General features: G+C 54.0%; 52 protein-coding genes, 1 tRNA gene, 1 pseudogene and 1 other annotated feature (1 of these 55 running past the window's edge). Of the genes and pseudogenes, 25 read left to right on the plus strand and 29 right to left on the minus strand.

What is annotated here, in order from left to right; all coding sequences use genetic code 11:
* From AC2FC2_RS10325 to AC2FC2_RS10335, 3 genes and pseudogenes are all read left to right on the plus strand, one after another.
* A partial coding sequence (locus tag AC2FC2_RS10325) for an ANR family transcriptional regulator (RefSeq protein ID WP_490659248.1) occupies positions 1 to 163 on the plus strand: 163 nt, incomplete at its 5' end.
* A gap of 229 nt (positions 164 to 392) precedes the next feature.
* Positions 393 to 506 (plus strand): annotated as a pseudogene (locus tag AC2FC2_RS10330) (helix-turn-helix domain-containing protein); the annotation flags it as partial.
* Between the two features lie 128 nt (positions 507 to 634).
* A complete protein-coding gene (locus AC2FC2_RS10335) occupies positions 635 to 1,795 on the plus strand; it encodes a tyrosine-type recombinase/integrase (RefSeq protein WP_261278876.1) in 1,161 nt (386 codons plus the stop codon).
* A gap of 21 nt (positions 1,796 to 1,816) precedes the next feature.
* Here AC2FC2_RS10335 and AC2FC2_RS10340 read toward each other — a convergent pair.
* From AC2FC2_RS10340 to AC2FC2_RS10350, 3 genes are all read right to left on the minus strand, one after another.
* Positions 1,817 to 1,893, minus strand: a tRNA-Arg gene (locus AC2FC2_RS10340).
* Positions 1,894 to 2,039: 146 nt separating this feature from the next.
* A complete protein-coding gene (locus tag AC2FC2_RS10345) occupies positions 2,040 to 2,306 on the minus strand; it encodes a hypothetical protein (protein ID WP_490659177.1) in 267 nt (88 codons plus the stop codon).
* Between the two features lie 23 nt (positions 2,307 to 2,329).
* Complete coding sequence (locus AC2FC2_RS10350; protein ID WP_490659178.1) at positions 2,330 to 2,539, minus strand: hypothetical protein; 210 nt, start codon at positions 2,537 to 2,539, stop codon at positions 2,330 to 2,332.
* 209 nt (positions 2,540 to 2,748) lie between these two features.
* Here AC2FC2_RS10350 and folD point away from each other — a divergent pair, with 209 nt between their 5' ends.
* Positions 2,749 to 3,615 carry a bifunctional methylenetetrahydrofolate dehydrogenase/methenyltetrahydrofolate cyclohydrolase FolD gene (gene folD, locus AC2FC2_RS10355; RefSeq protein ID WP_209636425.1) on the plus strand — a complete coding sequence of 289 codons (867 nt, stop codon included), beginning with the start codon at positions 2,749 to 2,751 and terminating at the stop codon, positions 3,613 to 3,615.
* A gap of 10 nt (positions 3,616 to 3,625) precedes the next feature.
* Positions 3,626 to 3,838, plus strand: a complete 213-nt coding sequence (gene ybcJ / locus AC2FC2_RS10360) for a ribosome-associated protein YbcJ (protein ID WP_037417915.1) — start codon at positions 3,626 to 3,628, stop codon at positions 3,836 to 3,838.
* 68 nt (positions 3,839 to 3,906) lie between these two features.
* On the opposite strand, the gene cysS is transcribed toward ybcJ, so the two are convergent.
* Positions 3,907 to 5,292 carry a cysteine--tRNA ligase gene (gene cysS, locus AC2FC2_RS10365; protein ID WP_209636428.1) on the minus strand — a complete coding sequence of 462 codons (1,386 nt, stop codon included), beginning with the start codon at positions 5,290 to 5,292 and terminating at the stop codon, positions 3,907 to 3,909.
* 300 nt (positions 5,293 to 5,592) lie between these two features.
* Here cysS and ppiB point away from each other — a divergent pair, with 300 nt between their 5' ends.
* From ppiB to purK, 4 genes are all read left to right on the plus strand, one after another.
* A complete protein-coding gene (gene ppiB / locus AC2FC2_RS10370; RefSeq protein WP_209636430.1) occupies positions 5,593 to 6,087 on the plus strand; it encodes a peptidylprolyl isomerase B in 495 nt (164 codons plus the stop codon).
* 10 nt (positions 6,088 to 6,097) lie between these two features.
* Entirely contained in the window at positions 6,098 to 6,820 is a 723-nt protein-coding gene (locus tag AC2FC2_RS10375) for a UDP-2,3-diacylglucosamine diphosphatase (protein ID WP_209636432.1), read from the plus strand.
* Between the two features lie 165 nt (positions 6,821 to 6,985).
* Positions 6,986 to 7,510: a 5-(carboxyamino)imidazole ribonucleotide mutase gene (gene purE / locus AC2FC2_RS10380; protein WP_490659179.1), complete on the plus strand. Its 525-nt coding sequence runs from the start codon at positions 6,986 to 6,988 to the stop codon at positions 7,508 to 7,510.
* Entirely contained in the window at positions 7,507 to 8,574 is a 1,068-nt protein-coding gene (gene purK / locus AC2FC2_RS10385; protein WP_490659180.1) for a 5-(carboxyamino)imidazole ribonucleotide synthase, read from the plus strand. The genes purE and purK overlap by 4 nt, the downstream gene beginning before the upstream one ends.
* A gap of 185 nt (positions 8,575 to 8,759) precedes the next feature.
* Here the strand turns inward: purK and galE are convergent, their stop codons facing one another.
* The 4 genes from galE to ybbA form a co-directional block, all read right to left on the minus strand.
* Positions 8,760 to 9,782, minus strand: a complete 1,023-nt coding sequence (gene galE / locus AC2FC2_RS10390) for a UDP-glucose 4-epimerase GalE (protein WP_400768387.1) — start codon at positions 9,780 to 9,782, stop codon at positions 8,760 to 8,762.
* Between the two features lie 61 nt (positions 9,783 to 9,843).
* Positions 9,844 to 11,250 (minus strand): sugar porter family MFS transporter, encoded by a 1,407-nt coding sequence (locus AC2FC2_RS10395; RefSeq protein ID WP_490659181.1) that lies wholly within the window; start codon positions 11,248 to 11,250, stop codon positions 9,844 to 9,846.
* Between the two features lie 417 nt (positions 11,251 to 11,667).
* A complete protein-coding gene (gene ybbP, locus AC2FC2_RS10400) occupies positions 11,668 to 14,100 on the minus strand; it encodes a putative ABC transporter permease subunit YbbP (protein ID WP_490659182.1) in 2,433 nt (810 codons plus the stop codon).
* A complete protein-coding gene (gene ybbA / locus AC2FC2_RS10405) occupies positions 14,097 to 14,783 on the minus strand; it encodes a putative ABC transporter ATP-binding protein YbbA (RefSeq protein ID WP_265554526.1) in 687 nt (228 codons plus the stop codon). Before ybbA ends, ybbP begins: the two co-directional genes overlap by 4 nt.
* On the opposite strand from ybbA, the gene tesA reads away from it, so the two are divergent.
* The 3 genes from tesA (at position 14,754) to AC2FC2_RS10420 (ending at position 17,128) form a co-directional block, all read left to right on the plus strand.
* On the plus strand, positions 14,754 to 15,392 hold the full coding sequence (tesA, locus tag AC2FC2_RS10410; RefSeq protein ID WP_209636909.1) for a multifunctional acyl-CoA thioesterase I/protease I/lysophospholipase L1: 639 nt from the start codon (positions 14,754 to 14,756) through the stop codon (positions 15,390 to 15,392). The genes ybbA and tesA overlap by 30 nt on opposite strands.
* A gap of 25 nt (positions 15,393 to 15,417) precedes the next feature.
* Positions 15,418 to 16,194: an SDR family oxidoreductase gene (locus AC2FC2_RS10415; protein ID WP_265554527.1), complete on the plus strand. Its 777-nt coding sequence runs from the start codon at positions 15,418 to 15,420 to the stop codon at positions 16,192 to 16,194.
* Positions 16,195 to 16,273: 79 nt separating this feature from the next.
* The gene (locus tag AC2FC2_RS10420) at positions 16,274 to 17,128 is read left to right on the plus strand and encodes a co-chaperone YbbN (protein WP_209636448.1); all 855 of its coding nucleotides are present in this window, start codon (positions 16,274 to 16,276) and stop codon (positions 17,126 to 17,128) included.
* A gap of 271 nt (positions 17,129 to 17,399) precedes the next feature.
* On the opposite strand, the gene cfa is transcribed toward AC2FC2_RS10420, so the two are convergent.
* A complete protein-coding gene (cfa, locus tag AC2FC2_RS10425; protein ID WP_490659183.1) occupies positions 17,400 to 18,551 on the minus strand; it encodes a cyclopropane fatty acyl phospholipid synthase in 1,152 nt (383 codons plus the stop codon).
* Between the two features lie 240 nt (positions 18,552 to 18,791).
* Between cfa and AC2FC2_RS10430 the strand changes: the two genes are divergently transcribed.
* A complete protein-coding gene (locus AC2FC2_RS10430) occupies positions 18,792 to 19,697 on the plus strand; it encodes an SPFH domain-containing protein (protein ID WP_037417867.1) in 906 nt (301 codons plus the stop codon).
* 2 nt (positions 19,698 to 19,699) lie between these two features.
* Positions 19,700 to 20,170 carry an NfeD family protein gene (locus AC2FC2_RS10435; protein WP_209636453.1) on the plus strand — a complete coding sequence of 157 codons (471 nt, stop codon included), beginning with the start codon at positions 19,700 to 19,702 and terminating at the stop codon, positions 20,168 to 20,170.
* A 32-nt stretch (positions 20,171 to 20,202) separates the two neighbouring features.
* On the opposite strand, the gene AC2FC2_RS10440 is transcribed toward AC2FC2_RS10435, so the two are convergent.
* The gene (locus AC2FC2_RS10440) at positions 20,203 to 22,095 is read right to left on the minus strand and encodes a putative phage tail protein (protein ID WP_490659184.1); all 1,893 of its coding nucleotides are present in this window, start codon (positions 22,093 to 22,095) and stop codon (positions 20,203 to 20,205) included.
* A gap of 8 nt (positions 22,096 to 22,103) precedes the next feature.
* Positions 22,104 to 22,511: a Cu(I)-responsive transcriptional regulator gene (cueR, locus tag AC2FC2_RS10445; protein ID WP_209636456.1), complete on the minus strand. Its 408-nt coding sequence runs from the start codon at positions 22,509 to 22,511 to the stop codon at positions 22,104 to 22,106.
* A 108-nt stretch (positions 22,512 to 22,619) separates the two neighbouring features.
* Between cueR and copA the strand changes: the two genes are divergently transcribed.
* The 3 genes from copA to ybaK all read left to right on the plus strand — a co-directional run bounded on the left by copA (position 22,620) and on the right by ybaK (position 27,009).
* A complete protein-coding gene (copA, locus tag AC2FC2_RS10450; RefSeq protein WP_490659185.1) occupies positions 22,620 to 25,340 on the plus strand; it encodes a copper-exporting P-type ATPase CopA in 2,721 nt (906 codons plus the stop codon).
* 160 nt (positions 25,341 to 25,500) lie between these two features.
* A complete protein-coding gene (locus AC2FC2_RS10455) occupies positions 25,501 to 26,304 on the plus strand; it encodes a TraB/GumN family protein (RefSeq protein WP_265554539.1) in 804 nt (267 codons plus the stop codon).
* 225 nt (positions 26,305 to 26,529) lie between these two features.
* On the plus strand, positions 26,530 to 27,009 hold the full coding sequence (gene ybaK, locus AC2FC2_RS10460; RefSeq protein ID WP_209636462.1) for a Cys-tRNA(Pro)/Cys-tRNA(Cys) deacylase YbaK: 480 nt from the start codon (positions 26,530 to 26,532) through the stop codon (positions 27,007 to 27,009).
* Between the two features lie 121 nt (positions 27,010 to 27,130).
* Here ybaK and ushA read toward each other — a convergent pair whose 3' ends face one another.
* Positions 27,131 to 28,786, minus strand: a complete 1,656-nt coding sequence (gene ushA, locus AC2FC2_RS10465) for a bifunctional UDP-sugar hydrolase/5'-nucleotidase UshA (RefSeq protein ID WP_400768414.1) — start codon at positions 28,784 to 28,786, stop codon at positions 27,131 to 27,133.
* Positions 28,787 to 28,966: 180 nt separating this feature from the next.
* Between ushA and AC2FC2_RS10470 the strand changes: the two genes are divergently transcribed.
* Both AC2FC2_RS10470 and ybaL read left to right on the plus strand, forming a co-directional pair.
* A complete protein-coding gene (locus AC2FC2_RS10470; RefSeq protein ID WP_209636466.1) occupies positions 28,967 to 30,187 on the plus strand; it encodes an MFS transporter in 1,221 nt (406 codons plus the stop codon).
* Between the two features lie 245 nt (positions 30,188 to 30,432).
* Positions 30,433 to 32,124, plus strand: coding sequence for a YbaL family putative K(+) efflux transporter (gene ybaL, locus AC2FC2_RS10475; protein ID WP_209636468.1), 1,692 nt, complete (start codon positions 30,433 to 30,435; stop codon positions 32,122 to 32,124).
* 52 nt (positions 32,125 to 32,176) lie between these two features.
* Here ybaL and AC2FC2_RS10480 read toward each other — a convergent pair whose 3' ends face one another.
* The 12 genes from AC2FC2_RS10480 to AC2FC2_RS10535 form a co-directional block, all read right to left on the minus strand.
* Positions 32,177 to 33,481 carry an inosine/guanosine kinase gene (locus AC2FC2_RS10480; RefSeq protein ID WP_209636470.1) on the minus strand — a complete coding sequence of 435 codons (1,305 nt, stop codon included), beginning with the start codon at positions 33,479 to 33,481 and terminating at the stop codon, positions 32,177 to 32,179.
* Positions 33,482 to 33,572: 91 nt separating this feature from the next.
* Positions 33,573 to 34,535 carry a ferrochelatase gene (gene hemH, locus AC2FC2_RS10485; RefSeq protein ID WP_209636472.1) on the minus strand — a complete coding sequence of 321 codons (963 nt, stop codon included), beginning with the start codon at positions 34,533 to 34,535 and terminating at the stop codon, positions 33,573 to 33,575.
* A 146-nt stretch (positions 34,536 to 34,681) separates the two neighbouring features.
* Entirely contained in the window at positions 34,682 to 35,830 is a 1,149-nt protein-coding gene (locus tag AC2FC2_RS10490; protein ID WP_490659186.1) for a glycerate kinase, read from the minus strand.
* Between the two features lie 9 nt (positions 35,831 to 35,839).
* Positions 35,840 to 37,105 carry a GntP family permease gene (locus tag AC2FC2_RS10495; RefSeq protein WP_209636477.1) on the minus strand — a complete coding sequence of 422 codons (1,266 nt, stop codon included), beginning with the start codon at positions 37,103 to 37,105 and terminating at the stop codon, positions 35,840 to 35,842.
* A 118-nt stretch (positions 37,106 to 37,223) separates the two neighbouring features.
* A complete protein-coding gene (locus AC2FC2_RS10500) occupies positions 37,224 to 38,357 on the minus strand; it encodes a sugar diacid recognition domain-containing protein (RefSeq protein WP_490659187.1) in 1,134 nt (377 codons plus the stop codon).
* Between the two features lie 163 nt (positions 38,358 to 38,520).
* A complete protein-coding gene (gene adk / locus AC2FC2_RS10505; RefSeq protein WP_209636911.1) occupies positions 38,521 to 39,165 on the minus strand; it encodes an adenylate kinase in 645 nt (214 codons plus the stop codon).
* Positions 39,166 to 39,492: 327 nt separating this feature from the next.
* The gene (gene htpG, locus AC2FC2_RS10510; protein ID WP_209636913.1) at positions 39,493 to 41,358 is read right to left on the minus strand and encodes a molecular chaperone HtpG; all 1,866 of its coding nucleotides are present in this window, start codon (positions 41,356 to 41,358) and stop codon (positions 39,493 to 39,495) included.
* A gap of 212 nt (positions 41,359 to 41,570) precedes the next feature.
* Entirely contained in the window at positions 41,571 to 42,176 is a 606-nt protein-coding gene (gene recR, locus AC2FC2_RS10515; protein ID WP_209636481.1) for a recombination mediator RecR, read from the minus strand.
* A complete protein-coding gene (locus tag AC2FC2_RS10520; protein ID WP_012005575.1) occupies positions 42,176 to 42,505 on the minus strand; it encodes a YbaB/EbfC family nucleoid-associated protein in 330 nt (109 codons plus the stop codon). Before AC2FC2_RS10520 ends, recR begins: the two co-directional genes overlap by 1 nt.
* Positions 42,506 to 42,546: 41 nt before the next feature.
* Positions 42,547 to 44,499 (minus strand): DNA polymerase III subunit gamma/tau, encoded by a 1,953-nt coding sequence (dnaX, locus tag AC2FC2_RS10525; RefSeq protein ID WP_490659188.1) that lies wholly within the window; start codon positions 44,497 to 44,499, stop codon positions 42,547 to 42,549.
* Positions 43,150 to 43,214: a sequence feature (DnaX frameshifting element), on the minus strand. It overlaps the preceding gene by 65 nt.
* Before the next feature lie 206 nt (positions 44,500 to 44,705).
* Complete coding sequence (gene apt / locus AC2FC2_RS10530; RefSeq protein WP_037425226.1) at positions 44,706 to 45,257, minus strand: adenine phosphoribosyltransferase; 552 nt, start codon at positions 45,255 to 45,257, stop codon at positions 44,706 to 44,708.
* A 192-nt stretch (positions 45,258 to 45,449) separates the two neighbouring features.
* Complete coding sequence (locus AC2FC2_RS10535) at positions 45,450 to 45,830, minus strand: DUF454 family protein (RefSeq protein WP_265554556.1); 381 nt, start codon at positions 45,828 to 45,830, stop codon at positions 45,450 to 45,452.
* A gap of 151 nt (positions 45,831 to 45,981) precedes the next feature.
* Between AC2FC2_RS10535 and priC the strand changes: the two genes are divergently transcribed.
* Both priC and rsmS read left to right on the plus strand, forming a co-directional pair.
* The gene (priC, locus tag AC2FC2_RS10540; RefSeq protein WP_490659189.1) at positions 45,982 to 46,518 is read left to right on the plus strand and encodes a primosomal replication protein PriC; all 537 of its coding nucleotides are present in this window, start codon (positions 45,982 to 45,984) and stop codon (positions 46,516 to 46,518) included.
* A 105-nt stretch (positions 46,519 to 46,623) separates the two neighbouring features.
* Positions 46,624 to 46,803 (plus strand): pleiotropic regulatory protein RsmS, encoded by a 180-nt coding sequence (gene rsmS, locus AC2FC2_RS10545; RefSeq protein ID WP_020825528.1) that lies wholly within the window; start codon positions 46,624 to 46,626, stop codon positions 46,801 to 46,803.
* Between the two features lie 40 nt (positions 46,804 to 46,843).
* Here the strand turns inward: rsmS and mscK are convergent, their stop codons facing one another.
* The 3 genes from mscK to acrR form a co-directional block, all read right to left on the minus strand.
* A complete protein-coding gene (gene mscK / locus AC2FC2_RS10550; protein WP_490659190.1) occupies positions 46,844 to 50,236 on the minus strand; it encodes a mechanosensitive channel MscK in 3,393 nt (1,130 codons plus the stop codon).
* 100 nt (positions 50,237 to 50,336) lie between these two features.
* Entirely contained in the window at positions 50,337 to 50,690 is a 354-nt protein-coding gene (locus AC2FC2_RS10555; protein WP_209636492.1) for a DsrE/DsrF/TusD sulfur relay family protein, read from the minus strand.
* 11 nt (positions 50,691 to 50,701) lie between these two features.
* Positions 50,702 to 51,385 (minus strand): multidrug efflux transporter transcriptional repressor AcrR, encoded by a 684-nt coding sequence (gene acrR, locus AC2FC2_RS10560; protein ID WP_209636494.1) that lies wholly within the window; start codon positions 51,383 to 51,385, stop codon positions 50,702 to 50,704.
* A gap of 142 nt (positions 51,386 to 51,527) precedes the next feature.
* Here acrR and sdeX point away from each other — a divergent pair, with 142 nt between their 5' ends.
* From sdeX to ykgO, 4 genes are all read left to right on the plus strand, one after another.
* Positions 51,528 to 52,715, plus strand: coding sequence for a multidrug efflux RND transporter periplasmic adaptor subunit SdeX (sdeX, locus tag AC2FC2_RS10565; protein ID WP_209636496.1), 1,188 nt, complete (start codon positions 51,528 to 51,530; stop codon positions 52,713 to 52,715).
* A gap of 17 nt (positions 52,716 to 52,732) precedes the next feature.
* Entirely contained in the window at positions 52,733 to 55,879 is a 3,147-nt protein-coding gene (sdeY, locus tag AC2FC2_RS10570; RefSeq protein ID WP_209636498.1) for a multidrug efflux RND transporter permease subunit SdeY, read from the plus strand.
* 180 nt (positions 55,880 to 56,059) lie between these two features.
* Positions 56,060 to 56,317, plus strand: a complete 258-nt coding sequence (locus AC2FC2_RS10575; protein ID WP_037425248.1) for a type B 50S ribosomal protein L31 — start codon at positions 56,060 to 56,062, stop codon at positions 56,315 to 56,317.
* 12 nt (positions 56,318 to 56,329) lie between these two features.
* Complete coding sequence (ykgO, locus tag AC2FC2_RS10580) at positions 56,330 to 56,473, plus strand: type B 50S ribosomal protein L36 (protein ID WP_037425251.1); 144 nt, start codon at positions 56,330 to 56,332, stop codon at positions 56,471 to 56,473.
* A 109-nt stretch (positions 56,474 to 56,582) separates the two neighbouring features.
* On the opposite strand, the gene AC2FC2_RS10585 is transcribed toward ykgO, so the two are convergent.
* Together AC2FC2_RS10585 and AC2FC2_RS10590 are read right to left on the minus strand one after the other, a co-directional pair.
* A complete protein-coding gene (locus AC2FC2_RS10585) occupies positions 56,583 to 57,461 on the minus strand; it encodes a metal ABC transporter solute-binding protein, Zn/Mn family (protein WP_490659191.1) in 879 nt (292 codons plus the stop codon).
* A gap of 25 nt (positions 57,462 to 57,486) precedes the next feature.
* Positions 57,487 to 57,671 carry the 3' end of a metal ABC transporter permease gene (locus AC2FC2_RS10590; protein ID WP_265554563.1) on the minus strand. It continues 673 nt past the right edge of the window, so only the last 185 of its 858 coding nucleotides appear in the window; its start codon lies beyond the right edge, outside the window; its stop codon occupies positions 57,487 to 57,489.

The following is a 57,671-nucleotide window of genomic DNA, read 5'->3' on the forward strand; positions in this document are numbered from 1 at the left end:
CTTAGCGCACCAGGCCGCTGAGGCGGAACGCCGTGCCCATTATGCCGACGCGGCCAGTATTTGGCTTAAAGCATTCGAAGTGGCTCGGGCAGTCGATGTGGTGTGGGTACAAATCCGCATCGATTTTTGTGTCAACGCGGCATCGCGCAACTGGGGTAGATAAAATGCAACCTGTCGCTGATACCGGCAGCATTCAGAAAAACCTTCTCCGTAGCACAGCCAGAGAGCTTCTAAAAGATTTCGACTCCCCCACTAACAAACTCACCTTTCGACAGCTACTCGACAAACACGCAGTGAAAATCGCTCCCTATTGGCCTAAGCATCCACCGGCATGGCTGCGGCTTAACTGTGAGGTTCATCGGGTGCGGGAAGGAAAATAGCCGAGGCATTCAATGTCAGAAATAAATATCAACGATGTGCCATTCACGCTCGCCGAGGCCGCCGCGTACTTAAAAAAGTCCCAAAGAACAGTTAGAGGCCTGATTAAGTCAGGCTTGCTAACGGCGCGTAAAAGCGGACCGAACGGCAAAGGACATTATGAGATTCTCAAATCAGAGTGCCTTGCGTATTACGGCAGGGCAGCACAAAATCAGGCCGTGAATGCAGACGGCCATCAACAGAAAGGTAACAGCAGATGGCCCTTAAACAACGTTACGGCAATTGGTACTGCGACTATGTCGAACCGGGTAGTGGCAAAAGAGTTAGGCGCTGCCTTGACACGACAGACAGGAAACAAGCGCAAGAACTCTACGATCAGTTAAGAGCAGAGGCGTGGCGGGTAAATAAATTGGGTGAGATTGCTGAGCATACTTTTGATGAGGCCTGCTTGCGCTGGCTTACGGAGAAAGATGAAAAGCGCTCATTGGACGATGACCGCACGAAGATAGAGTTTTTCCTTCAGTATTTTTCTGGGAAAAACCTTTCGTCGATCACGGAGGATAGAATTATGGCGGCGGTCGCCAAGATGCCCAACAGAAAGCACCGGCAACGATGGGAATTGAAAAAGAAAGCGGCAGAAAGGCGCGGCAAGCCAGTTCCAGAATATGAACCAAAACCAGTATCAGCGGCAACACGCAGCCAGCACCTATCTTTCATGCGCGGGCTGATGAAGATCGCAGCCGATGAATGGAAGTGGTTACGCAAGGCTCCGGTGATCAAAGTCAGGAAGCCAGTGAGCAAACGAGTTAGGTGGCTGACTAAGGATGAAGCGACCACCCTATTAAAATGCATGCCTGAGCAATTTCGCCCTGTTGTCGTGTTCGCGCTGGCAACAGGTCTTCGTCGCTCTAACATCATTGATCTGGAGTGGTCGCAAGTTGATATGCAAAGAAAGGTTGCCTGGATACACCCAGAGAACGCCAAAGCAGGGAAAGCCATTGGTGTTGCTCTAAATGATACTGCCTGCAAAACGCTACGGGATCAGATTGGTCGCCACTCCCGGTATGTGTTTGTGCATACAACTGCGCGTAAACGCCCAGGCGGAGGTATGACACCCGCAGTCAGGAAAATGCGTGTTGACGATAACTCAGCATGGAATACAGGCAAGCGACGAGCAGGAATAACCGACTTTCGATTTCATGACCTTCGGCATACCTGGGCAAGCTGGTTAGTTCAAGCAGGGGTGCCACTTTCAGCGCTACAAGAAATGGGGGGATGGGAGAGCATAGAAATGGTTCAGCGTTACGCTCACCTTTCCCCTTCCCATTTAACCGAACATGCGAGAAAAATTGACGAAGTCTTGGCGGGCAATGTCACTAATCTGGCACTTTTGGAAAATGTGGCTGTTGGGGAATAAGCGTAAGTCATTGAATCTAAATGGTACGCCCTACAGGGCTCGAACCTGTGACCTACGGCTTAGAAGGCCGTTGCTCTATCCAACTGAGCTAAGGGCGCATGGGGATGCGGCAACCGGAAGTTGCGGAGTGGGATTATACGGTCAGGGGTTACTGAGTCAATGCCTTTTCATAACGTTACGGCGGCGGCCGTGCTTTATGGCGTTTTTTCAACCATTACTGCCCCCGCCCACGGCGTTAACATCCTCATTTGTTTTGTATTAAATCCAGCGACGAGTCAGCGCTGCGTTGAGCCAGGCCGGAATTGGCCGGTTCGATAAGACGTTCTGATTGTTGCTCCGTAGGGCGCTGCAGGCAGATGCGTGCAGAATGCACCATCGCATTGATATTGCCCCAATCAGCATGTTCGGTCGCCAGTAGATTGCAGGCAACTGACAGCGGCTGGCTTAACGCGGCGCTGACCGGTGTGGCATTGAGTGAAGCCTGACCCATCGGGGCCCACGCCAGTAGCATAAGCCCCACCCCTCTGATGCTTATCATGCGTGCAACCTCCGGCACAATGCGTTCAGACGCGTTATCCATGAGGACGGTGCTTTGTGTGCAGCACGTTGATGCAGCGTAATCAACTGTGCAACGTCTGCCGGATGTAATGACGAATCGAACACCGTTTCCCCCACGTGTCTTGGTGGATACGCCAGACTATCGATGGGCTGGTGCAAAGAGTGTAACCGAGTGATGACCATCATGATTTCTCCCCCCCTACCGCAATCTCACTGATTGCAGCTTACGTGGCACAAGGTAAAAAAGGCGTAGAGGATCATTCTGTTGGTATAAAAAAAGCGTAAATCACGCCCAGCAAACGCCATCGATCGCGATTCAACGCCTGACAGCGCGCTCCGCTTCTGACAAAATAGCGTCATTCCCCGCTTTTCTTAATTGATGGATTTCCTCACTGATGTCAGCAAAGATTATTGATGGTAAAACGATTGCGCAGCAGGTTAGAAACGAAGTGGCTGAGCAAGTTAAACAACGTCTGGCTGCCGGTAAACGTGCTCCAGGTCTGGCGGTAGTGCTGGTTGGCGAAAATCCAGCCTCACAAATCTACGTCGCCAGCAAGCGTCGCGCCTGTGATGAAGTGGGCTTTATCTCCCGCTCCTACGATCTACCTGCCACCACCAGTGAGGCCGAATTGCTGGCGTTGATCGATCGGCTGAACGCCGACGGCGAGATCGACGGCATTTTAGTGCAGTTGCCGCTGCCCGCTGGCATCGATAACGTCAAAGTGCTGGAACGCATACATCCGGATAAAGACGTCGACGGTTTCCATCCGTACAACGTCGGCCGCCTGTGCCAACGCGCGCCTAAGCTGCGTCCATGTACGCCACGCGGTATCGTGACGTTGTTAGAGCGCTATAACATCGATACCTACGGTCTGAATGCCGTGGTGGTTGGCGCGTCCAACATCGTCGGTCGCCCAATGAGCATGGAGCTGCTGCTGGCGGGTTGCACGACGACGGTAACGCACCGCTTTACCAAAAATCTGCGCCACCACGTTGAAAACGCCGATCTGCTGGTCGTTGCGGTCGGTAAACCGGGCTTTATTCCAGGCGACTGGATTAAACCGGGTGCCATCGTCGTTGATGTCGGCATTAACCGTCTGGAAAGTGGTAAAGTGGTCGGAGACGTAGATTTTGATGCCGCCAGTGAGCGAGCCGCCTATATTACGCCGGTTCCGGGTGGCGTTGGCCCAATGACCGTTGCTACACTGATCCAAAATACCTTGCAGGCCTGCGAGGTTTATCACGACGTTCAACCTAAATAAGTAAGGCAGTATGGAAACTTTTAATCTGGAAAATCACCCGCACGTCGAACTGTGCGATCTGCTCAAGTTCCAGGGCTGGTGCGAAAGCGGCGGTGCCGCCAAAGAAGTCATCGCCGATGGGCAGGTGAAAGTGAACGGTAAAGTTGAAACGCGTAAGCGCTGCAAAATCGTTGCCGATCAGGTCGTGGAGTTTAACGGCGGCAAGGTGGTTGTTAAGCCGTAAACCCCGCTCCATAGAAAAAGGCGCTGAGTAAACCCCAGCGCCTTTTTTGTTTGTTAGCCTAACGCGAATTACTTACGGCGCCAGGTCGTCCCCTGCGGGCCATCTTCCAGCACGATGTTCATCTCGTTCAAGCGATCGCGCGCAGCATCCGCCAGCGCCCAATCTTTAGCTTTACGGGCATCGTTACGTTGCTTGATTAAGGCTTCAATCTCTGTCACTTCAGCATCGTCAGCTTGTGCACCGCTTTGCAGGAACAATTCTGGTTCTTGCTGCAACAGGCCCAGCACCTTCGCCAGCTTGCGTAATTCCGCTGCCAACCCATTAGCTGCATTCAGGTCTTCAGCCTTCAGGCGGTTAACTTCACGCGCCAAATCAAACAGGGCTGAATACGCTTCCGGCGTATTGAAATCGTCGTCCATCGCCTCGCGGAAACGGCTTTCAAATACTTCACCACCCGCCGGTTGAGCGTTGGCATCGGTACCGCGCAGCGCGGTGTACAGACGTTCCAATGCCGTACGTGCCTGTTTCAGGTTCTCTTCGCTGTAGTTCAGTTGGCTACGATAATGGCCGGACATCAGGAAGTAACGGACGGTTTCGGCGTCGTAGTAACCCAACACGTCGCGGATGGTGAAGAAATTATCCAATGACTTGGACATTTTCTCTTTGTCGATCATCACCATACCGGAGTGCATCCAGTAGTTCACGTACGGGCCGTCATGCGCACAGCTTGACTGAGCAATCTCGTTCTCGTGGTGCGGGAACATCAGATCGGAACCGCCGCCGTGGATATCAAAGTGGGTACCCAACTGCTTACCATTCATGGCAGAACATTCAATGTGCCAGCCCGGACGGCCTGCGCCCCACGGGGATTCCCAGCTTGGCTCACCCGGCTTGGACATCTTCCACAGCACGAAATCCATTGGGTTGCGCTTCACGTCGTCGATTTCTACGCGTGCACCGGCTTGCAGTTGATCCAGATCCTGGCGTGACAACAAACCGTATTGCGGATCGCTGTCAATGGAGAACATCACGTCGCCGTTGCTGGCCACATACGCATGATCACGGTCGATCAGACGCTGGGTGATCTCAATGATTTCAGCGATATGCTGGGTCGCACGTGGCTCGATGTCCGGGCGTTCGATCAACAGGGAATCAAAGTCGGCATGCATTTCTGCCAGCATACGCGTGGTCAGTTGATCGCAGCTTTCGCCGTTTTCTGTCGCGCGACGGATAATTTTGTCATCAACGTCGGTAACATTACGCACGTAGTTCAGCGAATAGCCGAGATAACGCAAATAACGCGCCACCACGTCGAAAGCAACAAAGGTACGCCCGTGGCCGATATGACACAGGTCATAGATGGTTACCCCGCACACGTACATGCCAACTTTACCGGCATGAATGGGTTTGAATTCCTCTTTTTGACGACTCAGGGTATTAAAAATCTTTAGCATCGGGACATTCCGTGGTGTGCGTGATAACAAAAAGGTCATTAGGGGTTAACCCAGTAGCATATTGAAACCCGAAGCCTGATCTAATGCAAGGTTAAGGCCACGCTTTGCTGAGCTGAACCGTGGAAAACGGCGATAAATCAGGGAATACAATCAATGTTATAATATAACAAAAACACTTTTACCACAGACTGTGCGCGGTTTAGCCGCTGCTGACTCATTAAAGGAGATATGTTATAACGACGGTCTGATTGTTCACTCGCTCTACGTGACATCTCACTTCATCTTGTTAGGACTAAAACTATGGTTACTTTCCACACTAATCACGGCGACATCGTTATCAACACCTTTGCTGACAAAGCGCCGGTTACCGTTGAAAACTTCCTGAACTACTGCCGTGACGGCTTCTACAACAACACCATTTTCCACCGTGTTATCAATGGCTTTATGGTTCAGGGCGGCGGTTTTGAGCCTGGCATGACTCAGAAAGACACCAAGGCAACCATCAAGAACGAAGCCAACAACGGTCTGAAAAACACCATCGGTACCCTGGCAATGGCGCGTACCAACGATCCACACTCCGCGACTGCACAGTTCTTCATCAACGTAGCTGACAACGACTTCCTGAACTTCCGCGGCGAAAACGCGCAAGGCTGGGGTTACTGCGTGTTTGCTGAAGTTGTTGAAGGCATGGACGTGGTTAACAAGATCAAAGGTGTGAAAACTGGCCGCAGCGGCATGCACCAGGACGTGCCGGTAGAAGACGTGATCATCACCAGCGTTACCGTCAGCGAGTAATCGCGGCTGCATGCACCAGCTGTTTATCGCAGATCTGCATTTAAGCGCACAGGAACCGGCAATCACTGCCGGTTTTCTGCGCTTTTTGCGGCAAGATGCCATTCACGCCGACGCCCTGTACATTCTTGGCGACCTGTTCGAAGCCTGGATCGGCGATGACGATCCCGAGCCGCTGCACGGTGAAATCGCCGCGGCGTTGAAGGCGCTGCAACAGGCTGGTGTGCCCTGCTATTTTATCCACGGTAATCGTGACTTTCTGGTTGGCAAACGCTTTGCCCGCGCCAGCGGTATGCAGCTGCTGCCGGAAGAAAAGGTGCTGGACCTGTACGGCCGCAAAATACTGATCCTGCACGGTGACACACTCTGTACCGACGATCATGCATACCAAGAATTCCGCAGCAAAGTGCATAACACCTGGATCCAACGGCTGTTTCTGGCAATGCCGTTGCGCTGGCGTCTTAAGATCGCCGCCAAAATGCGCGCACGTAGCCAACAGAGCAACCAATACAAGTCTGAATCTATTATGGACGTCAACCCGCAAGCGGTTGAACAGGCAATGTTACGCCACAACGTTCACTGGATGATCCACGGTCACACACACCGTCCTGCTGTGCATGATCTGACGCTGAGCAACGGTAAAGCCCACCGCGCAGTACTGGGTGCCTGGCACGTTGAAGGCTCAATGATCAAAGTCAGCGCTGACGCCGTCGAATTGATCCAATTCCCCTTCTAAGTTCCTGACATATTGCGCGAGTAAAAAATTCGCGCTTTTGACGGTGAAAACTGGCGACGCAACCGTTTTCCTTGCCGTGCGCTCATGGTATGCTCTACGCCCTCATTCGGCCTCCCGCCGCAGGCAACCGGCCGTCGTTTGTACAATTACAGGAGCCTTACACCCATGGGAGCCAACGCCGCTTCAGCCACCCACGCTGGGGTTAGAATCGCAATTGTAATGGGATCGAAAAGTGACTGGGCCACCATGCAGTTTGCGGCCGACGTCCTGACCTCGCTCAATGTCCCGTTCCATGTCGAAGTCGTTTCCGCTCATCGTACGCCAGATAAGCTGTTCAGCTTCGCCGAACAGGCAAGTGCCAATGGCTTTGACGTGATCATCGCCGGTGCGGGCGGTGCTGCGCATCTGCCAGGCATGCTGGCCGCGAAAACTCTGGTACCGGTGCTGGGTGTGCCGGTGCAAAGCGCCGCATTGAGTGGCGTAGATAGCCTGTACTCCATCGTACAAATGCCACGTGGTATCCCCGTCGGTACGCTGGCGATCGGCAAAGCCGGCGCCGCTAATGCCGCGCTCTTGGCAGCGCAAATTCTGGCACTGCACGACCCGCTGCTGGCACAACGCCTGGCAGACTGGCGTCAAGCGCAGACCGACGACGTACTGAACAACCCGGATCCGCGGGAGGAAGCATGAAGCCGGTTTGCGTACTGGGCAATGGTCAGTTGGGGCGCATGCTGCGCCAGGCCGGTGAACCGCTGGGTATCGCCGTCTATCCGGTTGGCATCGACGCCGAACCGGAAGCTGTGCCTTATCAAAACAGTGTGATCACCGCCGAGATCGAACGCTGGCCGGAAACGGCACTGACGCGCGAATTAGCGACCCATAATAGTTTCGTCAACCGCGATATTTTCCCGCGTTTGGCAGATCGTCTGACGCAAAAACAGTTGCTCGATCAACTGGGTCTGGATACCACACCTTGGCAGCTGCTGGCCAACGCCGCCGAATGGCCGCAGGTGTTTGCCACCCTCGGTGAACTGGCTATCGTCAAACGCCGTGTGGGCGGATACGACGGTCGCGGCCAATGGCGTTTACGTCCAGGCCAGGAAGCCGAGCTGCCGGCAGATACCTACGGTGAATGCATCGTCGAACAAGGCATTAACTTCTCTGGCGAGGTGTCTTTGGTTGGTGCGCGTGGGCACGATGGCAAGTCCGTGTTCTATCCGCTGACCCATAACCTGCATGAAGAAGGTATTCTGCGCACCAGCGTCGCATTGCCGCAGCCTAACCCAGCCTTGCAGCATCAGGCCGAGCAGATGCTAACCGCCATCCTTGATGAGCTGAACTACGTCGGTGTGATGGCGATGGAGTGCTTTATCGTTGGCGATCGTCTGTTGATTAATGAACTGGCCCCCCGCGTACACAACAGCGGCCACTGGACGCAGAACGGCGCGTCCATCAGCCAGTTCGAACTGCATTTACGTGCCATTCTTGCCCTGCCGTTGCCAAAGCCGGTGGTGAGTACGCCGTCAGTGATGGTTAACCTGATTGGCACCGCAGTGAATCAGCAATGGCTGGCATTACCGCTGGTACATCTGCACTGGTACGAAAAAGAAGTACGTGAAGGTCGCAAGGTCGGGCACCTGAACCTGAACGATCCTGATGCCGTCGCTCTGCAACAGTCATTACTGGCTTTAGCACCGCTGTTGCCAGCCGAATACCAAAGCGGTCTGGCCTGGGCGCAGCAAAAGCTGGCTTAAGCGTTACGCCGCACCAAAAAAAGGGTTCAACTCAATGGGTTGAACCCTTTTTATTACCGATGAAAAGCTAATCACGCTGTACCCTAAATAATTGGAGTTGCATCGCGGCGGCAAGCTTGTAAGCCCCTAGAGCATAGATAACTATGTGACTGGGGCACGCAAGCGCAGCCAACAAAGAGGCAGCTTCAAGTATGACGCGTATAGCCCTGCGGATTTTTGCTCTGCCAATTCCAGGTATCACGCATCATCACGTCAAGCCCGCGTTGCACTTGCCAACCTAGCTCCTGTTTTGCCAACCCGGCATCAGCCCAGAAGGCAGGCAAGTCGCCCGCCCGGCGCGGTAAAATCTGATAAGAAATGGTGACACCCGAAGCTTTTTCAAACGCTTTCACCATCTCCAGCACCGAGTAACCGACCCCGGAGCCCAGATTATACGCTTTGAAACCAGCGATCTGCGGTAAGTGATCCATCGCCGCCAGGTGCCCCTGAGCAACATCCATCACGTGAATGTAGTCACGCACGCCCGTCCCATCTTTAGTGGGATAGTCGCCGCCAAACACGCTCAGCGTTTTCCGCTGACCAATTGCCACCTGGGCAATGTAAGGCAGCAAATTATTAGGGATGCCGCTCGGGTCTTCACCAATCAAGCCGGACTCGTGAGCGCCCACTGGATTGAAGTAGCGCAGAGCGATAATCGAAAATGCCGGCTCCGCCTTGGCAAAATCCTGCAGGATCTGCTCTACCATCCATTTGGACGTACCGTAGGGGCTGGTGGTGCCGCCGATCGGCATATCTTCCCGATAAGGCACCGGCGCGTGCTCGCCGTACACCGTGGCGGAGGAGCTAAAGATAAACCGATGAGCGCCCGCCTGACGCATAGCTTCCAGTAACACCAGCGTGCCCGCCACGTTGTTTTGATAGTACTCCAGTGGCTTTTGGGTGGACTCCCCCACCGCCTTCAGACCGGCAAAATGGATCACGCAGGCGATCGGCTGCTCCTTAAAGATCCGCTGCAAGCAGTCGGCATCCTGTACATCGCCCTGGTAGAACTTCACGGCTTTGCCCGTCAGCTGTTCCACACGGCGCAAAGACTCTTCAGATGCGTTAATCAAATTGTCCAGCACCACCACATCTTCACCACGTTCCAACAATGTCAGTACGGTGTGCGAACCTATATATCCGGCACCGCCGGTAACCAGAATCGTCATAATTTTCCCTTAATCTGTGCCTGACGCAAAACTCGTCCTATGGCGAGCCACACGTGAGCGCTTAACGTGAGCCAATGTTACGTAACGGCTTACCGACCATCAGATTGCGCTCAATATGTTCCAGAGAGATATTCTTCGTTTCTGGAATCAATGCCAGCGTGATGAAAATAAACACGACATTGAGTGCCGCATACACCCAGAAGGTGTGTGCACTGCCCAGCGAATTCAGCATGGTCAGGAATGTCGCACCGACGATCATGTTGGCGATCCAGTTGGTTGCTGTGGAACAGGTGATACCAAAATCGCGGCCTTTCAGTGGCTGAATCTCTGAGCACAGTACCCAGATCAGTGGGCCGGCACTCATGGCAAACCCGACAATAAACATCAGCAACATGATAATGGCGAAGTATTGTTCCGTCGGTGAACTCATCCCCACATTCATCATCGTCCCCAGCGCCCCCATGCCCACGGCCATGACGATAAAGCCCAGCGTCAGCGTCGGTTTGCGTCCCCAGCGATCAACCAAACCAATGGCAATAAAGGTGGCCAACACGTTAACCAAGCCAACAATAACCGTGCCCCACATCTGCTGCGCGGTACTGGCAAAACCCGCCAGACCAAAAATCTTCGGCGCGTAATACATGATGACGTTCATCCCGGTGAACTGTTGCATTACCTGTAGCAGAACGCCGAGGAAAACGGCACGTCGGAAATTTTTATTGTCCTTAAACAACGTCCAGCCACTTTGTTTCAGCTTAAGGCTCTCACGGATTTCGTTCAGTTCGTGCTGTGCCTGGGCACTGCTGTCGCGCAGTTTTTCCAATACCTGGCGCGCCTGCTCATGACGATTACGTGAAGCCAGCCAGCGTGGGCTATCCGGCAAGAAAAATACCCCAATCAGCAGCAATACGGCAGGAATCGTGATCACCCCCAGCATCCAGCGCCAGGCACCGGTATAGCTGAATGCAGTATCCGACAGGTAAGCGGCCAGAATACCGATGGTAATCATCAGCTGGTACATGGAAATCATGCTGCCACGGATTTTTTCTGGTGCGATTTCAGACAGATAAATAGGGGCGGTGTAGGATGCAACACCCACCGCCAGCCCAAGCAGCACGCGAGAAATCAACAAGATCTCCACGTTGGGTGCCGCAGCTGAGCACAGCGAACCCACGACAAACAAGACTGCGCCAATCATCAGGCTGTATTTACGCCCGATGCGGAAGTTCATCCAACCACTGCCCACGGCACCGACAGCGGCCCCAAACATCATTGAGCTAACCACCCACTCCTGCTGGGAGCTCGTGATATGGAACGAATCCGTAATAAATGGCAGGGCACCCGCAATGACGCCGATATCCAGACCAAACAGCAACCCGGCCAGCGCAGCCAAAAAACAGACGAAAAAAGTCATACCTGCATTGTTTTGGCTTTTATCCGCCGCTGCAACGTTGACGGTAGTACTCATACTGCCTCCGATGAATAACGTTCTTAAGTTGTCGTTATGATAGGAGGCAATCCATCCAAGAGAAGTGAGTGCGATCACATTAGTGGAAACGATTACATTATTTTATTTTCGATACACAAAAACAAGCCAGCCTGTAAAACCACTAAATAGCATTGATTTTAATGAATAATAACAACATTTACTCTTTTATCATGACGAGACAGGTTACATCTCCTTACTCTAACGCGCGGTGTGCATTTTAATAATTCGAACCATAAATGTAATCGATTTCACAATAAATCTATCAAGCGTCAGAACCCATTGGCAAGGAACGGAAATGACATACAGGAGGTTTTTGACACGCGAGGGGCATGGTGGCAGGAGCAATATTTTGTTCAGGCGGCCCCGGAATCAGGGCCGCCTGATAATGAGGGCGAGTTACCCGTCGTAACTGCGGAACAGTGCCTGACCGCGCAACAACCTCACGCCCAGCCAACCACCACATAGCGATAGCAGCAGCGCACTGAGTAACGGCAGCGCCCACCACAGCACAGGCGTTGGCGCCCAGGGGAAGTCAAACACCTGGCTTTGCAACAGCCACAAGGCAGCTTCCGCGCCCACCGCAGCAGCAATGCCCGCGACCAGCCCCAGTAAGGCAAACTCACACCATAACGTGCTGCGTAACAGGCGTTTGCCGGCTCCTAACGTGCGATACACCACCAGTTCCTGACGCCGTTGGCGCATGCCTACCTGCACCTGGGCCATCAATAGCAAACCACCACAAAGCACCACCAGCACCACCATCACTTCCAGTGCGCGGCTCACCTGCTGCAGCACACCGCCAACCTGTTTGAGGATCGAACCTATATCCAACAGGCTGAGCGTCGGGAACTGGCGATTAAGTTGGGTCAACATCTGGCCGTCCCCGTCGTAGCGGAAACTGGTGAGCCAGGTTTGTGGCTGACCGTCCAGCGCACCCGGCGGGAAGATGAAGTAAAAGTTCGGTTTCAGGCTTTCCCAATCCACCTGCCGCAGGCTGGTGACTTTCGCGCTGAAAGACTGGGTATCACCGCTAAAGGTCAGGGTATCGCCCAGCTTGACGTTGAGCCGCCCGGCAATGCCTTGATCCATCGAGACCTCCCCAGTCTTCGGCGGCCAGTTGCCTGCCAGCAAAGGATTGTGCGCGGGCAGATCAGCCAGCCAGGTCAGGTTCAGCTCACGATTCACTGCCTCACCGCCCGGATCGTCCTCATGCACCCGTTCGGTCGCCACCTGCTTGTTAATCTCGGTCAAACGTACGCGGACAATCGGGTAGTAAGTTTCCGGGTTAATTTGATGTTGCTGCAGGAAGGTTTTCACCTGCGGCACCTGGGCTTCTGTCAGGTTCAGCAGGAAGTAGTTCGGGCTATCCGGCGGCAATTGCTGCTGCCAGCGGTCGAGCAAATCACCGCGTAGAACCAGTAATAATGCCAATAACATGAACGACAAAGAGAAGGCCGCCAGCTGGCTGACCGTGACCCAGGGTTGATGCAGCAACCGATTAACCGCCAACCGCAGTGCAAGATTTTTCAGCGTAATCCGGCGTAGCAATAACAAACTGCCCCAACCAATACCGCCCAACAATAAGGCCAGCACCAAAATACCGGCGAGGATAGACCACAACAGCGTGCTGGCCCCCATCAGCGCGGTCAATAACACCACGACAATCAATGCCGCCGCTGGCAGAAAATAGCGCAGTGGCCAGACAGTGGCCACTACATCGCGCCGCAATACCCGGAGCGGTTGAGTCGCCAGTAACTGACGGTACGGGCGTAACCCCACCAGCAACGAAATCATCAGCAACGCGCCGATTGCCCATAGCCACGGCCAGGTACCCGCCGCGGGCAGTTCAGCTGGCAGTACGGGGGCCAGCAACCGAATTAACACGGCTTCAAACCCCAACCCGATAAGCCCTCCACAGGCGGCGGCCAGCAGGATCACGGCCAGCCACTGGCCAACAATCAACTTACGCAACGCGCTACGGCCCGCACCCAGCGTTTTTAACACAGCGATCAGATCGTAACGGCTACGGCAATAGTGGCTCATCGCCACCGCCACGGCGGCAATCGACAGCAGCAGCGTCAGCAACGCCGACAGCAACAGGAACTGCTGCGAACGCTGTAGTGATTTGCCCAACGCACTGCCAGACTCCTGCGGCCCAAACCAGCGCTGATCGGGTGTAAGTTGTGACGTCAGGCGATCCTCGTAACGCTGGACATCTTGCGGGGCGCCGGCAAACATATACCTATAGGTCAGCCGACTGCCGGGCTGCACCGCCCCGGTTTTATCCACGTCCGCCAGATTGATCATGATGCGTGGCGCGGTCTGGAACGGGTTGAAGCCAGAATCGGGTTCCTGAAGGATTTCACCGACGATACGCAAGCGGGTATCGCCAACATCCAGCGTATCCCCCACCTTCACGTTCAACAGCGCCAGCAAGCGCGGGGCGACCAATACACTCCCCGGCGTCAACTTGACGTTGGCGGGACGCGTTTCCAGCTTGCCGTACAGCGGATAGGCCAGATCGGTGGCCTTCACGTCTGCCAACTGCGGCCTGTCCCCGGCGTAGGTCATGGTGGTAAACGACAGCTGCCGGCTGACTTTCAGCCCTTGTTGCTGCGCATCCAGCAACCAGCCATCCGGTACCGGTCGGGCGCTGCGCAATACTCGGTCGCCCGCGATAAAATCACGGCTCTGCTGGCTCAGGCCCTTATCCATACGATCACTGATGCTACCCAGAGCCAGCACACAGGCCATCGACAGCGTGAGCGCTAACCAGACGATCAGCAGTGACGGCGATCGCCACTCTCGCCAAAACCAACGCCAGATCATACTTCCTCCCACAGCTTGCCTTCGCGCAGGCGCAACCGACGTTGGCAGCGCGCCGCCAACGTTTCATCATGGGTCACCAGGATTAGCGTGGTGGAAAAATCGCGGTTGAGGGAAAACAGTAAATCGGCAATGCGTTCACCCGTCTGGCGATCAAGGTTGCCGGTCGGTTCATCAGCAAACAGCACCCGCGGCCTACCGCTGAACGCCCGCGCCAGCGCGACACGCTGCTGCTCGCCACCGGAAAGCTGCGCCGGCAGGTGAGTAAGGCGTTTGCCCAGCCCAAGCTGTTCCAACAACTGCACCGCCTGGTCTCTGCTTTGGCGATCGCTTTCACCACGCAATAACGCCGGTAACTGCACGTTTTCCAGCGCATTGAGCGTGGGTACCAACATAAATGACTGAAACACAAAGCCGACATTCTTAGCACGCAGCGCGGCCCGGCCCTCTTCATCCAACGCGGTCAGCGACTCGCCCAACAAATGCACGTCCCCCTCACTGCCGTCATCCAACCCGGCGAGGATCCCCAGCAACGTTGATTTCCCCGAGCCGGACTCGCCAATCAAGGCAATTGTCTGTGCGGGTTTGACAACCAGCTCGACTCCGGTAAGGATGGAGAGCTGATGCTCACCCTGACCAACGTGTTTACTAAGATGATGAACTTCAAGAACGTTTTCCGCTGGCATCTTCCCTTCCTTTTGCTGTTGGGATTATTCAGTTTACGCGCTGTCGCCGCCGATACATTATTGATTTTAGGCGACAGTTTAAGCGCCGGTTACCGCTTGCCGGTGGCGCAGGCCTGGCCGACGTTGCTGGCCGAGCAGTGGCAGAAAAAACCGGGTGATCCGCAACTGGTCAATGCCAGTATCAGCGGCGACACCGCCGCACAGGGGTTGGCACGTCTGCCCGAGTTATTGAAACAACACCAGCCACGCTGGGTGCTGATCGAACTGGGTGCCAACGACGGTCTGCGTGGTTTCCCAGCGCAGGACCTGCAGCGCGATCTCAGCCAAATTATCACTTTGGTGCAGAAAGCCGGCGCACAGCCGTTGCTGATGCAGATCCGTATTCCCCCTAACTATGGCCGCCGTTATACCGAAGCCTTTAGCGCCATTTACCCAGCGCTGGCTAAACAGTTCAACATCCCGCTTCTGCCGTTCTACATGGAACAGGTGGTGATTAAAGCGGAATGGATGCAGGATGACGGATTGCATCCCAATAAGGATGCCCAACCGTTTATCGCCACCTGGATGGCGGAACGCCTGGAACCTCTAGTAAAACATGAGTCTAATTAAATAGGGCTGCACACTAGGTAAAGTTATGCAAAAAGCAGTGTTGATAACCGGCTGTTCCAGCGGGATTGGATTAATTGCAGCGCAGGATCTGCGTAATCGTGGTTACCGGGTGCTGGCCGCCTGTCGTAAACCACAAGACGTGGAGAATATGCGTCAGCTTGGGCTCGAAGGCATTGAGTTGGATCTGGACGATAGCGATAGCGTCGAACGCGCCGCTGCGCAGGTGATCGAACTGACCGGTGGTCGGTTGTATGGCTTGTTCAATAACGGTGGATTTGGCGTTTACGGCCCGTTGAGCAGTATTTCCCGCCAGCAGTTGGAACGGCAGTTCGCCACCAACCTGTTTGGTACCCATCAGTTGACCCAGTTGCTGTTGCCGGCGATGCTGCCGCACGGCGAAGGCCGCATTATTCAGACCAGTTCGGTGATGGGTCTGGTTTCCAGCGCCGGGCGAGGAGCATATGCCGCCAGCAAATTTGCGCTGGAAGCCTGGTCTGACGCACTGCGAATGGAATTGCATGGCACGGGCATTCAGGTCAGCCTGATTGAACCCGGCCCAATTTCCACCCACTTTACCCAAAACGTCAATCAGGCGCAGAGTGATAAGCCGGTGCATAACCCCGGCATTGCCAAGCGTCTGACGCTGCCGCCAGAGGCCATTTTACCCAAATTGCGCCATGCGTTGGAAAGCCCAAGGGCCAAACTGCGTTATCCGGTCACCCTGCTGGCGCACGCACTCAGCGTATTGCGTCGGATCCTGCCAGGCCGTTGTCTGGACTGGGTGTTACGCAGCAACGGTTAATTTGGCTGGCGGGGTTGAAGAATGCCGCTCCGCCCCCATTTAAAAGCCAATGGCTCCGAAAGATCAGAGAGAAAATTACATGCTAGCTCAAGCTGTTGTTGATATTAACGAAACTAACTTGCACCAGACGCTGGAACAGTCAATGTCCATGCCGGTGGTGTTCTACTTCTGGTCGGATCGCAGCCAACACTGCCTGCAACTCACCCCGATATTGGATAAGCTGGCGGCGGAATATGCCGGTCAGTTTTTACTGGCAAAGGTAGATTGTGACACCGAACAAGCCATCGCCGCCCAGTTCGGGTTGCGCTCGCTCCCAACCGTGTATTTGTTTAAAGAGGGTCAGCCGGTCGATGGTTTCCAGGGGCCACAGCCGGAAGAGATGATCCGTGAGTTCCTGCAGCGTTTCCTGCCAAAGGAAGAGGACTTGAAGCTGGCGCAAGCGACAGAATTGCTGGCTGAAGGCAATGCGGCAGAAGCACTGCCGCTGTTGAAAGACGCCTGGCAAGCGAGCCAACAACGCAGTGATATTGGCCTGACGCTGGCGGAAACCCAGATCGCACTCAACCGCTCTGAAGATGCCGAAGCGGTGCTGGCAACCATTCCGCTGCAAGATCGAGATACCCGTTATCAGGGTCTGATCGCACAGATTGAGCTGCTGAAGCAAGCCGCCGACACGCCGGAAATTCAACTGTTGCAACAGCAAGTCGAGCAGCAACCAGAGAACGTCGATTTAGCCGTGCAATTAGCATTGCAACTGCATCAGGTTGGGCGCAATGAAGAGGCGCTGGAACTGTTGATGGGGCATCTGAAGAAAGATCTCGCTGCCGCCAACGGTAATGCGCGTAAAACGCTGATGGATATTTTGGCTGCATTGGGTACCGGCGACGCATTGGCGGCCAAGTACCGTCGTCAGCTCTACTCACTACTCTACTAAATACCCGTCATACTTGAAGCTGCATCTGTGTTGGCTGCGTTTGCTCACCCCAGTCACTTACTTAAGTAAGCTCCTGGGGACTCACAAACTTGCCGCCTTGATGCAACGCCAATTATTTAGGGTATACCCTTCGTTATTTGGGGCAAATCCCCTATGGATTTCCCGTCACATCTAGGCGGCAAACGCGAGAATCCCTGGGAGCTTAGATAACTAAGTGACCAGGGTTCGAACGTGCAGCCAACAACGATGTGGCTGGAAAGACGAAGGGGATTTAGCGGTAAACCCGCACGCCGCCGTCGATCCCTTTCGGACTGAACAACACCTGCCATAACTGAATATCACGCGAACGGAAAGCGCCCGCGCAGGCATTCAGATAATAGGTGAACATCCGTTCGAAACGTTCGGAATAGCCCTCGGACAGCATCGGCCAGGCCTGTTTAAAATTCTCATACCACGCCATCAGCGTGCGATCGTAGTCAGCACCGATGTTGTGCCAATCTTCCATCACAAAACGCCCTTCGCTGGCTTCGGCAATATGGCGCACCGAAGGCAGGCACCCATTGGGGAAGATATACTTGTCTATCCAGGCGTCGACGTGGAGATTAGTTTGGTTGGCGCCAATGGTGTGGAGCAGGAACAAGCCGTCGGGTTTGAGATTACGCGCCGCAACGCGGAAATAAGTGTCGTAGTTTTTCGGGCCCACGTGTTCAAACATGCCGACAGAAACAATGCGATCAAACTGACGGTTCAAGTCCCGGTAATCCTGCAACAGTATTTCGACCTCCAGGCCTGTGCAGCGGTCTTGCGCCAATTTTTGCTGTTCGGCCGAAATGGTCACGCCGTGCACGGATACGCCGTAATTTTCCGCCGCATACTGCGCCAACCCACCCCAACCGCAGCCGATGTCCAGCAGTGACATCCCCGGCTTCAATTGCAGCTTTTCGCAGATCATTTTCAGCTTGGCCAACTGCGCCTGTTCCAGCGTATCGGCGTCTTTCCAGTAACCGCAGGAATATTGCATATAGGGATCGAGCATCGCGCGGAACAAGTCATTGCCGATGTCATAATGTTCTTTACCCACTTGCCAGGCCCGTTTCCGAGACTGGCGGTTGAATAATCGGGCATAGGCGATGCGCGCAATATCACTCAGGTTTTTCGGCAACCGCTCATCAACACCGGCTTGCAGAATGCGGGTAAACAGCGCATCCAACCGCTCGCAATCCCACCAGCCGTCCATATAACTTTCGCCAAACCCGAGCGACCCTTCCTGCAGAATGCGTTTAAACAAGGCGGGGTTATGCACCTTGATGTCGCAGGCACGGCTGCCGTTGATAGTAATGCCAGCTGCGGACAGTAATTCTTCCACAATGCGATACCAACGATCTTTTTTCGGGGCAAGTTCATCAACACTGATTGAGTCCATAACAATCCTTGGCAAGATGTCATTTCAAAAAGCATAGTCGCAAATAAAAATGACAAATATTCGAAGTGAAAAGCGACAATGCTTTTTACTGTAGCCAAGGCAGACAACATCATGAAATGAATTAAAATTATTACAAACATGCCTATTTGGAATGTTAATTGTTCAGTACCACTGATTTATTAGTCTTTACACTGCAGCTGGCGTAATATCTGTTTACATATGTCTGACAGGAGGTTTGCCATGTTTACCCTTATCCCCATCGTGATTGTCGTCGCGCTAATCATCGTATTCGCCGGCGTCAAAATTGTTCCGCAAGGGTTCCAATGGACGGTGGAACGTTTCGGTCGATACACTAAAACGCTGATGCCCGGTTTGAACCTTGTGGTGCCGTTTATGGATCGCATCGGCAGAAAAATTAATATGATGGAACAGGTGCTGGACATTCCTTCACAGGAAATCATTTCGCGCGATAACGCCAACGTCGCCATCGATGCAGTGTGTTTTATTCAGGTCGTCGATCCAGCGCGTGCCGCCTATGAAGTCAGCAATTTGGAACTGGCGATCGTCAACCTGACCATGACCAACTTCCGTACCGTACTCGGCTCCATGGAGCTGGACGAAATCCTCTCGCAACGTGACAGCATCAACAGCCGTTTACTGCATATCGTCGACGAAGCCACCAATCCGTGGGGCATTAAAATCACCCGTATCGAGATCCGCGATGTCCGCCCACCGGCCGAACTGATTGCGTCAATGAACGCCCAGATGAAAGCCGAGCGCACCAAGCGTGCAGACATTCTGGAAGCCGAAGGCGTGCGTCAGGCCGCGATCCTGCGCGCAGAAGGTGACAAACAGTCCCAAATTCTGAAAGCGGAAGGCGAACGTCAATCGGCATTCTTGCAGGCGGAAGCGCGTGAACGTGCCGCAGAAGCCGAGGCTCGCGCTACGCAACTGGTTTCCGACGCGATAGCCAGCGGCAATATCCAGGCGGTAAACTACTTTGTGGCGCAGAAATACACCGATGCGTTGCAGAAAATCGGCTCCGCTAACAACAGTAAGGTCGTCATGATGCCGCTGGATGCCAGCAGCCTGCTTGGTTCAATAGGTGGCATTGCCGAACTGTTGAAAGAGACCAAAGGCAAGTAATCATGCTTGAGCAAATTGCAGCAAACCCGCATTGGTTCTGGCTTTCCCTCGGTGGGCTGTTGCTGGCGGCAGAAATGCTTGGTGCCAGTGGCTACCTGTTATGGAGCGGTGTGTCTGCGGTAGTGGTCGGTGCAATCGTCTGGCTGTTACCGCAGTTGGCCTGGGAGTGGCAGGGGGTGATTTTTTCCGTGCTGACGGTGGTCGTGGCCTACCTGTGGTGGTACTGGCTGCGTCAACGCCCATCGGCGCCCTCTAGCGGTTCACAGGTGCTAAACCAACGTAACCGTCAGTTGATTGGCACCCGCGCCACGCTGACAGAACCGATGCACAATGGCATGGGTCGCATTAACATCGGCGACAGCAGTTGGCGCGCACAAGCCAGTGAAGACCTGGCCGTAGGCACCGAGGTAGAAGTGATCGCCGTCGAAGGCATCACTCTGGTGATCCGTGCACTGCCCCAACAATCTCGTTAACGAACAAGCCGGGTAACCCCGGCTTGCTTTGTCTATGACACCAAAGTGGTATTAACAACAGTGACGCTCGAATCTGCAGGATACTCCACGAACCATGGCAAGCTGCCATCTGCATAGCGTTCAATAATTAAATGCACTTTCTTTCCACGAACAGCGGGTTTGACCTGTGGATTACCCATGATTTTCCAATCATTAACTCGTGAAAAACCCATGCCAAATAGTTTAATTGCGGAGTCGATAGCATCCGCCGTTTGTTGAATAACGAGATTTTGTGGCAGTAAGGTAACGTCGGCTGTGGTTTGCAAACAAACAGCCTTGCTGTTATTTACTATAAGGTTATCAATATTGGCATTAGACTCCATGATCACAACAGGAAGTGTATTCGTTGCCAATTGACTGTTGAAAATCAAACTGCCAATCGTAACAGGCTGTCTGATAACACAAAGCCGTTCAGCATTAGCATAATTACTGGCATATTCATTAACTCTAATCTCATCGATCACCAGACCATTCATCGCAATGTAGAGTGCCTGATTACCCGCAAGGCGTTCAAACTTTAACTTACCAATACGGCAATCTAACTGTATACCTGATGCGCTCAACCCCGGATGTATTTGGCATGACTTGATTGAAACGTCATCGATAACAGTACCCTTAGATCCATCGTGTAATTCAACACCTCTCAGGCATTTTCCTGCAGTAACATTTCGAACTCTATGTCCGCTGCCATCAGTATATACTGCCGGAGCTCCATTTAATATGGCGGAAGAATTAGGATTGTTAAGATAGTAGCAGTCGCCAATGCTAATATGTTCGCATAGATTGTTTTCCCCTGAAACAATAACACCACCGCCCCCCCAGCTATTACAAGTGACATCAATAATATAACAGTCAGAAGTTGCAGCGCCATCTTGCCCAACGGCAAAAACAGACCCAGATAGATAACCAGGCTCAAACGTGCTTGCGGGTATACCTGCGCCAGCGATGGTAACTTTGGCTACAATATTTTTAGTCCCCTTCATCAAGAACCCATCACCCAGGCAATAGCCGCCAATGATATTACTCACAACATTATCTGAGTTATTAACCGTGAATAAATTATCCCTGCACTCATCAATATTCACATCAAAAGCGACGGAGTTGCCCATCAATACCATACCGTCACAGAATCCCCGCACAGTCATATGGTAAAAATAACTTTTATCCCCAGCAACAAAACCGTTATGTGCAGACACCTGATGATAAACACTTTCACGCTTTACCCAGCCATATAACATACCGCCAAACATTTCCACGCCATGTAAATAATCATAGGCTTCAGGTGTAGAGGTTTGGTTGGCAAAAAATGGTTTCAGATGACCGGGTTTAGCCTTAATGGTTGCCCCATTAAGATTAATAACTTTCTTATCAGGCGTCCCATTTTTAATCCGCACGGTGTCGGACGTCATGTAGGTCGCACCCTGTTGGCAAACGGTGTCATACGCCGTCAAAAAAGCCGCGGTTAACGCACGGGTATCATCTGCAATACCATTCCCTCGCGCACCAAACATATTTGGTGATACCAGAGAGTGGCTGTTCAATACACGAACCCATGTCCACTGTGAATTAGGCTTTATATAAATACCTGCATCATCAATAAGGCCGGGATCATTAGATGCAATGAAAACCCCGCCGCCAGATTGTAACTTATCTTCTCCGTGCCAATCAGGATAGTAAGAGACAACCTCGATGGACTCCCCAGCAGTGGTTGGGATAAGGGTTCGTAATGTTGCGATATCAGGGCAAGTATTCATAACAGAAAGCCTCTTAGTGAGTGAAGTCCTCATGGACATAGCAACAATAAGAGGTGTTTCAGCAGGGAAGAATGTAGATAGGTTGTATGACTGTTCAGCGGACAAAATCTCAGTAATCTCGCTGATAGTCACTGCTTCTTTTACCTTTTCTCTGTATGGCAGCACCCCGCCAGATTATTAATGATTGGGCAGTCTGCTCCGTCATCGCCTGGGCATTGATCCGCCAGCGCCAATAAACGCTGGCGCATCTCACCCAATTCGGCAATGTGCTTTTCAATATCCGCCACCTTTTGCAACGTGCGCGCTTTCACATCGGCGCTGTGACGGCCCGGATCGTTGAACAACCCGACCAGTTCGCCGCACTCGTCCAGGTTAAACCCCACCTGCCGCGCCTGGCGTAGCAACGTCAGCTCTTCGATGTGCTTCGGGCTGTAGCTGCGATACCCGTTATCGGTTCGGATTGGTGCAGTCACCAGGCCTTTTTCTTCATAAAAGCGAATTGCCTTGCTGGTTAAGCCGGTTTTTTTTGCCACGTCGCTGATATTCATTCTTCCCCCTTGACCTTCCCCTTGCTGGAAGGTTTAAGCTTCATTCTTAGTGAAAACAGGTCAAGCGGTCAACCTTTAAACACCGCACTTGAGCGAGGGAATCGAATCATGTCACAAACTACCGTGCTGGCATTGCAGGGGCTAACCTGCATGAATTGCGCACAACGGGTGAAAAAAGCCCTGGAAAGCCGCAACGATGTTGAACAGGCAGAGGTTAATGTCCATTACGCCAAGGTCACCGGCGATGCGCCAAGTCAGGCACTGATTGATAGCGTGATTGCCGCCGGCTATCACGCCGCTGTGGCGCAACAGGCAGATACCGAACTGCAGTTGAATGGCCTGAGCTGCATGCACTGCGCCGCCAGCACGCGCAAAGCGCTGGAAGCCGTGCCGGGTGTGATCGCCGCCGATGTCAGCATTGATAGTGCTAGGGTTTATGGCGATGCCGCTCCCGAGGCGCTGATCGCCGCGGTTGAGGACGCCGGATATCATGCCAGCGTTACCGGAGCCATCATCCCCCCAAAATCTGAGCCGTTGACTGAAACAGCGCCAACTTTGCCGGAAACCCAGGCAGCGGCCCCGCATTCCCTTCCGGTAACCCACAATGATGATGATGACAGCGTGCAGCTGCTGCTCAGCGGCATGAGCTGCGCCAGCTGCGTCAGTAAAGTTCAAAATGCGCTGCAGAACGTACCGGGCGTAGCGCAAGCACGCGTTAACTTGGCAGAGCGCAGTGCGTTAATCACTGGCAGTGCCGATCCGCAAACACTGGTTGCCGCGGTCGAAAAAGCCGGCTACGGCGCAGAAATGATCCAGGACGAAACCGAACGCCGCGAACGCCAACAGCAGACTGCGCAGGCTAACATGAAGCGCTTCCGTTGGCAGGCCGCGCTGGGGCTGGCGCTGGGTATTCCGTTGATGGCATGGGGGGTGTTCGGTGGCAGCATGTCGCTGACGCCGGAAACGCAGCGCCCATGGTTGCTGGTCGGCCTCATAACCCTGGCCGTCATGGTGTTTGCCGGCGGGCATTTCTACCGTAATGCCTGGCGCGCATTGATGAACGGCAGCGCGACCATGGACACGCTGGTGGCGCTGGGTACCGGTGCGGCCTGGTTATATTCGATCAGCGTAAACCTGTGGCCAGATTTCTTCCCAATGGCGGCGCGGCATCTGTATTACGAAGCCAGCGCCATGATCATCGGTTTGATTAATCTGGGTCATGCGCTGGAACAACGCGCTCGCCAGCGTTCATCACAGGCGTTGGAACGGCTGTTGGATCTAACACCGCCGACGGCACGACAGGTAACCGAAGAGGGTGAGAAGAGTATTCCGTTAGCGCAAGTGCAGCTTGGTATGACATTGCGGCTGACTACCGGTGATCGTGTCCCGGTTGACGGTGAGATCATTCAAGGTGAAGTCTGGCTGGACGAAGCGATGCTGACCGGCGAGGCAGTCCCCCAGCAGAAAAGCATTGGCGACACCGTTCATGCCGGTACGGTAGTCGATGATGGCACCGTCTTGTTTCGAGCAGGTGCTATCGGCAGCAAAACCACACTGGCGCGCATCATTAAGTTGGTACGTCAGGCGCAAAGCAGCAAGCCAGAGATTGGCCAACTGGCGGACCGTATTTCTGCGGTATTCGTCCCCGCAGTCGTCGCCATCGCACTGTTGAGCGCCGCAATTTGGTACATCTTTGGCCCGCAGCCGCAATTGGTTTACACGCTGGTGATCGCCACCACGGTACTGATTATTGCCTGCCCTTGTGCGCTAGGGCTGGCAACGCCGATGTCGATTATCTCTGGCGTAGGACGCGCTGCGGAATTTGGCGTGCTGGTACGCGATGCCGATGCATTGCAGCAAGCCAGCCAGCTGGACACATTGGTCTTCGATAAGACCGGTACTCTGACAGAAGGCCAGCCACGCGTGGTGGAGATCCTCACCTTTGCCCCGATAAGCGAGCAACAGGCGGTGTCTTGGGCTGCCGCGTTGGAACAAGGTGCCAGCCACCCTTTGGCACGGGCCATCGTGGATCATGCCGGTGAACAAGCGTTGCCGCAGGTTGAGAAGTTCCGCACCCTGCGCGGCGCCGGCGTCAGTGGCGAAGTGGACGGCGTGAAGCTCCTGCTAGGCAATGCGGCACTGCTGCAACAGCATCAGGTTGCGATCACCGCTGAGCTGGATACTCAGATGCAGCAACAAGCGGAACGCGGTATTACGCCAGTATTGCTGGCTGTCGACGGTAAACCCGCTGCGCTGATTGCCATCCGTGATCCCCTGCGTAACGACAGCGTTGAGGCGCTGCAGCGCTTGCATCGTCAGGGCTATCAACTGGTGATGCTGACCGGTGATAACCCGGTGACGGCTAACGCCATTGCCAAAGAGGCCGGTATCGACCAGGTCATTGCCGGTGTGCTTCCTGACGGTAAAGCCGAGGCCATTAAACGGTTGCAGGCACAGGGCCACCGGGTAGCCATGATCGGCGACGGCATCAACGATGCCCCGGCGCTGGCGCAGGCCGATGTCGGCATCGCAATGGGCAGTGGCAGCGATATCGCGATTGAAACCGCCGCCATCACCCTGATGCGTCACAGCCTAAACGGCGTTGCCGATGCGCTGGAACTGTCTAAAGCCACGCTGCGGAATATGAAGCAAAACCTGCTCGGGGCCTTTATTTACAACACGCTCGGCATTCCTATTGCCGCCGGCGTCCTGTATCCGCTGACAGGTACCCTGCTCAGCCCGGTGGTCGCGGGTGCCGCGATGGCGTTGTCTTCTATCACCGTCGTCAGTAACGCCAACCGGCTGCTGCGTTTTAAACCCAAACGCTGAATGCCGGCGGGGCGCAAATCACTGCGCCCCGTTTCCTTTGAGATAATTCCTTCACTCTTCAGGCTTTCTTGTATGCCGGTTAGCGTTTAGCATGGGGAAAAGGTTACGCCCTTTCCCTTTCAAGCTGAAAGGCGAACAAGTTCTCCAGGAGTCACGTTGTATGGGTCAACTGTTACGTCGTATCGCTGCCTTTTTCGGTCTGATTTCCCCCATGACCTACGCTTACCCGGCACTCGACATCCGCTTGCCTGGCGATCGCCAGTTCCATTTGGTCGGCAGTATTCATATGGGCACGGTGGATATGGCCCCGCTGCCCGCTAAACTGGCCGCGCGCCTCAAGCAAGCAGATGCCTTGATTGTTGAAGCCGATATCACCGACTCCGCCTCTCCTTTTGACCACGTTGAACGGCAACCGGAACTTGAACAAAGACTCTCCGAACCCGAGTTCCAGCAGTTATTAACGCTATGCCAGGAATTGGGCACGGATGCAGAAGCATTCTCTACTCTGCCCGGCTGGCAAGTGGCGCTGATGATGCAGGCACGACAGGCTCAGCGGCTTGGCCTGCGTGCCGAGTACGGGGTGGATTATCAGTTATTGCAGGCCGCCAGGGCGCAGCATAAAAAGGTGATCGAGTTAGAAGGTGCACAGCAACAGTTGGCGATGCTGGAACAGTTACCGGAAGGCGGCATGGCGCTGTTGCGCGATACGTTGGAACACTGGCACACCAACGCCCGCCTGCTGCAAACCATGGTGAGTTGGTGGTTGGATGCAAAACCCAGAGGCGCACTGGAAACCCTGCCCGCTACGTTCAGCGCGGGTTTGTATGATGTGTTGATGCATCAGCGCAATCGCGACTGGCGCCAAAAACTGGAGAGATTGCCGGCGGGTAATTACGTGGTAGCGGTAGGTGCGCTGCATTTGTACGGCGAAGATAACCTGCCAGCGATGCTGCAAGCAGAGTAAAAAAGTGGCCAATATCGCTACTGGCCAGTCAAAGAGGAATTTCTTGTATTTTAGTTATACGCATAGCAACCGTGTTAACGGTTACAATAGACAGGGTAGCAACCTAGTGAACATATTGGCAACCCGCTTTACGTAACAGTCTCTCAGGTTGCTGTTACCGTTATATTTTTGTAATTTTATTGCCTCGCCTTACAACTTCCCCTCAGGGGGAAAGAGGAAAATACCATGACGCCCGCAGTGATCCTGCTTGAGAAACAAAAGGTCGCATTTACCCTTCATCCGTACCATCACGACAGTGCAGAAACCCATTTCGGCGATGAAGCAGTACAGAAGCTTGGGCTGGATGCCGACCGCGTCTATAAAACGCTGCTGGTAGCACTGAATGGCGATGCCAAACACCTGGCCGTCGCGGTTACCCCGGTCGCCACTCAATTAGATCTGAAAAAGGTCGCCCGCGCGCTGGGTGCGAAGAAAGCTGAAATGGCCGATCCGCTGTTGGCTCAGCGTGTTACAGGTTATTTGGTGGGGGGCATCAGCCCACTGGGGCAGAAAAAACGGCTGCCGACGGTAATCGACAGCCCTGCGCAGCAGTTCGCCACCATTTACGTCTCTGGCGGCAAACGCGGGTTGGATATCGAGCTAGCCGCAGAAGACCTGTGTCGATTACTTTCAGGTAGCTTCGCCGATATCGCCAAACGCGACTGAACAGCCGGGAACATCTGCCCCCAGCCCCCCGTGTAAGTCCCCCGTCTCATAGATATAACGATGAGACGGGGCTAGCGGGCACAGCCACCGCAGAGACAACGTTGACGATGAAGGGTAAAACTTACTGATAGACGATCTCACCCTTCGGCTCATACGCCGCCGCATCCAGCGGTGAGTGCTTCTCGATATATTGCTTCAGCACTTCAGCATCGATAAAACCGGTATTAACATAGCTCGGCAGGGTATCCAGCTTCGGATAGCCATCACCGCCCAACGCATTGAAGTTCAGGGTCGCCATGCGGTACGTTTTATCAGCCTGTAGCGGCTCACCGTTGATTTTGACATTGCTGACGCCCTGTTGGCCGTCCGCCGTCAAGCTGACATTGGCAAACTGCGCGTAGGCCCCGGAATCCACTTTCATATTGGCCACTACCGCCAGGTATTTTTCTACGTCGCTGCCTTTCATCTCGACGTAGACCAACGTATTGCCAAATGGCTGTACCTTAAGCACGTTCTTGTAGGTAATGTCCCCCCCCTCAATCGAGTCACGTACACCACCCCCACTCATCACCGCAAAGTCAGCTTCGGCACGTTCCATTTGCGCAGCCAGCAGCACGCGCGCCAGATTGGTCTGTACGAAACGCACCTTGCTGCGATCGCCCTCCAACTTGCCGTTCACGCTGCCAATTTTCACGTCCAGCTGCGCCTTGCCCTTCTCCTGGAACGGCGTCAGCAGCTTCATCATCGACGGATCTTCTGCGATCTGCTGGGTGTAATACACGCGTTCACTGGTACCGTCGGCTTTCTCTACCTTTTTCTTCAGGTTGACCGGGATCAGTTGATAATGCATTAGCTTCAGCTCGCCATTACGGAACTGGAAATCGGCGCGGCCCACATACTTACCCCACTCATGCGCCTGCACGATCCAGGTGCCGTTCTGACGATCCGGCGAGCACGGCGTACCCGGCACATAATCTACCTGCTTGTGGTTCTCACTGGCCATGCACACAGGATCCTGCGAGTGGCCGCCGACAATCATGTCCAGATAGCCGGCAGGCAGGCTGCGCGCCATTTCGACGTCGCCAGGCGCGTTGGAACCGTGTTGACCGTCATCATAATGACCCATATGGGTCGCAGCGATAATCACGTCCGGCTTTTCGTCCTTACGCAATTGCTCGACCACCTGTTTGGCTTCCTGCGCTGGCACGCGGAACTCGATGTCGGTGAAATATTCCGGGTTACCAATCTTGGCTGTATCATCGGTCGTCAGGCCGATAACTGCGATCTTGATGCCCTGCTTATCAAATAAGGCATAGGGTTTAAATAAGCGTTGCTGGGTGCTTTTCTGATAAATGTTGGCCGACAACAGCGGGAAGGTTGCCCATTTTTCTTGTTGGCGCAATACGCTGAGTGGATTGTCGAATTCATGGTTGCCAATCGCCATCGCATCGTAGCCCACCAGATTCATGCCGCGAAAGTCCGGCTCGGCATCTTGCAGGTCTGACTCAGGTACACCGGTATTGATATCACCGCCCGACAGCAGTAACAGACTCCCGCCTTTGGCTGCAACATCCTGGCGAATGCTGTCGACCAACGTCTTCTGCGCGCCCAAACCATACTCACCGTGATCGTTCTGCCAAAAATGACCGTGGTGATCGTTGGTGTGCAAAATGGTGATGTCGTAGGTCTTATCCTTTTCCCAGGCGCTGGCGGCTCCCGACAGGAAAGTCAGGGACACAGCCAAGGCGCATGCGGTGGTCTTGAACGAAAAGCGCATGGCGGAACTCCATATGATTATTAACTGTTTTTTTGAGATGGACGAAAGTGTAGCGCGAAACGAAGGCAACTAATTTCAATTTTTTGCGATGTGCGTCAAATTATGTCGGATATGGCAAATATTGACCAACTTGCTAAGATATCTGCTCTGTCCTCTAAAACTTACCAGGCTAATAATAAAATGACCGACCGTAGCGATACTGCCATGCCACCGGCCAAAGGCAGCGCGGTTAAAGGGACTGCATTCTCGATTCTTGGTGCCATCAGCGTCTCTCACCTGCTTAACGATATGATTCAATCGCTGATCCTGGCGATTTACCCGATTCTGCAAGCCGACTTCAGCCTCAGTTTCGTACAGATAGGTATGATTACGCTGACCTATCAGCTAACGGCGTCTTTATTGCAACCCCTGATTGGCTACTACACGGATAAGCATCCGCAGCCGTATTCGCTGCCGATCGGCATGGGCTTTACCCTGTGCGGGTTACTGTTGCTGTCTGTCGCCAATACCTTCCCGCTGGTTCTGCTGGCAGCGGCACTGGTTGGCACCGGCTCTTCGGTGTTCCACCCGGAGTCCTCTCGCGTAGCACGCATGGCTTCCGGTGGTCGACATGGCCTGGCGCAGTCGCTGTTCCAGGTTGGCGGTAACTTTGGCAGTTCCCTTGGGCCACTGCTGGCAGCGTTGATTATCGCGCCTTATGGCAAGGGTAACGTCGCCTGGTTTTCATTAGCGGCACTGTTAGCTATCGTCGTGTTATTGCAGGTCAGCAAATGGTACCAGCTGCAGCATCGGGCAACAAAAGGTCAGCCTAAAACGGCCTCTTCAGTGAAACAGCTGCCAAAACGTACCGTTACCTATGCCATTGGCATTCTGCTGATACTGATTTTCTCCAAATACTTCTACCTGGCGAGCATAAGCAGCTATTACACCTTTTATTTGATGCATAAGTTCGGTGTTTCAGTGCAAAATGCCCAGTTCCATTTATTTGCATTCCTCTTCGCCGTGGCGGCAGGAACCATTATTGGTGGCCCGATAGGTGACAAGATAGGAAGAAAACGTGTCATTTGGGGCTCAATCCTCGGCGCAGCCCCCTTCACACTTGTTTTACCCTACGCATCACTCTATTGGACCGGCATTTTGACGGTGTTTATAGGAGTAATCCTCGCGTCAGCGTTCTCCGCCATTCTGGTTTATGCCCAAGAGCTTATTCCGGGTAAAGTCGGCATGGTTTCCGGTTTATTCTTCGGCTTTGCCTTTGGTATGGGCGGGTTAGGCGCGGCAGTTCTTGGTTATGTCGCAGATTTGACCAGCATCGAGTTAGTCTATCAAATATGCGCTTTCCTGCCGTTAATCGGCATTATCACTGCATTACTGCCCAATATCGACCATAACTCGCAATAACCCTGCTTTAACACCGGTTGAATGCTGCCATTCAACCGGGTCTTCCTCAACACAAATCCATGTTATTTGACTTATTAAGTGTTAAATCCCCTCATTGGCTAGTAAAAGACGGAATCCTCTGCTTTTTCACAAAATAGCTCAATTTAGCTAAGCGCAACGCGAACAAATGCAATAAACTAAATGTATCTTTTCGTAACTTTGTTGCGTTTCCCCTCTGCTGCCATGCATAGCTAGAAGGAGTCTGGATGCATAATTCAACACCGTTAATCACCACCATTGTCGGAGGGTTAGTACTCGCCTTCCTCCTCGGTATGCTGGCGAATCGCCTGCGCATCTCCCCGCTGGTGGGGTACCTTGCCGCAGGTGTGCTCGCTGGCCCTTTTACCCCCGGTTTTGTTGCCGACACCTCGCTGGCACCGGAACTCGCGGAAATCGGCGTGATTCTGTTGATGTTCGGTGTTGGCCTCCATTTCTCTCTTAAAGACCTCCTCGCAGTAAAACATATTGCCATTCCCGGTGCCGTGGCACAGATTGCCGTCGCCACCTTGCTGGGTATGGGATTGTCGAAGCTGTTGGGCTGGGATTTGATTTCCGGTCTGGTGTTTGGTCTCTGTCTGTCCACAGCCAGTACCGTGGTGCTACTGCGGGCACTGGAGGAACGCCAGTTGATCGATAGCCAACGCGGGCAAATCGCCATCGGCTGGCTGATCGTCGAAGATCTGGCGATGGTGCTGACGCTGGTGTTACTGCCCGCGTTCGGCAATATGCTGGGCAATAACAACGCCAGCAGCGGCCAGTTGCTGATTGAATTGGCAATGACCATTGGTAAAGTTATCGCCTTTATCGCGCTGATGATTGTGGTTGGCCGTCGCCTGGTGCCGTGGATCCTGGCGAAAACCGCCAGTACCGGCTCCCGCGAGCTGTTTACCCTGGCCGTATTGGCGCTGGCACTCGGCATTGCCTATGGCGCAGTGAAACTGTTCGACGTTTCATTTGCACTGGGGGCATTCTTTGCCGGTATGGTGCTAAATGAGTCGGAGCTGAGCCATCGAGCGGCCCACGACACCTTACCGCTTCGCGATGCCTTTGCCGTCCTGTTCTTTGTATCGGTCGGCATGCTGTTTGATCCAATGATTTTGATCAACGAGCCTCTGGCGGTATTGGCAACGCTGGCAATTATCGTGTTCGGTAAATCGCTAGCAGCCTTCCTGCTGGTGAAAATGTTCGGTCACTCCAAACGCACCGCGCTGACCATTTCTGCCAGCCTCGCACAAATCGGTGAGTTCGCCTTCATTCTGGCTGGCCTTGGGATCACGCTGGGCATGATGTCAGAACACGGTCGTAATTTGGTGCTGGCCGGGGCCATCTTGTCGATTATGTTGAATCCGTTACTGTTCACGCTACTCGAGCGTTATCTGGCCAAAACCGAAACCATTGAAGATCAGATACTGGAAGAAGCGGTAGAAGAAGAGAAGCAGATCCCGGTGGATATGTGCAACCACGCGCTAGTGGTGGGCTATGGCCGTGTTGGCAGCCTGCTGGGGGCCAAATTAGCCGAAGCGGGCATTCCGCTGGTGGTAATCGAGAATTCGCGCCCACGGGTTGAGGCACTCCGTGAACAAGGCATCAAAACGGTGCTGGGTAATGCCGCCAATCCAGAAATTATGGATCTGGCACGGCTCGACTGCGCACGTTGGTTATTGCTGACCATACCTAATGGTTACGAGGCCGGTGAAATCGTGGCCTCTGCGCGGACCAAACGGCCAAACATCGAAATTATCGCCCGTGCGCACTACGATGATGAAGTCGCGTATATCTCCGATCGCGGCGCAAATCAGGTGGTGATGGGTGAGCGGGAAATTGCCAACAGCATGCTGAATATCCTCAAGTTGGATACACTGACCGAAGAAGAGAAAATGGGCGGCTGTCCGATCTGATGTGACGGGTCATCGAGATAAAAAAGGTCCGGCATGCCGGACCTTTTGCTTTTTACCGTTCCCAGTAAGACTCTTCCAGGCTATCTTCCCGCTCTGGCAAGCCGCGCGTCAAACGTGGTGAGTGCTGGTTCAGCACCTGATAACTGACGCGGTTAGCGTATTTACACACCTGCGCCAACGAAGAGTAGGTCAGATAACTGCGAACGTGCTTGCTGGAGTTAGGCACGTTATTACGGTGGTAACCGTTGGCCGCGATATCATGCAGCAGTGCCGACAAGGCCCCATCACCGGCACCGTTGGTGTTCATGATTTTCTCAGGCCCGCCCATGTATGGCGCGATATGCGAATAGATGCGGAACGGATTTTCACAGCTTTCCCGGCGCATGGCACGGCTGAACTCATAGCGGTTGAATTCGGCAATATGCCCCGGCAACAGCGGATGCTGGGTTTCCCGCTTATTGGACTCTTCGGTGTAACCCGCCATATACAAGCCATTTGGCCCCGCGGTGCACAGCACCAGATCCACCCATTCAAGCGCCATGTCAGAAGCGGTGAGTGGATCACTCAACCCGGTCAACTCCAACGCTTCATCTTCGTTCATCGCCAGAATTGAGACGTGTTCTTTTAGGAAATCACGCCACCACTGTGGATTGTCGGCAATGACATACTTGGTTCCCAGCGTCAGTACGACGGGTACATCGTGCTTTTTGGCAAATTCGATCGCCTGCATGGTGGCAGCCGGCATCGGCTCTCCTTCCTTGCAACGCACCAGGTAAGATGTCAGCACTAGCGCAGAAGCGCCGGCAATCACCTCTTCCTTCACGCTTTCCGGTCGCAGTTGGTTCATCTGCCCAGGGCTGATAGCAAAGGTACGCTCACCGCTTTCGCTAATCAGCGTAAAACAGCGGCCAATGGCACCGTCAACCGCCTGCAGGTGGTTAAGATCGGTACGGCTGGAGGTGTTGCACAGATAGCGATAGGCATAGCTGCCGATCTTGATGTTGCTGCACATCACGCCGAGCAGGACCGAACGGTCATCTGCCAGTACCGAATAGTTGTGCAGCGTATTGCCGATGGTGCCGCCGGCAAATTGATGGGTGATCAGATTATTGTCGAGCAATTCCTGATACAGCGCTTCGGCGACGTCATCCTCAATCACCAGAGAGTGCCCCAGGCTCAGGCCATAGCGCTGGACGAAAGTGTCATCCACTTTTGCCTCAATATCCACCAGCGTCTGGTCGATACCGACGACATAAGAGGTGCTGATTTCATTTTCAGGTTGAACCTGCTGTAAAAGCGGATCGCGGGCGTTCACCGGAAAATAGTGTTTGGACTTACGTTTACCAGGAAATTTCATTTAATTGGCGGCAGTGGCAGTTAACAGGCAGAGAATGTTAGCACATTCCTGCCCGATTGATGATGGCTGTCACCATTTTGCGCATTGAGGATCAGAAGCGCTGTGCCACCAGTTGCTGCATCATATCAATATGCGCCGGATCGTCGTTCAGCGCAGAGATATACTCGAACTTCTCACCGCCGGCATGAAGGAAGATCTCGCGGTTTTGTTCCTTGATCTCCTCCAGCGTTTCCAGACAGTCCGCCGAGAAACCGGGACAGATAAGCTGAATATGCTTAACGCCCTGCGCGGGTAAGCTCTTGAGCGTTTCATCGGTATAAGGCGTCAACCAGGGCTCGCGACCAAAGCGCGACTGGTAGGTCATCATTACCCGATCCGGCGCCAGCGGTAAGGTGGCCGTCAGCGCGCGCAAAGTGTCTTCGCAACGCTGCGGGTAATCGTCGCCCAGGCGCGCATAGCGCTTGGGAATACCGTGAAACGACAGCACTAAACGATCCGGTTGACCATGCTCGGCGAACGAGCGTTCAACGCTTTCACGCAAAGCAGAAATGTAGGCCGGGTGTTCGGCATAGTCGCGGATGAAGCTGATCGACGGCAGGCGACGGTATCCCTTCAATATGCGGGCCACGCCGTCCCATACCGCTGCACTGGTGGAACAGGAGTATTGCGGGTATAACGGCAGCACCACCAGATTGGTTACCCCCTGCGCCAACAGCTTGTCTATCGACTCCCCAAGGCTCGGTGAGCCGTAGCTCATGCCCAATTCAACCGGCGTATTTGGCATACGAGCGGCCAGCGCACGCTGCTGACGACGGCTGTAGACCAGCAATGGCGAGCCTTCGTCCATCCAGACCGACTTATACAGCTTTGCCACCCGCGGCGAACGGATTGGCAGGATCGCACCGTTGAGGATCGGCCACCAGATCAGTGGGGCGGTATCCACAACGCGGTCGTCACTGAGGAATTCCTTCAGATAGCGTTTTACCGCCGACGAGGTCGGAGCATCCGGCGTGCCCAGGTTCACCAGCAATACCCCGTGTTTCTCTTGCTTCATCTCAGTTCCCCTTGATTCCTTGCAAGCTAACCCCCCGTTCTGGGTCAGGGGGTTAACGTCGATTAATGGCGCCTATTGTAACGGAAAAGCGCCTCGTCGGAACCGATATCAGCAACAGGCGTTGCCCATGATAAAGGGAATGGCAGTTAGCCCTGTGCCAAGCGCCAGACGGCGGCTACATTACGCGCAGTGACTTCCAGGTTATTGGCCGCCTCCGCCAATGCGTCCTCTAACGAGACGACACGATCGAGCACCGAAAAGGCCGCGTCAATGCCATGTTGGTGCACCACCTGATAATCTTTCGACAGGCTGCCGGCAATGCCGATCACCGGCAAACCATAACGCTTGGCTACCCTCGCAACGCCAATCGGCGTTTTACCGTGGATTGATTGGCTATCGAGCCGCCCTTCGCCGGTGATCACCAGATCGGCATCGCGCAATGCCTCGTCCAGCCCCAAGGTTTCAATCACGATCTCGATGCCCGGTCGCAGCCTGGCGTTGAGCATACCAAGCAATGCGGCCCCCATGCCGCCCGCCGCACCGGCCCCCGGCATATTGATCACCTCACGGCCGGTTGCTTGCTCCAGCAAGGTGCCGTAATGACGCAGCGCCGCGTCCAACTGCGCAACCATTTCTGGTGTTGCCCCCTTTTGCGGGCCAAACACTGCAGAGGCCCCATGCGCACCACACAGCGGATTATCTACATCACAGGCCGCGGTCACACTGACCTGCTGCAAACGTGGATCCATGGCTGAAAGATCGATATGCGCCAGCTGCGCCAGTGCCGCGCCGCCCGGTAGCAATAGATTTTGTTGATCATCCAGCAGCTTGGCACCCAGCGCCTGCATCATACCGGCGCCACCGTCGTTAGTGGCACTGCCGCCGATGCCAAGAATAATCGCCTTCACACCGCGTTCTAGCGCTGCCAGTATCAGTTCACCGGTACCGTAGCTGGTGGTGATCCGTGGATCACGCTGCGCTTTGGGTGCCAGGTGCAGGCCAGAGGCCGCAGCCATCTCAATAACGGCGGTTTCCTCATCCCCCAGCAACCCGTAAAAAGCCTGTACCGGTTGGCCCAACGGCCCCGTAACCTCAACCCTGACGATTTCCCCGTCGGTAGCGGCGACCATTGAATCCACCGTACCTTCACCGCCGTCTGCCATCGGCAGCTTTACATACTGCACCTGTGGGTAGACTTGGCGGAACCCACGCTCAATCGCCTCGGCCACCTCCAGCGCGCTCAGGCTCTCTTTAAACGAGTCCGGGGCAATAACCACTTTTTTCAGCGTTTTCATCAGTATTCCTTATCCCGCCAGATTAAATACGCCAAACATCAACGCCGAGACGGTTGCAATAGTGAAGCCGATCAAGGTTTCATACGGCAACAATTTCAACCGCTGATGCACCGCCATATTGACGCTGCCACCTGTGGCGTGGAAGAAACTGCCGTGTGGCAGATGGTCCAGCACTGTCGCACCGGCATGGATCATCGCCGCCCCAGCCAGACCACTGACGCCCAGTTCCAGTAATGTGCTGCTGAATACGCCAGATGCCACCGCGGTACCCGCCGTCGTCGACGCAGTCGCCATCGACATCAGTGCCCCAGACAGCGGCGCAAGCAGCCAGGCCGGCATACCGGTGTGGGTCAGGCCGTTAATCAATGCATCCTTCAGCGCCGAGTTGGCGATAATACCGGCCAGCGTGCCGGTACCGAGCAGCATAATTGCCACTGGAGCCATACGGGACAGCCCAGAAACCATAAACTGATTGCACTGGCGGATTCGGCCCATCAGCAATGCCCCCACCAGCCCCCCGGCCGGCAGCGCAATCAGCGGATCAATGGCGATGCCCGCAATGGGACGTAACGACAGCAATACAATGGCAACCAACGGCGCACTGATCGCCGCCGCAAAGCCCGGGCGAGACCCTTCGGCATGTTGAGTCAACTCCTCCGCCATCACCTTGTCACCCTTGTTACTCAAACGCCGGGCAAGCAGATAAGCCACCACCAATCCGCACAGGCCAGGCACGATACCGGCCATCATCACAGAGGTCAGCGGTACGTGGAAGTTGTCGGCAGCCGCAATGGTGTTTGGATTTGGCGACATCACGTTACCGGCCTTACCCCCCCCGATCATCGCCAGCAAAATGGCGGCGCGTGATATTCCGGCCTTTTGAGCGATTGAAAGTGCGATGGGTGCCACAGTGATCACCGCTACGTCGATAAATACGCCGACCGCAGTCAGGATCAGTGTAGCCACCGCCAGGGCCAGCAGCGCGCGGGTTTCTCCAACTTTACGAACGATAGTTTCAGCAATCGTGTGTGCCGCACCGGACTCAATCAGCACCCCGGCCAGCACACCGGCCGCCAGAATGCGCATCACGGCATTGGTGATGCCCTGAGCACCGGTAATCATCAGTGTCACGGTCTGCACCAGATCGGCGCCGCCGCATAACCCACCGGCCAATGCACCGGCAATCATGCCGTAGGCAGGTGGGACCTTGCGTAGAATCAGGACAATAGCGACGATCAATGCGACCAGTGCCCCAAGCGTGGATACCGTTGTCATTATTATTTTCCCCGTTGTTGGTGTGGGGAAAACATATCCTGAGCCTCAGGCTTTAGCGTGAGAGAAAGCCACAAAAACGTGCGCGGCTGTCCGCCACAAAGTTGTGGCTTTACACAATTCAGTCGTGCATCAACATGCCGATATACAACTGCAATGCATCAGTTAACTGATTGATTTTTAGCCCCGTAATAGCCTCAATGCGCTGCAGGCGGTAGCGGAGTGTATTGACGTGAATATGAAGTTCGGCGGCGGTCTGCGTCTGATCACAATTCCGCGAAAAATAGTGCCGCAGGGTGCTACGCAATACCCCTTTTTCATCGCTGGCACCTAATACCTGCCAAGGCCGAGAAAGCTCCTGGGCACGCCAATCCTCACCTAAGTCACACAGTAACGAGGGCAACGGAAAATCTTGATAGAACAGCGTTTTATGGCGCAACTTCAGTCGCTGCGCCATCGCCTGCGTAGCGCGTGCCGTCAGATTTGAACGATGCAGCCCCGATTCACCGTTAAAAAAACCGCCGATGATCAGGCGCAGGTTAAAGCGCGATTGAAGCTGTGCCTGCAACTGCTGAGCCTGCTTGCGCTCCTGTTTCAAACTCCATTTGCCTTGCACCAGGCAGGCAGGCCGCAGCAGGATCATTTCATTGAAGCCCGTCATTGCGATCAGTGCTTCACGTTGGGTGTGTTCCAACTCTGCCAGCAGTTCACGCAGAAAATGCGGCTGGGGATCCTGCAATTCAACTATCCAGACAATACGCGGTTGTTGCAGATCCAACCCCAAATAGGCAGCCATCGCCTCCAGTGAGGCCGATGCCGGTTGCGGTTGCAGTAACTGATTCGCCAGTTCCTCGCGGTAGCGTTTTTCCCACTGGTTTTGATCCAGCAAAGCCGCCTGCTCCACCATCAGCTCCGCCGCCATTTTCACCAACTCGGCATAGGCACGCACCTGTGCCGGCTCACCGGAAATGCCGATCACTCCCACCTGCTGGCGACGAAAACTGAATGGCAGGTTGATGCCGGGCCGAACACCTTTCAAATGCGTAGCGGTCACCGCATCGATTTCCACCACGCGATCCTCTGTCAGTGCCAACACTGCGCCTTCATGGCGTTGAAACAGTCGTGAGGGATTGCCGGAAGCAATGATGACACCATTGCTGTCCATCACGTTGACGGAATGATTGATGATGCCCATCGCCCGCTGCACGATCTGGCGTGCGGTGGATTCTGCCAGCAAATTAGTGGGTCTGTGCATACCGGCTCCTGCTATGCATGGAAATGCTGGCAGTTATACGCCATTTTCCCGGCGTTATTAAAGATCGGTGCCGCAACAAGCCGTAGCGATCACACTTCGGCGGCAAAAGACAAAAAAAACGCCAGGCCTAAGGCCTGGCGTTACGCACAGCAATAAAAACCGATCAGCCGAGGATGGTCGCCAGTTCTGCGCTCACTTCGGTCACTTTACGGGTGCCGTCGATTTTACGGTATTGGGTGTTACCTGCTGCAGCTTCTTTGCTGTAATAGGAAATCAGTGGTGCAGTCATCTGATGATATTCCACCAGACGTTTACGTACGGTTTCTTCCTGATCGTCTTTACGTGTCGTCAGCTCTTCACCGGTCACGTCATCTTTACCTTCCACCTGCGGCGGATTGAATTTAACGTGATACACGCGGCCAGAAGGCGCATGTACGCGACGACCCACGATACGATCAACGATCAGTTCGTCTGGCACGTCAAATTCCAGCACGTAATCCACGTTGATACCGGCTTCTTTCATCGCGTCAGCCTGTGGAATAGTGCGTGGGAAACCGTCAAGCAGGAAGCCATTACGGCAATCTTCCTGGGTGATGCGTTCTTTAACCAGTGCAATTACCAGTTCATCGGTCACCAGCTTGCCGGCGTCCATGATCTCTTTCGCCTGCTTGCCCAGTTCACTGCCGGCCTTCACGGCTGCGCGCAACATATCACCAGTAGAGATTTGCGGAATACCGTATTTCTCCATGATGAATTGAGCCTGAGTACCTTTACCAGCGCCCGGAGCGCCCAGCAGAATGATACGCATTGCGTAAATCCCCTTGCTATTATTCCCTTCGTCTTTCAAACCGCAGCGTTGTTGGCTGCGCACACTCATCCCAGCCACTTACCAAAGTAAGCTCCCGGGTCTCACGCGCTTGCCGCCTGGCCGCAAATTGAAATCTTTTGGGTATTAAGTTTTTATAAAATTGCGAAAACGCTCAACCATACCATTTCAGGGGGGGCTGGCTCAAGATACGCGAGGAAATCGATTGCGGAACACAGGGCGTAAAACAGAGGATAAAACGCGGAAAATCAGTGATAAAACAAAAAAATACGCCCCTAACACGCAGGCCAGGGGCGTATACAATCGGAATTATGCGGACAACAGCTTATTCATGCGGCGAATAAACTGGTTTGGATCTTCCAGTGTGCCACGTTCAGCCAGCAGCGCCTGATCCAGTAACAGGTCAATCCATTCAGCGAATTGTTCGTTATCACCCACGTCGGATGCGCGTTTGACCAGTGCATGCTCCGGATTCAGTTCGAAAATGTATTTTACGGCCGGTGCTTCCTGGCCGGCAGCGGCAAACAGTTTCGCCATCTGGGTGCTCATTTCGTCGGCATCGGTGATCACGATAGCCGGCGTATCCGTCAGGCGGTGCGTCAGGCGCACATCCTTCACACGATCCCCCAGCAGCGTTTTCACGCGATCAACAAACGGCTCCAACTGCTTCTCAGCGGCCTTCTGCTCTTCGGTTTCATCCGCCAGCTTGTCCAACGCCTCGTCCGCCTTGCTGACCGACTGGAACGGCTTACCGTCAAACTCGGTCAGGTAGCTCATCATCCATTCGTCAATGCGATCGGACAGCAGCAGTACTTCGATGCCTTTCTTACGGAACAGCTCCAGGTGCGGGCTGCTCTTGGCGGCAGCATAGCTGTCAGCAGTGATGTAATAGATCTTCTCCTGCCCTTCCGCCATCCGGCCAACGTATTCATCCAGCGAAACGGTTTGCGCCGAGCTGTCGCCGTGAGTGGAAGCAAAACGCAGCAGTTTGGCAATGGCTTCTTTGTTGCCGCCATCTTCCGCTGGACCCTCTTTCAACACCAGACCGAACTGCTGCCAGAACTTTTGGTAGCCCTCGGCATCGTCTTTAGCCAGCTTTTCCAACATCTGCAATACGCGCTTGGTCAACGCACCGCGCAGGTTTTGCGTCACGCGGCTGTCTTGCAGAATTTCACGCGAAACGTTCAGCGGCAGATCGTTGGAATCTATCAAACCACGCACAAAACGCAGGTAATTCGGCATGAACTGCTCGGCGTCATCCATGATGAATACGCGCTGCACATACAGCTTCAAACCGTGCTTGTGATCGCGGTTCCACATATCCCAAGGTGCCTGTGCCGGGATATACAGCAGGCTGGTGTATTCCTGCTTACCTTCAACCCGGTTATGGCTCCAGCTCAGCGGATCGGTAAAGTCGTGCGCGATATGCTTGTAGAATTCTTTGTATTCTTCGTCGGTAACGTCAGCCTTGCTGCGGGTCCACAAAGCCTGCGCTTTGTTGATTTTTTCCCAGGTAACGGTGCCGTCTTCTTCGTTTTTGGTTTCAATCTCAACAGGCAGTGCGATGTGATCAGAGTATTTGCCGATCACCGAACGCAGACGCCAGGCATCGAGATATTCATCTTCGCCTTCGCGCAGATGCAGGGTGATCTCAGTTCCGCGATCTTCTTTGCTAATGTCAGCGATGGTGTAATCACCTTCACCAACGGACTCCCAGAACACGCCCTGATCGGCCGCGGCGCCGGCAGCGCGGGTGCGCACGGTCACTTTATCCGCCACGATGAACGCGGAGTAGAAGCCCACGCCGAACTGACCGATCAGTTGGCTGTCTTTAGCCTGATCAGAGCCGATAGACTCCAGGAAGGCCTTGGTACCTGATTTGGCAATAGTGCCGAGGTTCTCAATCACTTCTTCACGGCTCATACCAATGCCGTTATCAGCAATGGTCAGCGTACGCTTGTCTTTATCGAAGGACAGGCGTACGCGCAGCTCGCCGTCACCTTCATACAGCTCAGGCGTAGACAACGCGCGGAAACGCAGTTTGTCGGCGGCGTCTGAGGCATTGGAGATCAGCTCGCGCAGGAAAATTTCTTTATTGGAGTACAGCGAATGAATCATCAAATGAAGCAGTTGTTTTACTTCAGACTGGAAACCACGGGTTTCTTGACCTTTCATACTCATTGATTACCTCAAAGACAATTTACCCGTCGCCTTTCAAGCCACAGCGTTGCTACCTGCACTCGCTGCAATTTGAAATTCATAGGGTATAACTAATAAAAGCGGACAATGAGGATCAAGTGGGGATAAGGGTGTTGTTTTTCAAGCGACTGGCGGGAAATTTTTGCAGAATAACTGGCGGGGCCAGATAGCCCCGTCAGAGGAAAACATCAATACTTAATGACGTGGCGACCTGCCAATGAATGTGACAGCGTGGTGCCGTCAACCATCTCAAGTTCGCCACCCACCGGCACGCCGTGGGCTATGCGGCTGGCAACCACACCATACTGACCACACATTTCGGCAATATAGTTGGCGGTCGCCTCGCCCTCCACCGTCGGGTTGGTGGCCAGGATCACTTCGGTAATGCTTTCTTTTTCCAGCCGTTGCTCCAGCCTGTCCAAACCAATATCGCCAGGCCCAATGCCGTCCATCGGCGACAAATGGCCCATCAGCACAAAGTAGCGGCCGGCGAACTGGCCGGTCTGCTCAATGGCGTGAATATCAGCCGGGCTTTCCACCACACAGATCTGGCCGTTTTGTTGACGGCGCGGATTGGCGCAGATGGTGCAAATATCTTGCTCGGTGAACGTGCGGCAATCGGCACAATGGCCAATTTCCGACATGGCACGGGTCAGCGCCTGCGCCAGGCGCATTCCGCCGCTGCGATCGCGCTGCAACAGCTGGAATGCCATACGCTGCGCCGATTTAGGGCCTACGCCCGGCAGGCAACGCAACGCCTCCATCAGTGTTTCAAGGAGCGGGCTGGTTTGCATCAGAACGGCATCTTAAAGCCAGGCGGCAGTTGCATGCCATTGGATACAGATGCCATCTTCTCTTTCTGGGTTTCGTCGATACGGCGTGCAGCATCGTTGATTGCTGCCGCGATCAGATCTTCCAGCATATCTTTGTCGTCTTCCATCAGGCTCGGATCGATCTCCACACGACGGCAGTTGTGCGCGCCATTGATGGTGACTTTCACCAGGCCAGCACCAGATTCACCCGTCACTTCCAATTTGGCGACTTCTTCCTGCATCTGCTGCATTTTTTCTTGCATTTGCTGGGCCTGCTTCATCAGGTTGCCCAGACCGCCTTTACCAAACATAGTCGTCTCTCGTCGCTAGGGCCGCGCACTTTACGCGGCGTTTAAATGGGGCGAATACTCTCTTCATCCAGATCCGCGTCAAAAAAACGACGCAGCGTCTGGATATTGGTATCCGCAACGATCGACTGACGCGCCTGCGCCAGTTTTTCTTCATAAATGGCTTGTCGCCACTCCAGCGGAGTCCGCTCCGCCGGATTATCGTCTTCCACCACGGTCAACTCAACCGGGCTGCCATACAGCTCGCTGAGCGCATCCGCCAGCACCTTCTGCGCCGAAGGCGAGTTCAGATGACGCTGTGACGACCGCAGATGGAGACAAATCTTACCCGGTTCCAGCCGTTGTTTAACCGCGTTTAATGCCAGTTGCTGTACCAGTTTCGGAATTTTTAGCTTATCGATTTCCGCTGCCCAGGCATCGCGCTCCAGCGACTCAACCACCAGCTTAGCTGACAGTTCGGGCGTTTTCTCATGCTCAAGCGCGGTGCGCAGCGCTTTTGGCGTCGCCAGCGGCTCAGGTTCGGCCTCTGGCTCGGTCAGTGCACGCCAGCGATAAGCTTCCGGCTTGGCCGGTTTTTCATTTACGAGCTTTTCCGCCTGGCGCTGCTGGCTGCGCTCAGTCACGGAAGCTAACCGCTCCAGTGCTGAGTTTGCCGGCCGCGCTTTTCCTGGCGCTGCCGGCTCACTCTTTTTTGGTGTGGATGCTCCCTGCTGCCGTAACAGTTGGGTTCGCGCCTTTAATAATTGCGCGGTGGCATCCGGTAGATTTGCCGATTGATTGGTCTGTGGTGCAGCCTGCCCTAACGGCGGCGGCGCATCCTGAAACTGTGGTGCCTGAGCCAGTTGAGACTGCGGCTGTACCAGTTGCACGGGTGCCGTCTGCACCATTGCCACCGGCTCTGGGATCACCGCTTTCGGGTGAAACGCCAGCGCACGCAGTAAGGTCATTTCAACCCCCATACGGCGATCCGGTGCAAAAGCCAGCTCTTTACGCCCGACCAGCAGCGTTTGGTAATAAAGTTGCACGTCAGTCGGCGGCAAAGTACGCGCTAACTCACGCAGCCGCTGTTCGATAGCGGCGTAATGGTTGTCCAGCACTGATGGCAGCAGTTGCACCATCGCGATACGGTGCAGCAACGCCAGGGTTTCGACGAGCAAATTCTCCCAATCGACCCCGCGCGAAGCGGCCTGTGCGACTTGTGCCATCACCTTTTCACCATCGGCGCTCACCAACGCTTCGAGAATAGCCAGTGGCTGTTCGTCGTCGAGTGTGCCAAGCATCTGGCTGACCGTAGCGGTGGTTACCTGCCCCTGCCCCATGGCAATCGCCTGGTCAGTGAGGCTCAATGCATCGCGCATGCTGCCGTCAGCGGCGCGCGCTAAAAGCTGCAATGCACGCTGATCGCTGGTGATATGTTCTGCCTGCAGTACCGTTTCCAACTGGCTGCGGATCTGATCGACATCCAACGCCTTGAGATGGAATTGCAGGCAACGTGACAGAATGGTCACCGGCAACTTTTGCGGATCTGTGGTTGCCAGCAGGAATTTGACATGCGCAGGCGGCTCTTCCAGCGTTTTCAACAGCGCATTAAAGCTGTGGCGCGAGAGCATGTGCACTTCGTCAATCAGGTAGACCTTGAAGCGACCACGAGCGGGCGCATACTGGACGTTATCGAGCAGATCGCGGGTATCTTCCACCTTGGTTCTGGACGCGGCATCAATCTCGATCAGATCGACAAAACGCCCCTGCTCAATCTCGCGGCAGTTATCGCATTGGCCGCACGGCGTGGCGGTGATGCCGGTTTCACAGTTCAGGCCTTTGGCCAGCAGGCGCGCAATGGTGGTTTTACCCACGCCACGCGTTCCCGAGAACAGATAGGCGTGATGAATCCGCCCCAGCGAGAGGCCGTTAGCCAGCGCAGTCAGGACGTGTTCCTGTCCGACAACATCTGCAAACGTTTGAGGGCGCCACTTACGGGCAAGAACCTGATAGCTCATTAATACCGGAAAAGTCGAGTAATCTGGAGGGTCATGCTAACACAGGCCCGCGCCGATCCGCGAGACCGTTTATCCCCTTCATCTTTCGTGCCATCGCGTTGTTAGCTTCAGGCCTCACTCCAGTCGCTTACTTGAGTAAGCGCTTGGAACTCACGCGCTTGCCGCCTGACGGTGACACGAAATCTTTCGGGGATATCTATTTTAGATCAGTGGCCGGCGAAATTGACCAGGCTGTAGCATTCGATACCCAAGCCATTCAAACGCGCTTCACCACCAAGATCCGGCAGGTTGATAATGAATGCTGCGTCTTTAACTTCACCACCCAGGCGGCGGATCAGTTTTGCCGTTGCCTCAATGGTGCCACCTGTCGCCAGCAGATCGTCAACCACCAGCACTTTATCACCTGCGTTGATAGCATCGGTGTGGATTTCCAGCTTGTCAGTACCGTATTCCAGCTCATAGCTTTCGCTGAGGGTCGCACGCGGTAGCTTGCCTGGTTTGCGTACGGGCACAAACCCCACGCCCAGCGCCAACGCAACAGGAGCGCCAAACAGGAAGCCACGCGCTTCGGTACCCACCACTTTGGTGACGCCCGCTTCGCGGAAGCGCTCAACCAGCAATTCAATACTGGCAGCATAGGCCAGCGGGTTTTCCAGCAGGCTGGTGACGTCACGGAACAGTATGCCCGGCTTAGGGTAATCCGGGATGGTTTTGATACTGTCTTTAATAAACTGAAGCTGCTGCGCAGTAGCGGTCATAATTATTGCCTGATAAAACTGCCTAATGACTTGCGCGCAGGTCGTCTTAAACCCAATCCCGCGATAAACAGGAAAAGGGGAGCACCCCGCGCACGAAAACGCCCAAATCTATGCAAACTGGCGGACAAATGCAACTGTCGCCTGCATCTTTCAAGCTGCAGCCGAAAAGCTACTGGCCATCATAAGCCATAATCAGCGCTGTTTTTGTTGCGACAGGTCAACAACAGGTAGACGCAGCATAAAGGCCAGCAGAATGGCCAACATCAATAACAATAATCCACGAACCCACCAGATTTTAACCAACCACAGCGAAACCGAAAAAGTCAGCACAATCACCAACACGGCCTTCCATTTCGCCCCCGGCGGCAATGCGCGATGCTGCTGCCAATGACGCAGGTAAGGCCCGAACCATGAACGGTACAGCAACCAAGAATGGAATCGCGGCGACGAACGTGCAAAACACCAAGCGGCCAGCAACAGGAACGGCGTCGTCGGTAACAACGGCAATACCACGCCCAGCGTTGCCAACACCACCGCCAGCCAACCGAGGACAATCAATAACCAACGCGTCATGCCACCCCTTAGTGCTTCATCCTGTTGCCGCCTACTTTACCACCGGCATCTGCCGCATCGCCAGCCACTGCAGCCGGAATATGCGCGTGACGCTTGTTTCACGGCGTGATCGCGGGCAAGCTGAACCCAATCTCATTGTCATGGAGCCAACGTGAGCACTCAGCGTCTTTTACAGGTGTTAGAACAACAGATCACCGTACTCGCCGGTGAAATCACACCGCGCGGTGATGCCCCCACTCCGCAGGCACGCTTTGACACAGCGTTGTTTGCCAATCGCGGCACGCGTCTGCGCGATTACCTGACGGAAGTGCAAAAGAATTTTACGCAATTGCAGACCGCAGCCAACGACAATCGCACGACGCAGGTTGCCTTCTTGGCCGAGCGGCTGGTGGCGCAGATCACCGCTCTACAGCGTGAACTGGCGACTCAGGCACTGCGCCGCAAGAATCAACCCAAGGAAGTGGCGGCAGTCGATTTGTACCACAAGCTGGCTGAGCATCAGGATTATGAGCGCCGAATCATTGCAATGATTCAAGATCGGGAAAGTCTTTTAGGAAGACAAACGACGTTGGCCGCACAGCAAAAATTACAGCATGAACTCGCGGCGCTGGAAGGTCGCTTGATGCGTTGTCGCCAAGCGTTGGCACGCATTGAACGCAGTATTGAGCGCAAAGAAAACGGTTTTTGAAGATTTATCACAATATTTTAATGATTATTCCCCTCTGAGGATCTTGTTCACTATACTCAGCCGAAGCGAAGCATCACTCATTCATCTCAATTAAACGTGGGTTTTATGTCTCTAGAAAATGCCTCTCCAGAACTGCAACTGGCGGTAGACCTGATTTACCTGTTGGAATGCAATGAAATCGATCCAGCCACCGCACTGGCGGCGTTGGATATCGTCAAACGGGATTACCAGGAAAAGCTGCAACGCAATGGCGTGACCTCTCCCTACCTGCCCGTCGGGCAGTAAAAAGGGTTCAGCCTGCGCTGAACCCTTGATTCTCATCCCACTACCCTGCCGATACTCCACCTTCCCCCGGTGATAGCGTCCGTTTGACCTCCTGCACTTCATTGCCCTGCTGATTGTGCAAGTACACCTCAAGCTGGTTGAAGGCAATATTGATGTCGTTCTCACGACATAGGCGTTCGATCGAACGGTTCAGTTCATCAACGGTATAGCTGCGGTCACGCAATTCCCGCACATAAAGGCGCAGTTCATGATCCAGCGTGCTGGCGCCAAAATTAAGGAAGAACACCTGCGGTTCTGGATCGGTCATTACCCGTGGATTGTCATGCGCCGCTTTTAACAGCACAGCTTTCACCTTATCCAGATCTGAACCATAGGCCACACCCACTTTGATCAATACGCGGGTGATGGTGTCTGACAGTGACCAGTTGATTAACCGCTCGGTCACAAAGGCTTTGTTCGGGATGATCACCTCCTTGCGGTCAAAGTCGGTGATGGTTGTGGCGCGAATGCGAATTTTGCTGACCGAGCCTGAGAAACTCCCGATAGTAATGGTATCGCCGATGCGGATCGGCCGTTCGAACAGGATGATCAAACCAGAGACAAAGTTGGCGAAAATCTCCTGCAGACCGAACCCTAACCCCACCGTTAAGCCCGCAGCCAACCATTGCAACTTATCCCAAGAGACACCCAGCGATCCGAGTGCGGTCACGGCACCCACGGTGGTAATCAGATAAGTCAGTATGGTGGTAACAGCGTAAGACGTCCCCTGCCGCAACTGCAACCGCGACAACACCACTACCTCCAGTAAGCCAGGTAAGTTGCGGGTCATGACGTAGGCGACGATCACCGCAGCTATCGCGACCATCATGTTGCCCAGCGTCACCGCCTGCGCCACGCTGCTGCCGGCAACAGTCGCGGTATAATGCCAGAGCGTGATGCTGTCCAGATACGATATTACCGTCACCAGATCCGACCAAATACCGTACAAGGCGCTGGCGAAGATAATAAATAGCGCCATTGTGGTCAGACGCAACGACTGTTCGTTGATCTGATCCAGCGCCAAAGGCGGCTCTTCGACCGGCTCGACCCCTTCGGCCCCCTCTTTCTCCTTCGCCAAACTCTGGCGTCGAGCCAACGCACGCCGGTATGCCAGCCGCCGCGCCGCAACGCTCAAACCGCGAATAGCGGTCAGATAAACAATGTTCCACAGGAAGAATAAGTAGAGGCTGTCGATCCAGCGGCCAGCCAGACGCAGTGTGGTGTAGAAGTAACCGGCGAACATCAACCCGAGCAAGATTAGCGGCGTCGCTGCAATAGCGGTGACGATCACCAACCGCACCGCATGTGAGCCTTTCTCACGCCAACTGTCGCGACACATTGGGAACACCAGCACGGCTAACAGCGCCAATGTCAGCATCACCACGACCTGGCCAATAACATCTTCCACCAGCCGTAACGGGGCTTTCTCACCCAGCACTGACCAGAAGATCAGCGGCAGCAGTGCCAAGCCCAAACGCACCGTCTGACGCCGGTAGTGTGCGCAGAGTTCAACAGAAAAGTTGAAATGCCGCTCGCTAATGCCGCCGCGTGCCAATAAGCGGTAGGTAAAACCGAACACCAGCCAGAACATTGCTAGCTGCTGCGACAACGCCCAAATAAAGTCGCTGAGGCCAATATCCGCGCGGTAACACCAAAAACCAGCGCCGAGCAGTAGCGCCGATCCCGGCAATACCTTCAGCAGGGTCAAAATAATGGCTTTTGGCGTATGCAATTGGCTGTCGCGCTTTAACTGTCCGACATCATTCGCCAGCTTCTGCAAATGGTTGTCGATCAGCTTATAGCGCCAGCGTAACAGACCCAGTAACAGCAACAGCGGAATAAGGATGACTAATGAATTCAACCCACCCTGCAGCATTTTGCGGAGGTCTATTTTGAAATCGAGCGCGGCGATTTGATCTTTGACCGCGCCCGGCAATGCTTTCAACCACGCCAAATCGACCGGCTTGTTGCTGTTAACCCAGAAAATCTGCTGGGTTAACGTATCTCGCAGCGAAGTGTTTACGCTGGTCAACTGTTGCTGATTGATCTGCAAACTGATCGACTGCGCCAACTGATTACTGAGCTGTTTATTCAACTGATCCAACAGCTCACGCCGCATATCGACGATTTCATTCAAGGCATCAAGCACGTCCGCATTGGCTTTTTCTTTGCTGTCTGCCACCAACTTATTGATGTAGTCATCACCCTTGAACAGATCGTCGCGCTGCTGGTTGATATCAAATTGCTCCAGGCGAAGATCGGCAATGCGTGTCCCCATATCAGCCACCAGCGTTCCTTGCGGCAAACTCTGTTGCTGCTGATACAAAATACGCGACAGCACCAAACTGCCTTTGAGCACCTGGATTTGCTCCTTCAGATTGCGCTCTGCCTGCAAGCCGCGATCGAGCCAGTTCTTTACCCGAATATTCTGTTGGAACAGTACGTTGCTCTCTTCAGTCGCCGCGATCAGCCGCTGACTGAGCTGACGGTTAACGTCCAGTTCTTTGCTGACCAACTGATTGTGCTGAATGTCTGTGGCATCTTCCGGGTTCTGTGCTTCTTTTGCGGTTTTTTCCGATAACGTCAACCGCTTACTGTTGACCACTTCTTGCAGGAGTTGCACGTTGTGGTCCAGAGCATCAATGTGGGCGGTGGTGTAGTCACGCTGCTTCTGCAACAGATCCTGCAAGGTGGTGTTGGCTTCCAGACTTTTCCGTTGCAGATCAATTTGCGCATTGAGCAAGGTCTGTTCAGTGGCCAGCATCACCAACTGGCTGTCGCGCAATGAGCTCTGACCCGGCGTCTGATCGTTGATTTGATTGCGGATTTCCTGCAGGCGTTGCGAAGCGGTATACATACTGCTTTGTACCCGCTCTGGCTGGGTCTGCAATGAAACGAGTTGGCTGTTATATGTCGACAGGTTTTCCTGCGCTGCCTGCAAGTCGTCGAGCGTCTGATAGAGGCGGGTTTCTAACTGTCGCAGGGAAAGCGGCAACAGTTCAGCTCTGGCAGCCGCACTGTCTACCGGCGCTTTCAGCGCCTCCAGATCGGCAGTGACCTGCCGCAATTTACCCGGTGCCAATTGCAGCTGCTGTTTAAGCTGAGCCCCATCTTGTTTGCTGCGTTCAATAGCCTCCAGCAGTTCAAGCGTGCGGGTCAAATCCTGCTGGGTCAGTTTATTCACCGGCGTCAGCGTTTTTTGCTTATTCAACGCATCCAGTTGGCTTTGAATTTCGCTGCGTGACGGCAGATCGCCATTCAGTGTGGCATAGGCCGTGGGCTGGCAGACCGCGCAAACCGCGATCAGCAAAAATAGGGCAAGAGTGCGGTAGAGATCCACACCCAGGAACGGGGGTAACGCTGAAAAAAGGCGTTTAACTAACCTGCGATGCATGATTTAGCTTCGAATCAATAAAGAAGCAGAAAGATTATCACGATCGCAGATAGCCAAAGAATAAGAAAAGCATTGCTGGTGATGTACAGATGTGCCGGGATCAGAACGTCAGCACTTTCTCGGCCGCCAGCGTCCATTGCGCCAACTCAACCAACGTGCCAATCTCTACGCCATCTGCCAACGGCAGCCGGCTGACACCGCGCGCATCCGCGCAGGTTTTACACAGCTTCACCGGCACCTGCTGCGCTGTGAGAATTTCCAGCATCTGCTGCAAATGGTAGCCTTCATGCGGCTGTTGCCCGGCGAGGCCCGCCACTACCGCATCGGACATCAGGAACAGTTTCAGATTGAGGTCGGTTTGCTGTTCTTTCAGCGCAATCGCCAGGCGTAATGCATTAAATAACGATTCGTGGCCATAGGCGGCGCCATTGGCGATCAACACAACAGATGACATAGTGCTTCTCCTTATAAAGGATGACTTTCGACGCTGCACGGCAGTGCCGCCAGCTCTTCCGGCTTGATACGCAAGGTGGGGCTAAACTGAGCCATTTCGAGGAAAGAATCGATCAGCATCGTGGCTTCTGCTTTCAAGTCAAAGCTCTCCGGCATAAACAGCCAATTTTCCATCAGGCCGGTAATATAGGCGTGCAGGATGATCGCCGCACGGCGGGTATGTAAATCAGCAGGCAGTTGGCCATGGCTCATGCAGTCACGCAGTACCGACTCGATGCGTTCGTAACCGGCCAGGTACAGCACTTTACGCGCTTCCTGCAACGGCATCATTTCACCCACGAATTCGCACTTGTGGAAAACGATTTCCATCAGGGCTCTGCGGCGGCTGTCATCGACTGTAGCCGTCAGAATGTAAATCAGAATTTCTCGTAAAATACGCAGTGGATTCTCGGGGAACTTTGCCTGATACTCTAGTTCGAGATCGCCTATTTTCGACTCTGATAATTCCCAAACTTCGTTAAACAGGTCTACCTTGTTCTTGAAGTGCCAATAAATTGCACCACGCGTAACCCCAGCAGCGGTGGCAATATCTGTCAGTGACGTTGCAGAAACGCCACGTTCAGAGAATTCTTGCACTGCAGCATCAAGTATGTGCTGCCGAGTTTCTAGCGCCTGCTGTTTGGTTTTTCGTGCCATGACGTTGTTTTTTAGGGGGAGTGTGATTTACATACATTCGCGTATGTATGTACCATAGCACGCACATATAATTAACGCAGCAATGGGTTTTAAAGCTTGTGATCCATTGATCATTTTGAAATCGGACACTTGAGGTTTTTCTATGAACAAAAACAGAGGGTTAACGCCTCTGGCGGCAGTTCTGATGCTTTCAGGCAGCTTAATGCTTACAGGATGTAACGATAAAGAAACCCAACAGCAAGGCGCCCAACCACCGGCTCCCGAAGTGGGTGTAGTGACGTTGAAGGCAGAGCCTCTCAACATTACTACCGATCTTCCTGGCCGTACCGCTGCGTATCGTATCGCCGAAGTTCGCCCTCAGGTTAGCGGTATTATCCTGAAACGCAACTTCGTTGAAGGCAGTGATATCAAAGCAGGGTCTTCCCTGTATCAGATCGATCCTGCTACCTATCAGGCAAGCTATGACAGTGCCAAAGGCGATTTGGCCAAAGCACAGGCCAGCGCATCGATCGCGCGCGTCACGGTAAACCGCTATAAACCATTGCTGGGTACCAGTTACATCAGTAAGCAGGATTACGATACCGCTGTCTCCACACTGCAGCAGGCAGAGGCCGCAGTGGTCGCTGCAAAAGCCGCAGTGGAAACCGCACGCATCAATCTTGCTTACACCAAAGTGACTTCACCGATCTCCGGGCGTATCGGCAAATCTGCCGTAACTGAAGGTGCGCTGGTGACTAACGGCCAGACCACTGCCCTGTCCACCGTGCAGCAACTTGATCCGATGTACGTTGACGTCACGCAGTCGAGCAACGATTTCCTGCGCCTGAAGCAAGAACTGGCCAGCGGTGCGCTGAAACAGGAAAACGGTAAAGCCAAGGTGAAACTGCTGCTGGAAAACGGCGTGCAGTACGAGCAGGAAGGCACGCTGGAATTCTCTGACGTCACCGTTGATGAAACCACGGGCTCCATCACTATTCGCGCCATGTTCCCGAACCCGAACGATATCCTGTTGCCGGGCATGTTCGTTCGCGCCCGTCTGGATGAAGGCGTGCGTAGCGATGCGTTGCTGGTTCCACAACAGGGTGTGACACGTAATCCACGTGGCGAAGCGACGGCTCTGGTCGTGGGCGCTGACGACAAAGTCGAAATGCGCACGCTGAAAGCGGATCAGGCGATTGGCGACAAATGGCTGGTTACCGACGGTTTGAAAGCCGGCGACCGCGTAATCGTCACTGGCCAAATGAAAGCCCGCCCAGGCGCTCAGGTAAAAGTGCAGGAAGTTGACACTCAGGCGCAAAAGCAGCCGCAGTCTGAAGCGCAGAAGTCATAAAAAGGAGCCGGTAAGACATGGCTAAGTTCTTTATAGATCGCCCGATTTTCGCCTGGGTAATCGCCATCATCGTCATGTTGGCGGGGGTGCTTGCAATAATGAAACTGCCTATAGCGCAGTATCCAACTATTGCACCACCTGCGGTCAGTATTTCCGCAAACTATCCGGGCGCGGATGCAAAAACGGTTCAGGATACCGTCACTCAGATTATCGAACAGAATATGAACGGTATCGATAATCTGATGTACATGTCCTCCACCAGTGACTCCTCTGGTAGCGTCACCATTACATTGACATTTAACTCTGGCACCGACCCTGATATCGCTCAGGTTCAGGTTCAGAACAAACTGTCACTGGCTACACCGCTGCTGCCACAAGAAGTACAGCAGCAGGGCCTGAAAGTTGAAAAATCGAGCAGCAGCTTCCTGATGGTTGCCGGCTTCATTTCCGACGATCCGAGCATGACTCAGGACGATATCGCGGACTATGTGGCCTCTAACATCAAAGACCCTATCAGCCGTTCATCCGGCGTAGGTGAAGTGCAACTGTTTGGTGCCCAGTACGCCATGCGTATCTGGTTGGATCCGAACAAGCTGAACAATTTCCAACTGACCACGACGGATGTGACGTCCGCCATCACCGAGCAGAACAACCAGATCGCCGCAGGGCAGCTGGGTGGGATGCCACCGGTGCCAGGTCAACAACTTAACGCCTCCATCATTGCGCAGACCCGTCTGACCTCTCCAGAAGAGTTCGGTAAAATTCTACTGAAGGTGAATGCTGACGGTTCTCAGGTTCGCTTGAGCGATGTGGCACACATTGAACGCGGTGCGGAAAGCTATGCCGTTACGGCGCGTTACAACGGTAAACCTGCTGCTGGCTTGGGTATCAAACTGGCCACGGGTGCCAACGCCCTGAACACCGCGAAAGCGGTTAAAGACGCGTTGACCAAGATGCAACCTTTCTTCCCTCAAGGGATGAAAGTGGTTTACCCGTACGACACGACCCCGTTCGTTAAAATCTCAATTAACGAAGTGGTAAAAACGCTGATCGAAGCCATCATCCTGGTGTTCCTGGTGATGTATTTGTTCCTGCAGAACTTCCGCGCAACGTTGATCCCAACGATTGCGGTACCGGTGGTATTGCTGGGGACCTTCGCTATTCTCGCGGCGTTTGGCTTCTCGATAAACACCCTGACGATGTTCGGCATGGTGCTAGCGATAGGCTTGTTGGTGGATGACGCCATCGTGGTGGTAGAGAACGTCGAGCGTGTGATGTCCGAAGAGGGACTCCCGCCGAAAGAAGCCACCAAGAAATCGATGGAACAGATCCAGGGCGCGTTGGTCGGTATTGCTATGGTGCTGTCAGCGGTATTCGTACCAATGGCATTCTTTGGCGGCTCAACGGGTGCCATTTACCGTCAGTTCTCCATCACTATCGTTTCTGCGATGGCACTGTCAGTCCTGGTTGCGTTGATCCTGACACCCGCGCTGTGCGCCACCATGCTCAAACCGGTGCCGAAGGGCGATCACGGGGTTAAAACCGGCTTCTTCGGTTGGTTTAACCGCATGTTCGAAAAGAGCACCCACCACTACACCGACAGCATCGCGGGCATTCTGCGCAGCACAGGTCGTTATCTGGTGATCTACCTGCTGATCGTCGTCGGTATGGGGCTGTTGTTCCTGCGTCTGCCTTCTTCGTTCCTGCCGGAAGAAGACCAGGGTATTTTGTTAACCATGGTGCAGTTGCCAGCGGGTGCGACCGAAGCACGTACCTCTAAGGTACTGGAAGAAGTCACAGACTACTTCCTGACCAAAGAAAAAGATAACGTGGTTTCTGTGTTTACCGTAGCGGGCTTCGGCTTTAACGGTAATGGTCAGAACAACGGTCTGTCGTTCGTCAGTTTGAAAGACTGGTCCGAACGTAAAGGTGAGCAAAATAAAGTGCCCGCGATTGCAGGCCGCGCCATGGGTGCGTTCTCGCAAATCAAAGACGGCTTGGTATTCCCGTTCAACTTGCCAGCGATTATCGAACTGGGTACCGCGACCGGTTTCGACTTCCAGCTGATTGATCAGGGTGGCCTGGGCCACGAAAAACTGACTGAAGCACGTAACCAGCTGTTGGGCATGGCAGCCAAGCATCCCGACTTGCTGGTGGGCATGCGTCCAAACGGCCTGGAAGATACACCGCAGTTCAAGCTGATTATCGACCAAGAGAAAGCCAAGGCGCTGGGTGTCAGCATCACCACCATTAACAGCACGCTGACAACGGCACTGGGTGGTTCGTACGTTAACGACTTCATCGACCGCGGTCGTGTGAAGAAAGTATACGTACAGGCTGACGCACCGTTCCGTATGTTGCCAGAAGACATCAATAAATGGTTTGTTCGTGGCACCAGCGGCCAGATGGTTCCGTTCTCCGCCTTTGCTTCCGCGAAGTGGGAATACGGCTCACCGCGCCTGGAACGTTATAACGGCCTGCCTTCCATGGAGATTCTGGGTCAGGCTGCACCGGGTAAGAGTACCGGTGAAGCAATGAACATGATGGAAGAGTTGTCTTCGAAACTGCCGAGCGGCATTGGTTACGACTGGACCGGTATGTCCTATCAGGAACGTCTGTCCGGTAATCAGGCCCCAGCGCTGTACGCCATCTCGATTCTGGTGGTGTTCCTGTGTCTGGCAGCGTTGTATGAGAGCTGGTCAATTCCGTTCTCGGTTATGCTGGTTCTGCCACTGGGGGTTATCGGTGCGCTGTTGGCAGCGACGATGCGCGGTCTGAACAACGACGTGTACTTCCAGGTGGGGCTGTTGACCACTATAGGTCTGTCGGCGAAGAACGCCATATTGATTGTGGAATTCGCCAAGGATCTGATGGATAAAGAAGGTAAAGGTCTGATAGAAGCCACGTTGGAAGCGGTGCGTATGCGTCTTCGTCCAATTCTGATGACTTCACTGGCCTTCATCCTCGGGGTACTGCCGCTGGTTATCAGTAGCGGTGCAGGCTCCGGTGCACAGAACGCAGTAGGTACCGGCGTGATGGGCGGGATGATTACCGCAACCGTCTTGGCCATCTTCTTTGTTCCGGTCTTCTTCGTGGTGGTTCGTCGCCGCTTCAGCAAGAAGTCTGAGGATGTGGAACACAGCCATCCGGTCGAGCATCACTGATAACACGGTGAGTGCTTACCCCTGAATACAAAGGCCGCTTATGCGGCCTTTTCCTTTTGGTTCATCCGCTTAATGCAAATCACTCTCATTAATTTATCTACAAATGCATTTTGTACTTGATCCGTGATGCCGTGCAGCGCATAATTATTGTTATAGTATAACATTACATTGGAGCGCATCATGAAAGCAGGCATCCACCCAAACTACCGCACCGTCGTGTTCCACGACCTCAGTGCCGATACCTACTTTAAGGTGGGTTCGACGATTAAGACCGACCGCACCATTGAGCTTGAAGGTGAGAGCTGGCCGTACGTTACTCTCGACATCTCTTCCGCTTCTCATCCGTATTACACGGGCAAGCAGAAAGAGTTCTCGAAAGAAGGCAGCACCGCACGCTTCCAGCAGCGTTTTGGCCGCTTCTTTACTGGCAGCAAGTAAAAGGGAATCAATATGCAGGTTTTGAGCTCGTTGCGTTCTGCGAAAAATCGCCATCCAGATTGCAAAGTCGTGCGTCGTAAAGGTCGTATCTATGTGATTTGTAAAAGTAACCCACGCTTTAAAGCGGTACAGGGACGTAAGAAAAAACGTAAGTAATGCAGTACCCGCTGTCTGTCGCAAAGCCCCGTTGCTGCTCAACGGGGCTTTTTTTATGGAGAAAGCTGAAACAGCAAAAATGCCCTGCCTGACAGACAGGGCAAATCCGTTATTTCATACTGCTGAGCAGAGTATCGACATTGTGCTTGAACGCCTGCACGTAAGTGGCTGCTGGCCCGTTGGCGTTGGATAAGGCCTCTGGATACAGTTCGCCCCCTGCTTTGGCACCCGTGGCAGCGGCAATTTGCTTCACCAGGCGTGGATCGGTCTGGTTTTCAATAAAGTAAGCATTAACCTTTTCTTGTTTGATTTGCTTGATCAAACCGGCCACGTCGCTGGCGCTGGCTTCTGCCTCGGTAGAGAAACCGACCGGGGCAAGGAAGGTGACGCCATATTCTTGCCCAAAATAGCCAAAAGCATCATGACTGGTCAGCACCTTACGCTTTTGCTGAGGCACCGCGGCAAATTCTGTTTTTGCCCACAGATCCATCTTTTGCAACTGCTGGATATACTCCGCGCCTCGCTGGCGGAAATAGTTGGCATCTTCAGGGTCTGCCGCAATCAGCGCATTCATCACGTTAGTCGCATACAGCACGCCATTCTTCATACTGTTCCAGGCGTGGGGATCGGTGATTTCCTTACCATCTTCATTCATCTTCCGCGAATTAACCCCCTGCGATGCCGTAACCACCTGACCTTTGTACCCTGATGCGCTGACCAGACGATCGATCCACCCTTCCAACCCCAGGCCACTGACAAACACCACATCCGCTTGTGAAAGCAGCTTGCTGTCTTTCGGTGACGGCTCAAAACTGTGTGGGTCGCCGTCCGGGCCTACCAATGTAGAGACACTGACATGCTCTCCCCCCACCTGCTTGACGATATCACCGAGGATAGAAAAACTGGCAACAGCGTCGACAGTCTTCGCCATAGCCAATGGGCTGGACAGCAGAGCAGCCACTGCCAGCGATATAGGTAAACGTTTCATACTTTCTCCTTGCACATAGCACTTCTCAACGGCGCGCGAGAGAGTAGATTCCCCCACGCGTCCCAAACAGAATCGAAGCAAAAAAGATTACGCTGGCACTCAGCACAATTGCAGGACCGGCGGGCAATGACGCGTAGTACGACCATTCAAGCCCAATAAAGCTCGAAAGCATGCCGATCCCCATAGCAACCGCCAACATGTGCGGTAGAT

This window comes from Serratia sp. CoH_122_TC_1 (assembly GCF_058191755.1).

What these genes read in the sequence shown, in the direction of transcription:
- sdeX (WP_209636496.1), top strand. Translation starts at nt 51,528, where the DNA reads ATGAACAAAAACAGAGGGTTAACGCCTCTGGCGGCAGTTCTGATGCTT.
- AC2FC2_RS10495 (WP_209636477.1), bottom strand. Translation starts at nt 37,105, where the DNA reads ATGACAACGGTATCCACGCTTGGGGCACTGGTCGCATTGATCGTCGCT.
- tesA (WP_209636909.1), top strand. Translation starts at nt 14,754, where the DNA reads ATGAACTTCAAGAACGTTTTCCGCTGGCATCTTCCCTTCCTTTTGCTG.
- AC2FC2_RS10350 (WP_490659178.1), bottom strand. Translation starts at nt 2,539, where the DNA reads ATGATGGTCATCACTCGGTTACACTCTTTGCACCAGCCCATCGATAGT.
- AC2FC2_RS10535 (WP_265554556.1), bottom strand. Translation starts at nt 45,830, where the DNA reads ATGACGCGTTGGTTATTGATTGTCCTCGGTTGGCTGGCGGTGGTGTTG.
- cysS (WP_209636428.1), bottom strand. Translation starts at nt 5,292, where the DNA reads ATGCTAAAGATTTTTAATACCCTGAGTCGTCAAAAAGAGGAATTCAAA.
- copA (WP_490659185.1), top strand. Translation starts at nt 22,620, where the DNA reads ATGTCACAAACTACCGTGCTGGCATTGCAGGGGCTAACCTGCATGAAT.
- purE (WP_490659179.1), top strand. Translation starts at nt 6,986, where the DNA reads ATGGGAGCCAACGCCGCTTCAGCCACCCACGCTGGGGTTAGAATCGCA.
- AC2FC2_RS10430 (WP_037417867.1), top strand. Translation starts at nt 18,792, where the DNA reads ATGTTTACCCTTATCCCCATCGTGATTGTCGTCGCGCTAATCATCGTA.
- sdeY (WP_209636498.1), top strand. Translation starts at nt 52,733, where the DNA reads ATGGCTAAGTTCTTTATAGATCGCCCGATTTTCGCCTGGGTAATCGCC.
- recR (WP_209636481.1), bottom strand. Translation starts at nt 42,176, where the DNA reads ATGCAAACCAGCCCGCTCCTTGAAACACTGATGGAGGCGTTGCGTTGC.
- AC2FC2_RS10470 (WP_209636466.1), top strand. Translation starts at nt 28,967, where the DNA reads ATGACCGACCGTAGCGATACTGCCATGCCACCGGCCAAAGGCAGCGCG.
- ushA (WP_400768414.1), bottom strand. Translation starts at nt 28,786, where the DNA reads ATGCGCTTTTCGTTCAAGACCACCGCATGCGCCTTGGCTGTGTCCCTG.
- purK (WP_490659180.1), top strand. Translation starts at nt 7,507, where the DNA reads ATGAAGCCGGTTTGCGTACTGGGCAATGGTCAGTTGGGGCGCATGCTG.
- htpG (WP_209636913.1), bottom strand. Translation starts at nt 41,358, where the DNA reads ATGAAAGGTCAAGAAACCCGTGGTTTCCAGTCTGAAGTAAAACAACTG.
- AC2FC2_RS10415 (WP_265554527.1), top strand. Translation starts at nt 15,418, where the DNA reads ATGCAAAAAGCAGTGTTGATAACCGGCTGTTCCAGCGGGATTGGATTA.
- ybaL (WP_209636468.1), top strand. Translation starts at nt 30,433, where the DNA reads ATGCATAATTCAACACCGTTAATCACCACCATTGTCGGAGGGTTAGTA.
- AC2FC2_RS10575 (WP_037425248.1), top strand. Translation starts at nt 56,060, where the DNA reads ATGAAAGCAGGCATCCACCCAAACTACCGCACCGTCGTGTTCCACGAC.
- cueR (WP_209636456.1), bottom strand. Translation starts at nt 22,511, where the DNA reads ATGAATATCAGCGACGTGGCAAAAAAAACCGGCTTAACCAGCAAGGCA.
- AC2FC2_RS10585 (WP_490659191.1), bottom strand. Translation starts at nt 57,461, where the DNA reads ATGAAACGTTTACCTATATCGCTGGCAGTGGCTGCTCTGCTGTCCAGC.
- ykgO (WP_037425251.1), top strand. Translation starts at nt 56,330, where the DNA reads ATGCAGGTTTTGAGCTCGTTGCGTTCTGCGAAAAATCGCCATCCAGAT.
- cfa (WP_490659183.1), bottom strand. Translation starts at nt 18,551, where the DNA reads ATGGACTCAATCAGTGTTGATGAACTTGCCCCGAAAAAAGATCGTTGG.
- mscK (WP_490659190.1), bottom strand. Translation starts at nt 50,236, where the DNA reads ATGCATCGCAGGTTAGTTAAACGCCTTTTTTCAGCGTTACCCCCGTTC.
- AC2FC2_RS10555 (WP_209636492.1), bottom strand. Translation starts at nt 50,690, where the DNA reads ATGTCATCTGTTGTGTTGATCGCCAATGGCGCCGCCTATGGCCACGAA.
- ybbA (WP_265554526.1), bottom strand. Translation starts at nt 14,783, where the DNA reads ATGCCAGCGGAAAACGTTCTTGAAGTTCATCATCTTAGTAAACACGTT.
- folD (WP_209636425.1), top strand. Translation starts at nt 2,749, where the DNA reads ATGTCAGCAAAGATTATTGATGGTAAAACGATTGCGCAGCAGGTTAGA.
- galE (WP_400768387.1), bottom strand. Translation starts at nt 9,782, where the DNA reads ATGACGATTCTGGTTACCGGCGGTGCCGGATATATAGGTTCGCACACC.
- AC2FC2_RS10375 (WP_209636432.1), top strand. Translation starts at nt 6,098, where the DNA reads ATGCACCAGCTGTTTATCGCAGATCTGCATTTAAGCGCACAGGAACCG.
- AC2FC2_RS10435 (WP_209636453.1), top strand. Translation starts at nt 19,700, where the DNA reads ATGCTTGAGCAAATTGCAGCAAACCCGCATTGGTTCTGGCTTTCCCTC.
- ppiB (WP_209636430.1), top strand. Translation starts at nt 5,593, where the DNA reads ATGGTTACTTTCCACACTAATCACGGCGACATCGTTATCAACACCTTT.
- AC2FC2_RS10480 (WP_209636470.1), bottom strand. Translation starts at nt 33,481, where the DNA reads ATGAAATTTCCTGGTAAACGTAAGTCCAAACACTATTTTCCGGTGAAC.
- AC2FC2_RS10490 (WP_490659186.1), bottom strand. Translation starts at nt 35,830, where the DNA reads ATGAAAACGCTGAAAAAAGTGGTTATTGCCCCGGACTCGTTTAAAGAG.
- AC2FC2_RS10335 (WP_261278876.1), top strand. Translation starts at nt 635, where the DNA reads ATGGCCCTTAAACAACGTTACGGCAATTGGTACTGCGACTATGTCGAA.
- AC2FC2_RS10520 (WP_012005575.1), bottom strand. Translation starts at nt 42,505, where the DNA reads ATGTTTGGTAAAGGCGGTCTGGGCAACCTGATGAAGCAGGCCCAGCAA.
- AC2FC2_RS10500 (WP_490659187.1), bottom strand. Translation starts at nt 38,357, where the DNA reads ATGCACAGACCCACTAATTTGCTGGCAGAATCCACCGCACGCCAGATC.
- AC2FC2_RS10395 (WP_490659181.1), bottom strand. Translation starts at nt 11,250, where the DNA reads ATGAGTACTACCGTCAACGTTGCAGCGGCGGATAAAAGCCAAAACAAT.
- adk (WP_209636911.1), bottom strand. Translation starts at nt 39,165, where the DNA reads ATGCGTATCATTCTGCTGGGCGCTCCGGGCGCTGGTAAAGGTACTCAG.
- hemH (WP_209636472.1), bottom strand. Translation starts at nt 34,535, where the DNA reads ATGAAGCAAGAGAAACACGGGGTATTGCTGGTGAACCTGGGCACGCCG.
- ybcJ (WP_037417915.1), top strand. Translation starts at nt 3,626, where the DNA reads ATGGAAACTTTTAATCTGGAAAATCACCCGCACGTCGAACTGTGCGAT.
- rsmS (WP_020825528.1), top strand. Translation starts at nt 46,624, where the DNA reads ATGTCTCTAGAAAATGCCTCTCCAGAACTGCAACTGGCGGTAGACCTG.
- dnaX (WP_490659188.1), bottom strand. Translation starts at nt 44,499, where the DNA reads ATGAGCTATCAGGTTCTTGCCCGTAAGTGGCGCCCTCAAACGTTTGCA.
- apt (WP_037425226.1), bottom strand. Translation starts at nt 45,257, where the DNA reads ATGACCGCTACTGCGCAGCAGCTTCAGTTTATTAAAGACAGTATCAAA.
- acrR (WP_209636494.1), bottom strand. Translation starts at nt 51,385, where the DNA reads ATGGCACGAAAAACCAAACAGCAGGCGCTAGAAACTCGGCAGCACATA.
- AC2FC2_RS10420 (WP_209636448.1), top strand. Translation starts at nt 16,274, where the DNA reads ATGCTAGCTCAAGCTGTTGTTGATATTAACGAAACTAACTTGCACCAG.
- AC2FC2_RS10455 (WP_265554539.1), top strand. Translation starts at nt 25,501, where the DNA reads ATGGGTCAACTGTTACGTCGTATCGCTGCCTTTTTCGGTCTGATTTCC.
- AC2FC2_RS10345 (WP_490659177.1), bottom strand. Translation starts at nt 2,306, where the DNA reads ATGCTACTGGCGTGGGCCCCGATGGGTCAGGCTTCACTCAATGCCACA.
- ybbP (WP_490659182.1), bottom strand. Translation starts at nt 14,100, where the DNA reads ATGATCTGGCGTTGGTTTTGGCGAGAGTGGCGATCGCCGTCACTGCTG.
- ybaK (WP_209636462.1), top strand. Translation starts at nt 26,530, where the DNA reads ATGACGCCCGCAGTGATCCTGCTTGAGAAACAAAAGGTCGCATTTACC.